This window comes from Streptomyces kurssanovii, assembly GCF_040677245.1.
In the GTDB taxonomy this organism is placed as follows: Bacteria; Actinomycetota; Actinomycetes; order Streptomycetales; family Streptomycetaceae; genus Streptomyces; species Streptomyces kurssanovii.
Genome location: NZ_JBFAQK010000023.1, coordinates 1 through 57,671, shown reverse-complemented (window position 1 = coordinate 57,671; position 57,671 = coordinate 1). Strand labels below are relative to the sequence as shown.

Here is a 57,671-nt window from a genome sequence, read left to right as displayed (position 1 = left end):
TGTCGCGGGCCTCCTGTGCCTCTACGTGTGACGTTGTCCGGCTTGCCATACTTTCCAGTAGGGCAACTGGACGGGCGCAAGCGGTCCTCCGGCCGGATCAGGGCCGCGAGCCGCCCCGTTCACGCCAGATACCGCGGGCCGGGCGGCTACGCGAGCCCGAGGCGTTCCGCCGCCGCGGCCGCGTCGACCGGGACGGTGACCGGCTGGGGCGCTCCGGCGACCGCCCAGTCGGGGTCCTTCAGACCGTTGCCGGTGACCGTGCACACGATCTTCTGGCCCGGGTCGACCTTGCCCTGCTCGGCGGCCTTCAGCAGACCGGCCACGGACGCGGCCGACGCCGGCTCGACGAAGACACCCTCCTGCGACGCCAACAGGCGGTAGGCGCGCAGGATCTCACGGTCCGTCACCTCGTCGATGAAGCCGCCCGACTCGTCGCGCGCGGCGATCGCCTGCGTCCAGGACGCGGGGTTGCCGATCCGGATCGCGGTGGCGATCGTCGACGGGTCCTTCACGACCTCGCCCCGCACGATCGGCGCGGAACCCGAAGCCTGGAAACCCCACATTCGAGGGGTGTGTCCGGCCATCGCGTCCGCGGCGTACTCCTTGTACCCCTTCCAGTACGCCGTGATGTTGCCGGCGTTGCCGACGGGCAGCACATGGATGTCGGGGGCGTCGCCGAGCGCGTCGACGATCTCGAAGGAAGCGGTCTTCTGGCCCTCGATCCGGTACGGGTTGACCGAATTGACCAGCGCCACGGGGTAGTTCTCCGAGAGGCTGCGGGCCAGGTTCAGGCAGTCGTCGAAGTTGCCGTCGACCTGGAGGATCTTCGACCCGTACACCAGGGCCTGGCCCATCTTGCCGAGGGCGATCTTGCCCTGCGGCACGAGGACCGCGCAGACCATCCCGGCACGCACCGCGTACGCGGCGGCGGAGGCGGAGGTGTTGCCGGTGGAGGCGCAGATGACGGCCTGCGCGCCCTCCTCCTTGGCCCGGGTGATGGCCATCGTCATACCGCGGTCCTTGAAGGACCCGGTGGGGTTGGCGCCCTCGACCTTGAGGTGCACCTCGCAGCCCGTGCGCTCGGAGAGGACCTGCGCCGGGACGAGCGGCGTACCACCCTCACGGAGCGTGACGACCGGCGTCGTGTCCGTGACCGGAAGACGGTCCCGGTACTCCTCGATGATGCCGCGCCACTGGTGGGTGCCGTTGGTGGTCATGGGTCCCTTACTCCCCTTCAACACGCATGATGCTGGCGACACCGCGCACGGTGTCGAGCTTGCGCAGCGCCTCGACGGTCCCGGAAAGGGCGGCGTCGGGCGCGCGGTGGGTGACGACGACGAGGGACGCCTCGCCGTCCTTGCCCTGCTGGCGCACCGTATCGATGGATACGCCGTGCTCGGCGAAGACCGTCGCGACCTGGGCGAGAACGCCCGGCTTGTCGGCCACGTCGAGGCTGATGTGGTAGCGCGTCACCACGTCGCCCATGGGGCTCACGGGCAGCTGGGTGTACGCCGACTCGCCGGGCCCCGTTGCCTCGGCGAGCTTGTTGCGGCACACGGCGACGAGGTCGCCGAGCACGGCGGACGCGGTGGGCGAGCCGCCGGCGCCGGGGCCGTAGAACATCAGCTGCCCGGCGGCCTCGGCCTCGACGAAGACGGCGTTGTACGCCTCGCGGACCGACGCCAGCGGGTGGCTGAGCGGGATCATCGCGGGGTGCACGCGGGCCGTCACCGACTGCCCGTCCGCCGCCCGCTCGCAAATCGCGAGGAGCTTGACGGTGCAGCCCATGCGGCGGGCGGAGGCCATGTCGGCGGCGGTGACCTCGGTGAGGCCCTCGCGGTAGACGTCGTCGAGCCGTACCCGGGTGTGGAAGGCGATGCCGGCGAGGATGGCGGCCTTGGCGGCCGCGTCGAAGCCCTCGACATCGGCGGTCGGGTCGGCCTCGGCGTATCCGAGGGCCGTCGCCTCGTCCAGCGCCTCCGAGTACCCCGCCCCCGAACTGTCCATCTTGTCGAGGATGAAGTTGGTCGTGCCGTTGACGATGCCGAGGACGCGGTTGACCTTGTCACCGGCGAGGGACTCGCGCAGCGGCCTGATCAGCGGGATCGCGCCGGCGACGGCGGCCTCGAAGTACAGGTCGCGGCCGTGCTGCTCGGCTGCGGCGTACAGCGTCGCGCCGTCCTCGGCGAGCAGCGCCTTGTTGGCGGAGACCACGGAGGCGCCGTGCTCGAACGCGGTGGTGATGAGGGTGCGGGCCGGCTCGATGCCGCCGATGACCTCGATGACGACGTCGATGTCGCCGCGTTTGACGAGCGCGGTCGCGTCCGTGGTGATGAGCGCCGGGTCGATGCCCTCGCGCACCTTGGACGGCCGGCGCACGGCGACCCCGGCGAGCTCCACCGGGGCGCCGATGCGCGCGGCGAGGTCGTCGGCGTGCGTCGTCATGATGCGCGCCACCTCTGAGCCGACCACTCCACAGCCCAGCAGCGCCACCTTCAGCGGACGCGTACGCATCATCCGACCTCGCTTCTCATTACTTCTCGGGTGTGGACCAGTCTCACCCACCGAACCGGAGTTTCTGTCCTCCGTCCGGCATGCGAGACATCTATCTCAACTATCCGACATCGAGACGCAGGAGATCTTCCTCCGTCTCACGCCGGACGATCACCCGCGCCTCGCCGTCCGCGACGGCGACGACGGGCGGGCGAAGTGCGTGGTTGTAGTTGCTGGCCATGGAACGGCAGTACGCGCCGGTGGCCGGCACGGCGATCAGATCGCCGGGGGCGAGGTCGGCCGGCAGGAACGCGTCCTTGACCACGATGTCGCCGCTCTCACAGTGCTTGCCGACGACCCGGCTGAGCATGGGAACGGCTTCGGAGGTACGCGACACCAGGGCGACGCTGTACTCGGCGTCGTACAGCGCGGTACGGATGTTGTCCGACATGCCGCCGTCGACGCTGACGTACGTACGCAGTCCCTCGAGCGGCTTGACGGTGCCGACCTCGTACAGGGTGAAGGCGGTGGGCCCGACGATCGCCCGGCCCGGCTCGACGGAGATGCGGGGCGACCGCAGCCCGGCGGCCTCACACTCGCGGGTGACGATCTCGGTCAGGGACTTCGCGATCTCGTGCGGCTCACGCGGATCGTCGTCGGAGGTGTACGCGATACCGAGGCCGCCGCCGAGGTCGATCTCGGGCAGCTCGACGCCGTGCTCGTCCCGCACCTCGGCGAGCAGCTGCACGACCCGGCGGGCGGACACCTCGAAGCCGGCCATGTCGAAGATCTGCGAACCGATGTGGGAATGGATGCCGATCAGCTCGAGCCCGTCCAGCCTCAGCGCCCTCCGCACGGCCTCCGCGGCCTGACCGCCTGCCAGCGCGATGCCGAACTTCTGGTCCTCGTGGGCCGTGGCGATGAACTCGTGCGTGTGGGCCTCGACGCCGACGGTCACCCGGATCTGCACCCGCTGCCGCTTCCCCATGCTCTGGGCGATGTGCGCGACCCGGGCGATCTCCTGGAACGAGTCGAGCACGATCCGCCCGACGCCGGCGCTCACCGCGCGCTCGATCTCCTCCACCGACTTGTTGTTGCCGTGGAAGGCGATGCGCTCCGCGGGCATCCCGGCGGCCAGCGCCGTCGCCAGCTCGCCGCCCGAGCACACGTCGAGGTTGAGCCCCTCCTCCTTCAGCCACCTGACGACCGCCCGGGACAGGAACGCCTTGCCCGCGTAGAACACGTCCGCGTCCTTGCCGAAGGCGGCGGCCCATGCGCGGCAGCGGGCACGGAAGTCGGCCTCGTCGAGGAAGTAGGCCGGGGTCCCGAACTCCTCCGCCAGCCTGGTCACTTCGATCCCTCCGACGGTCACGACACCGTCGGCGTTACGGGTGACGGTGTCGGCCCACACCTTCGGGTCGAGGGCGTTCAGATCGGCGGGCGGGGCGGTGTAGTGCCCCTCGGGGAGGACATCGGCATGACGGGGACCGGCGGGGTGTGCGGATCGGCTCATCGGAATCTGATCTCTCTCACGTCTCACAGATGGTCGGGCGCGCTGATACCGAGCAGGGACAGGCCACCGGCGAGCACCGTCCCGGCGGCTTCGGCAAGGGCCAGCCGGGAACGGTGGGCGGCCGAGGGTTTCTCGTCCCCGACGGGCAGCACGCTGTGCCGGCCGCTGCTCTGGAAGGAGAGGAGAGCGTCGGCGGTGACTTCCAGATGCCGGGCAAGCCGATCGGGCGCCCTGAGCCGGGCGGCGTCCGCGAGGACGCCGGGGTGATCGCCGATGGCGGCGGTGAGAACGGGGGCGTCGACATGCTCTTCCGGGCTGCCGGCGAACCCGAGCTGCGCGGCGTTACGGGTGAGGGCGCGGGCCCTGGCGTGGGCATAGCGCACGCGGAAGAGGGGGTTGCGCTCGTGCTGGAGGAGGAGGGGGTGGGGGGTGTGGTGGGGGCCGGGGGTGGGGGTGGGGCGGTCCGGGGTGGACGCGTCGGCGGGGGTGGACCCGTCGCCCGGGATGGGGCGGTCGGTCAGGGGCCGGTCGTGCGCCGCGGCGGCGAGCAGGCCCCAGCGGGTGGCGTCCACGCCGAGGCGCCGCAGCAGCGTGGCCGCGTCGTCGGCGGCGGGAACGGGCGCGACGTCGGCGGCGGGAACGGGCGCGACGTCGGTGGCGGGAATGGGCGCGACGTCCGTAGGCAGCCGGCCCCGCGCGTGCTCAGCCTCGATGCGTACGCCGAGGTCGGCCCAGACCGGGTCGGCGGCGCCCTCGCAGAAGGTCCGGCTCACGGTGCCCTGCGAGAGCAGGATCCGGCGCAGGGTGTCGGCCGTGACGGCGGCCCGTACGTCGGCACGGTAGGTGGGCTGCTCGACGCGCCCTGACAGGTCGGTCCAGCCGTACTTCTCGCCGCGCTCCAGGACGTCCCGTACGAGCCGCTGCTGGATGTCCGGCTCGAGGGTGATGTTGAGGAAGCCGGGCCCGGTGATGTCGACGGCGGCGATGCCGGGGGCGGCGGCGATGCGGTGCCCCAGCTCCGCGGCCACTTCGGCGGCCGGGCGTCCGGCCTGCCGGGCCAGCCGCAGCGCGATCCCTGTGGCGTAGTCCCCGCGCCCGCCGGGGCGGGGCCGCTCGACCTTGACGTCCCCAGGGGCGTCGACGCGCAACGCGCCGTCCTCCACGGCACGGCACACGGCGTGCCGCACGGTACGGGAGAGCTCAGCGGGGGTCACGGGACAAGCGTATGGGAGGAGGGGGGGCACTCCGCGAACCGGTTTCGCGATGCGGGCACTGTGGTGGCGGGCGCGGGCGTGGTGGCCCGCGGTCCGTCGACGACCGCCGACGGCCAGGGCGTGCTGCCGTCGCGGGTGCGGAGGTGTGGTCGGTGGTCGCGCGCACGAAGGTTCACGGGGCGGTCTTGGGCGCCACCGGTCTCCGGCACGCCGTGGTCCCGGGTGCCGCCGGTGACAGGCACGCCCTGATCCCGGGCCCGCCGGTGACCGGCACGCCGGGGTCCCGGGCCCGGTCAGCCTCTGGCGCTCTCCGCCCGCCCTGCTTCGTGCCTGCCGTCGGCGGACGGCGGGCCACCCTCCCCGGACTCGCGGGAATCCCGAGTTCCCCTGGGGCCCCTGGGCTCCCGGTGCATCAACTGCCGCACGACCCGCACGAGCTCGGCCGGCTCGAAGGGCTTGGCGAGGAAGGCGTCGACCCCGGCGGCGACACCGCAGTCGACCTCGTACTGCGTGCACGCGCTGATGATCGCGAGGGGGATGTGCCGGGTGCGCGGGTCGTCCCGCAGCAGGGCGGCGGTCCGCAGGCCGTCGAGCCTGGGCATGACGACGTCCAGCGTGATGACGTCCGGCTGCACCTGATGCACCACATCCAGACACTCGGCACCATCGGCCGCGGTCACGACCTCGAAGCTCTCCAGCTCGAGGTTGACCCTGATCAGCTGCCGAATCACCCGGTTGTCATCGACAACGAGCACTCGGCCGGACACGCCGGACACAACTCGAGAGTAGGTCCGCGGACAGGGCTGCGTCCGGGTTTTGCCCACTTCCGACCCGTGCGGGGGAAGGGCGGGAAGGAGGGCGACGGGTGGCCGGTTGATCGTGTACGGGCCGGGCGACCCCATGCGGCAGGTCGGTAGGCGGCTCGGATCGGGCCTGCGGAGGGTGCCGGGTTCGCTGCCCCGGCCGCCGGTCCGGGGCTAGTGAGACCTGTTCCGCGGGTGCTCGGAAACCTGTCCCTCGGGACCCGAAATACCTGTTCACGATGACCCTTCGGGAGCTGGTAGGGTTCTACCCGTCGCCACGCAGCAGCGCGGCGCACGCCCCCGTAGCTCAGGGGATAGAGCAACGGCCTCCGGAGCCGTGTGCGCAGGTTCGAATCCTGCCGGGGGCACCCTGTATGAGGTGCCCAAAGACCCCGTCACCAGCGGAAACGCTGAGGCCGGGGTCTTCGCGTATGTGCAGGCGGGTGCCGCTCGGAGCGGGCGTATGTCGGGGGCTGTGGACGAGGCGTGGACGGGATCTTGGGACGTAAGCGCAGGTCATGCCCGGGAAAAGCGAAGGCCCCCGGACAGGTCCAGGGGCCTTGGGGCCTGCCGCCGCGAGCGTGTCACTCGGACCAACAGAACCTCGACATGGAAGTCCCTCAGCCAGAGGCTGTGGCGATGATGCGGTCCATCTCCTCCCGGCCGAAGGCTCGCAGGGTCGTGCTACGGACGTTGCCCAACGCGCTGACCTGCAGGAGCACGGCGGTGGCCGTCTCGTCGTCTGGCGCCTCTACGACAGCCACGAGGTCGTACGGGCCGACGGTCCAGAAGAGGTTCAGGACCTTAGCCCCGAGCTTCTGTGCCGCTGCCGTGAAGGCTTCAGCGCGTTGCGGGGTGTCCTTGTAGCCCCGGACCCCCTGGTCGGTCCAGTTCAGCAGCGCAACAAACGTCGGCATGATCCTTTACCCCTGAAAGTAGACGCAACAAGTCGTGGTCAACTCTGGGCACCATGCGCGTAATGCGCATGCGCGGCGTATCTGAACGAGTGATAAAAGCCGGCCTGACTTCATGGCCCGGCCCGACAAACACCCCGGAGCCACCAGCGCGGAATTCCTGAGGACAGGAACGCCCCTCTTGGCCAAGGCATGGCGATGCGCCCGGAACAAGTCCGGGGGGCATCGGAGCTACCGTCGTCTGCAATCACTCGTACTCGCGCAACAGATCCTCAATACGCCGGTTGGCGACGTCTTGCCGTCCATCGAGGCACTTCGCGTAGCGGCTCAGCAGGACCTCGACGCTGTTGCCAGCGCGCTCGGCAACCTCGGTGGGGTCAACACCCGCGTTGAGCCACGTCGAGAGCGCCGAGTGCCGAAGGTCGTACGGCCGACTCGCGAGCGGCGAGGCCGCGACGGCCGGCGGAAGCGCGAGGAGCCGGGCCTCCTGCCACACGCGGTAGTAGGTCGAGGACGGGACGACCGAGCCCTTCTCACTGAAGAACAGCCGCCCGTCGTCCGCCGTGCCGAAGGTGGCCAGGTGCTCACGGAGCACGGCAACGAGGTGGGGCGGGATGGGCACTCGCCTGACGTCCTCGGTCGGCCGGTTCTTCAGCCCGCGGTCGTCATGGGTCTCCCCCGAGTCGGTCCACTGCTTGCCGACGGACGGACGGGTCCGGTGGAGCAGCGCCGAGCCCCAGCCCTGCGCGGGAAGGTTCAGGTCCGTCTCGACGAGGCCGACCGCTTCCGCCGGCCGGAGACCGCCGAAGTACATGGCAGCGAACAGACCCACGAGGCGACGACCACGGGCGCGCCGGTATCCGCCCACGTAGGAAACCGCCGCCAGGAGGTTCCGTGCTTGCTCCGGGTTGGCGACAACCCGCGGGTCGACCTGGTTGGACACCTTCGGCTTCTGCCAGCGGACAGCCGTGATCGGGTTCTCCCGCAGCTCCCCCAGGTCGACGGCGTAATTCGCGGCAATGACGAGCGTCCGACGCTTACGCCGCACGGTCTCCGCCGCTGCCGCCGTACCGTCGAGCTTGAGCTTCAGCGAGTCGAGGACCGCGCGAGCCATGGCGGGCTCAGCGAGATCGGCGAGCGGTCGGGACGCCTTGGAAACCCAGTGAAGAACGTTCTGCACGTCGTCCGGCACTTCCCGATCATCAGGCCCCGGTAGGACGAAGGCCCAGTTGCGCAGCGCTTTGCGGATTGCTTCGTCAGACGGCCGGCCGGCACGCTCGTCGAGAAGCTGCATCGTCACGCTGGTTAGGGATTCGTTGATGCCGTCTCGCGTATTGGGGGCGGCATGGGGCCACTTCATGGCGAGGTACCTGAGAGCGAAGGCGTACCACGACACGGCCGACTTCTTCTCTTCCATCGAGGCCGGAAGACCCGATTCCGTGTCGAACTCCTCGCCGTCGCGCATCGCGCACATGAGCTTCGTGCGGTAGTGGTCGGCAAGCGCCTTGGTCCGGAAGGACTCCGAGAACACATTGCCTGCGACTGACCAGCGGACCCCGTACGAGGGCGTTTTGGTGTCCCGCTTGCGGACTCCCCAGACCTTCACATTGAGAGACTTCACGCCGCCTCCTCCAGCTGTCGCAGCCATGTGTTGAAGTCACTCCGCCAAACCCGCAGCTCTCCGTTGGGCAGCTTGAATGCGGCCGGCCCGTACCCCAGTTCTCGCCAGCGGTAAAACGTCCGACGGGAGACACCGCCCAGCTCATCCAGGACTTGGCGGACGGTCATCAGCTCGTCGCGACGGGCGTCCATGTCGGTTCTCCTTCCGTTCCGGGGGCGGGTTCGAGGGAAGCGGCCAGCCATTGCTCACCGGTGCTGAGGCCGGTTCCGGCGAAGACCCAGTGGGCGAGGACGAGCGTGGTTTCGCCGTCCTGGGGAGCGGCCATGGCGGCTTGGGCGCGGCGCCATTCGGCGCGGGCGTCACGGAGGGCGCCGAGAGTGGTGGAGTAGCGGCGGGACTTGGTGGAGAAGTGGCCACGGAAGCCGAGCATGTGGGCCCAGGCGCGCAGGCGGAGGTGTTCGAGGTCCTTGCGTGCGCCGAGGGTCCAGGCCGTCCGGATCATGCGCCGCGCGTGGTCGGTGATCTGTGCCTGTGCCAGTTCGGCGAGGAAGCGGATCGGCCGGTCCAGGGTGCCGGTCGCTGTCTCGGCGCCTTTGGTGGCGTACTTAGCGATGTACGCGGCGACGGCCCGTTCGGTCAGCTCTTGGCCGCCGTCGAAGTCGGCGGAGCGGATGGTGCGTACGTCGAGTTGACGGCCGAAGGTGAAGGTGTGGGCTCGGCCGCCGACATCGGGTCCGTTGACGCGGGTGGCGGTGGCGGCGGCATGGATGGCGTCGGTCAGCAGTTCGGCGGAGGCCCAGGCGGGAGGGGCCGTGTCGCCGCCCTCCGGGCCGTCCAGGCGGATGACCGCGTGGAAGTGGACGGCGCCCCGCTTCTGGTACTCGGCGACCTTGGCGAAGGACACGCGTGCGTGATGCCGAAACGCGCGTTGGGTGAGTCCGGCGCGCTTGGCGATCTCACGGCGCAGGTAGATCGAGAAGCGCCGCCAGAGGGCTCCGGCGTGGGCGTTCCAGAGCACGGCCGCTTCGTAGTCGTATGCGTCCGGATCGAGGGGCGTACCGAGGGCCGGGGCTGTCTCGTCGTGCCGGGCACCGCAGCGGCAGGGCCGGCCGCTGGAGGGGCGGTTGTGGACCGGGCCGAAGCTCGGTGCGGTGAGGGTGGCGAAGACGCGCGGGTGCGTGCCGACCTGTTCGGCGGTGCCCTTGCCGCCGCGGAGTCCCGCGGTGATCAGGTGGAAGGTGTCTCGGCGGTAGACCTCCGCGCAGGCCGCGCAGCGGGTGGCGCGACGGTTGTTGCAGCGGACGAGGAGACTTCCGGCGGGCAGGGAGGACGAATCGAGGTGGTGGAGGACGCGCCCGATCTCTCCGGTCGTCCGGTCAACCGCGTACTCGGTGCGGTGGCCGTCGAGGCGCACAGGGTTCGTGCAGCCGCCCAGGCCGGAAAGTTGGCGGGCCAGCTCGGGCATGGTGCCAAGGGAGGCCAGCATGGAGAGTTCCGCCAGCGGGGGCGGAGTCTGCCGGGTGATGATGGGTCTTCCTTTCGGCTGTTTCGGCGGTTGGGAGGTACGGCCCCGGGGCGGCGGGATGCTTGGCGGCGTTTGCCGCCCCGGCGGCCGGTCAGCGCCTGTTGGCGCCAGTGACGAGGGAGCGCAGGACCACGGCGGCGATGGCCACGGACACGGCCGAGACGGCGACCGCCGCCAGGAGCGCGGTGAGGACGACGCCGACCACGACCACGGCGGCCACCGCACCGGCGCCGACCCCGACGAACGGGGCGACCGAGCGGCCGGCGGAGGGAGCCGGGGCATGGTCCTGCGGGATGTGGGTGGTGATGCTCGGGACGTGCGGGGTGTCGGGCAGCTTGGGGCGGAACATCGCGGGACTCCTTGTCGGTCGGGTGTCATTCGTTGGTGCCGTTGACGACGTCGACCCCCGTGCGAGTGCCGGACTCGATGGCCGGGGCGAGGATGGTGTGCGAGAGCCAGAAGCCGAACAGCGCGATCACGACGGCGACCCAGAGGCGGACGCCGAGGAACTTGATCGCGGCCCAGGCGATGACGCCCAAGACGAAGACGAGCGGCAGCGAGACGGTCACGGAAACTCCTCAGCGGACGCGGCAGCGGTGAGTGCGCGCGGCCAGCTCGGCGGCGGCGCGACTGTCGTAGTCGGTGGCGAAGCCGCACCGCGGAGCCGTGCAGGCGGCGGTGTGCTTCTCGCGGCCCCGGCCGTCGTAGTACGTAGCGACCTGGACGGGGCCGATGCGGACGACGCGGCGGAAACGGCGGTTGGCTGACATCAGGGCATCTCCTTGTCGGTCTCGCCGGTGAAGTCGGTGACGTGGTCGGCCAGCCAGCGCAAGATCTCGTCGCCCTCGTAGCTGTCGGCGGCGAGGATCACCGGTTCGGCGATCAGCACGGCTTCGGTCAGGCGGTTCTGTCGGGTCAGCTCGGCGGCGCGCTTCAGCGCGCGGAGCGTGGACGGGCGCAAGGGAGAAGGTCCTCCGGGTCAGGTGAGTTGGGTGGTGATGGCTTCGGCGAGCGGCATGGGCACACCGAGCCGGGCGCGAAGGGTCGAGGTGTCGATGTCGGTCCCGGTCCGTGCGCGGTGTTCGTCGGCGACCTTGCGGGCGAGGGTGACGAGCGCGGGCGGTACCGGGGATGCAGGCGGCGGCGCCGACTCCAGTGCGGGGGCCGGCAGTTCGGGCGCAGCCGTGGGCGGCTCGATGTCTGTGGCGGTCGGTTCCGGCGCCTGTGCCGTCGAAGGTGGTTCCGGTGCCGTCGCCGGGTCTGCGCCTGGATGCGCTGCTCCGTGAGCGAGCAGCGTGCCGCCGAGGAAGGCGACCGCGGGCCATCCGGCGACGAGGATGCGGAGCCAGGCCGGTACGTCCTCCAGGTCGAGCAGACCGGCGGTGGCGACGTTGGCGCCGAGCGACGCCGTCAGCGCGACGACGAACCAGCACCACCCGGCCGTCTTCGACTCACCGGAGCGCAGACGCCGCCAGGCCGCCACCAACAGCAGGTCGACAGAGACCGGATAGGCCCACGCCTTCCAGCCGTCCTGTCCGGCAGCGAGCGCAAGGTCATGCAGGTGAGCGAAGGACAGCGCGGCGGCGATCACCGCTTGAACGAGCACAGCGTCCACACGGACGGGCAGGGCACGCACGGCCACTCCTTCCAGTTCCGGGCATGGGTGGGGTAGGGACTTGGCGCGGGACGGCCGCGCCGACCGTGGGAGCGAGTCGGTTACTCGGTGATCGGCCGAGGAGTGGCCAGGGGACCGGACTCCTTCACCGGCACCGGAGGGGCGCAGGGCCGGAACGGCGCGAGCGCCGGAACGTCCGGGGCGAGGTGCGCCGTCTCGCGGCAGGTGGCCGCAGCGTCGGCGAGGGACAGGTGAGGAGTGCGGATGCGGGACCAGCCGCCGGACGTGTCGCCGACGACGGCGAGGCCGGGCAACTCGGCAGCGATGGCGCAGGAGGCCATAACAGCCTCAGGGGCGATGTCACCGAGCGCCATCTTCGCGGACGCTTCGTCGTTCACCCGATGGCAGACCCGGCCGGTCAGCTGCGCCCGGAGCATGGTCGCTCCCTTGCCCAATTCGGCCCCGAAGCGCTGCCCGCACACCTCCAGATAGATGCCGGCCGCGCGGCCAAGCTGGGCGAGCCGGATGAGCTGGGTGACCATCTCGTCCCGCCGCTCCTCCTCCTTCCTCGTGGCGACGAGGAAGAGTTCTGCCACTTCGTCGACGAACAGCACGATGGGAGCCGGGCGTTCGTCCCCCGGCAGGCCCCAGACGTCCGAGGTGATCAGCTCATCCGGGGTGCCAGGTGCGATGCCCTGCCGCGCTTTGATCAGGTCGTATCGGTCCTCCATTTCCTTGACGAGCACGGGCAGCAGCTCGGCCGCCTGCTCCGGGTCGGTCGCCAGCGCCGAGAGCCGGGGAGCGAACGGCGCCAGCTCCACCCCGCGCTTGCAGTCGATCCCGACCAGGACCACCGGCTGAGCGGCCAGCCCTGCAAGCAGGTTCCGCAGGAACATGGACTTGCCGGACAGCGTGGCGCCGAGGACGAGTTCGTGAGGTACGGCCCGGTAGTCCCGTATGAAGGCGGTCGCGTCCTCCCGCAGAGCCACCGGCACGCGGAGCGGACCGGCGTCAGTCCGACGCGGCATCCGCACCTTCCGCAGGACGTCGAAGCCGACGAGCCGCAGTTCCACGACACCGGGCTTGACGTCCCGCACGTACACGGCGTGAACACCCCACGCGTGCCGCAGCCGTTCGGCCGAGGCCGCCACGTCCGCCGGTTCCTGCCCCGGAGCCAGCCGCAACCGGAGCCGCAGACCGGTCGAGGTGGGCCGGATCATGCCTCGGCGAGGAGGCACAGGCCGAACCTCACGGCGAGTCGTGGCCTTGACGGCCAGGGCCCGCCACCGGGGCGGCTCGACCGTCAGGCCGCACGCGTCCATGGTGGAGGTGTACGAGGCCAGCAGCCGGGCCACCGAGACGGGCAGCCCGACCGTGGACCAGTACGCCGCCGGATGGGCATGCCGGGCGTAGGTCGCGCCGCCTATCGCAGCGAGCGACCCGCCCAGCTCAGCCCACGTCACCAGGTCGGTCACGACGATCAGCCCGCCTGCTCCATCGGGAAGGCGCCGGGAGCAACGGCGGTCGCCCGGTAGGCGATGCCGTGCCGCTGCTGCCCGTTGAACACGCTCTCCCACGGCCGAGCGACGAGCCCCGGCAGCGAGACCGGGGCCCCGACGGTCAGGCCGTCCGTCACACCGCTCTCGGGGACGGTGACCTGGATCAGCGACGACTCACCCTCGTCGATGTAGACGACGCCGACCGTCATCAGCGCCTCACCGCTCACGGCGTCCTTGGCGATCTCACCGGTCTGCCGGTCACGCACTTTCGGCGCCGGCGCTTCGGTGAGCAGGATCGTGGCGGCCGAGGCGTCAATACGAATCACACGCACAGATTTCTCCTCCTGAAGTCGATCAACCTGCCGGCCTGACAAGTTGACTTAGCAAGCTCGAAGCTACGGATGCCAGGTTGACTTGTCAAGTGACTTCGCGGTGGCCGGTGAGCGGCCCTGGAGCCCCGAGCGCACTATGGAGTCAGCAGTAAGGGAGGGCGCGACATGAGCAAGAAGCACCGCGCTCCAGAACCGCAGTCTTGGGACCCTCGCACTCCGCAGTGGGCGGCACCGCCGCCAGGCACATGGCCGGGGCCGCCTCAGGGATCACCCCCAAGTCAGCCCCCGCGCCAGGACAGCACGGCACCGCCGCCGAGGAAGCGGCGCCGAGTCTTCCTGTGGGTCTTTCTCGCCGTGCAGATCCTGTTTTTGATCTGGGTCATTTTGGGCGCCTCGACGGCCAGCGGTACGCCCGAAGGTTGCCGCGGTCTGACGGGAGAGGACCTGAAGCTCTGCGAGGACGCGAGCGACGTCGGAACCACGATCGGGGTGGGCCTGATCGTCGCGTTCTGGGTAGCGGCCGACTTCATCCTGGCGCTTACGTACGCGATCTACCGACTTGCCAGCCGACAACCTCGGGCCTGAGTCGCAGTTACCGGTTCAACCCGTCAGCTGAGTCGATAGGTATCTTCGAGTTCCTGTCGGTCAGCAGGAAGCAGCACGTCAGAGACTTGCAACGCCTGTCCTGACGCGTCGCACGCGATGACCAGGACGCTCAGCACAGGCACGCCGTCCGGCAGGCCCAAGAGACCGGCTTCATCTGTCTCAGGGAGCCGAGCTGAGACCCGTTCCGTGACATGGTCGAAGCGGATCTTCTTCCTCGCTTCCAGGTGCTCACGCACACTGCCGGCCAGGACATCAGCGCTCGCCAGCTCGGTGTCCTCCACCAGGCCGGCGGGGAAGTACGACGAGACCAACTCAACTGCTTCGCCTTCCTCCTCAACGAGGAAGCGGCGCATGAGCACCTTGGCCTTCTTTGGCAAGCCGAGCGCTGAGGCGACCCGTGCCGGGACAACGACTTCAGCGACTTCCACGAGGCGTCCCGAGGCCTGCGACTCATCGCGCTCCAGGGCTTCTCGCCCCCGCCTGTCCTTCTGCTCGACCACTTCGGGCCGGTCCCGGACGATCGTGCCGTACCCCTGTCGGGACTCGAGCCAGCCGTCACGCTTCAGCAGTTCCAGCGCCCGCACGACGGTGGGGCGGGACATCCCGAAGGCCTGCACCAACTGGTTCTCGCTGGGCACCCGAGTGCCAGGCGGGTACGTGCCGTCCTCGATGCGACGTTGGATCGTCCGTGCGAGGCGCACGTACTTCGGTGGCTCCACTTCATACGCCATGAACGCCGCCTGTCGGGATTAGCCAAGTCAACTGGTCAACCAGACTAGCGAATCTTCGATTGTCGGAGTAGAAGCGGAGCGAACTCTTACCTTCCGGGCCAGGCATCGGCCATGACGAAGGAGACGACGGTTCCGCCAAAGCGGCTCGGTGCGGCATGCCACGACTCGGCCAGCGAATCGACCAGGAGCAGTCCACGCCCGTGGGAGTCGTCGGCGTCGGGGTGCCTCAGCCGCACGTTCGCCGGAAAGCCAGGGTTGTGCACGTCGACCCGAAGCGAATCTCCCTCACGGAACCATTCGACCCGGACGAGCCAGGGGTCGTCCGACCGGCCGTAAGCGATGGCGTTGGTCACCAGCTCCGAGATCATCAGCACACAGTCGTCGACGGAGCAGACCGGGTTGTACGGGGCGATGAACTTGCGGAACCAGCGCCGAGCCCGCGGTACGGACTCAGCGACAGGGTGCAAGGTCATCGCACCGAGACGCGGTGACTCCTCAGACGGGTAGCGGTCGATCATGTAGGCCATCAGGTGCTCACTTCCTGCCGCTACCGTCGCAGTCGAGGCAGCGCCGCTTCGATGTGACGCGGGTGCGATCGGCGGCGGTGGCAAGCGCCAGGGTCGTACGCGAGCCGACGCGCTTCCAGCCGCGCCCCCGGCAACCCGGGCAAGGTAACTGCGTGCCCTGATCCGGCCGCTGACTCGTCACACCGCGCCTCCTCCCAGTGAAGTGGCCTTAGCCACTTTCTGGATAGTGGCATTAGCCACTTGCGGGACGCAAGCGATTCGCAGCAACTGGCCCCCTCAGGTGAGGGGGTAGCCCTGCTCGAACGCCCAGCGATGCGGCGGGTAGGTGGCCTCAGCGAACTCCAACGGCCGGTCCTGGAGGTCGAAGACAACGTGGTGCACGATCAGGACGGCGGAGTCGGCCGCAAGTTGCAGGTCCTCGGCCTCTTCCTCCGTGGCCGCACGCGCGCACATGCGATCTTCCGCGTAACTCCCCTGCCGGCCGGTCATGTTCTCGACGTACAGGAGCGTCCCTTCTTGGATCCGCTCTGGCTCCAGAAGCTTCGGCGCCCGTTGACCGACGTCCGGAGCGAACCAAGAGGTGGACAGCGTGATCGGCCCGTCCTGGTTGTTGGTCACCCGCCGCCGGTGCACCGCCCGACGATCCTTGACCAAACCCAGCGCCTCAGCCACGTGATCCGGCGCCTCCAGCCAACCGGCGGAGGTGATCACGGCGTACTCGCCCGGTGTGTAGATCTTCCCGGTCTGCCGAGCGCGCCCGTACAACTCACGTGCCCGCCGGTTGACTTCGAGGCTGCGCACGTACGTGCCCGACCCTTGACGCTTCTCGACGAGCCCTTGATGGCTCAGCGCCTCCAACGAGCGTGCGGCCGTAGGCCGGGACACCTTCCAGTCCGCCGCCAACTGCCGTTCGGACGGCACCTCATCACCTGGTCGCAGGTCACCCCGAAGAATCTGATCACGGATGTAGTGCGCGATCTGGAGATACTTCGGCTGAGCCTCCTCGAGCTGCGGCATCAGTCCTCCTCACCTAAGGCGAGCCCCAGGCGAGTAGTCGGGCACCCCGCTACCGAGCTGAGGCCTGCTTCTCGACACAAGTGGCTATGGCCTCTGGCCACTATAGGGTGAGTGGTCAACCCCCAACCCCGTAGGCTGAAGCCCATGACGCGGTTGATCGTCGCAGCAGGAGGAGGGGGCGACGCAGTCGCCGCCGCAATGATTCACGCCGCCCTCTACGGCGACGAAGACCAGGCGGTGATCCTCACGTACGCGTGGGACCGCCTCCTGATCGACCCGGTTCCGGGCCCCCGAGGACCAGACAACTTCAACGGCCTCCAACCCCTCACACCAGCAGTCTGGGCAGTGTCGGCCGAGGCCCGTCCTATCGCCCCGGCGGGTTCGACACTCCCCCGACTCGCCGCAGAGCTCCGGCACACGTTCGCGCTGATTGATCCGCGCTATGGGGTCGAGGGCGTCACCCGCCAGCTCGAGGAGCTGGTAGACCACTTGTCACCGAAGTCGATCGACCTCCTGGACGTGGGCGGCGATATCCTCGCCCGCGGCGATGAGCCGACGTTGAAGAGCCCGCTTGCCGATGCCGTCACACTGGCCGCGTGCTGCCAGGTGAACGCGCCCGTCCGCCTCTTGGTGGCGGGCCCCGGCCTCGATGGAGAACTCCCTCTTGACGAACTGCGCGGCATGCTCGGCCCGCTCATCCACACCCTCACTGCGAAGGACGTCGAGCCGATCAGCTCGGCCCTGGAGTGGCACCCTTCCGAGGCAACCGGGATGCTCGCAGCGACCGCCCGGGGCGTGCGCGGCACGTGCGAGATGCGAGACGCCGGCCTTCCGGTCCCCCTCACCGACGAAGGACCGGCGGTGCACGAGGTGGACCTGGACGAGGCGTTGACCCGCAACCAGTTGGCCCGCGCCATCCTGACAACAGCCACCCTGGACGAGGCCGAGGCACACAGCCGCGAAATCTGCGGTTACTCGGAGATCGACTACGAACGCAACAAGGCCGCGTGGCTCAAGGACCAGCCAGCGGTACAACTTGACCCGGACGCCGTACTGTCTCAGCTCGGCCACTTCGAAGCCGAGGCCCACAGCCGTGGAGTCACCCACACGACCTTCCGCCGCATCACTGAGGCCTTGAACCTCAACGGCTCCTTCCGCGAGGACCTGCGCCAGCTGCTCATCAACAACCGTCCGAAGCAGTACGACGCTCCCTTGTGGCGCATCACGGCCGCTACTGAGTAACAACCTTCTTCACGGGTTCAAGGCGGCTCGCTCCGCTCGCCGCGCGCGGCCCCGGCTCCAGCGCCGGGCCCCGACGCTCCTGTCTCCGCCCCGCTCCGGGCCCCGGCTCCGCCGGCCGCGCGGCTAGAGCGAGTACACCTGGTGCGGTGGACGGTAGCCCGCTGTGGCTGGGCCCGGTCGGCTCCACGGCTTTAGGCAGCCACCATGGGGCGAGCCTCGAAGATCATGGCCCCAACGTCGTGCTTTAACGGGCAGGTCCACAGACTGCCCGACTCGCCGGAAGCTTACGGGGCCATGATCACTCGCCCCATGGCAGCTCCCGCCCAAAGCCGCTACACCGACCTGCGCTGTACCGCGCGGCAGGACGACAGTCGAGGAGCACACCATGAGCGAAGTCACTCGCGATCAGGCGTTCAGTGCGGGCGATGCCCTGCGGGTGAGCTGACCGTCAGCGAAGGCCCACGTGGCAGACGTCCCAGAGTCCGCAGGCGTGTGACCTGCATCGAGACGTGCAGCGTTGCGCAGACACCACGACACCCGCCACGACCTCGACCCACTCGCTTGTCTGCTATGCGGCGATATCGACGGCAGTACGGATGTGAAAGTCACTCAGTCTGTCTCGGTATCGAGTCGCTCGAGGCAACCGACTCAGGCGCTCTGCTGCTCGCCCACATGCCGAAGTCCTGGCCACCGAGCAGAACGATGAGACACGCCCCTTGAAGTTGCGGCCAAACCCTCGGAAGGAGAGCCTTGAAGTACGCCGCACCTCGCTCAAAACAGGCGCAACAGACTGCCAGCGGTCGCAATTATAGGGGCGAAGCCGTGGTACGCATTGACTCATTCAATGAACTCAGAGATCGCGAGGACACCCAGATCTCTGACGTCCCCGCTGCAACGTTGAAACAGTGGGGCCATTCACCACTTACGGGGCACCAGGTAGCGGAGCGATACCCTACCGTGTGTCATTACACAGGAATCGATTCACTTACCCGGATAAAGCAGAATGGCATCCGACCGAACACGTGGGTCTGCCCCACCGCTTACTCCGCTTGCGCAGCCCCGTACAGTTTGGGTCTGTACGACCCAAAAGATCTCGTCGTTATCATCTCCACAGAGTGGATTCCAGAGCTTTGGGGTCCTGCAACCGCCCCCCCTGGGGTGTTTCCCGAAGTGTGGTCTGGTGGAGGTATGGAATACCAATTGGGTTCCAAGGGGGCACCACTCAGCAGCATCATGCACGTGATCCCGATGGAAACGTGTGGAGATACCGGGAGCGGCAGAATCCCCAAGGGAGCATACGGTGGTCTCATTGTTTGCAAGTGCGGTGCACGCCATTGAGAACAGCGCCAGAACCGTCGCGAACACCCTCGGCTACGGCACCCCTACCCGCGGGTGGGACGGATCACATGTTTGGGAGTTGTTCGCCAGCGACAAAGTGAGTCGCGGCGAGGCATACTGGACAACTCGGGTTGAATTGCGGCCTCTGGAAGATATGCCGCTGGGCACCGAAGAAGACGCGCATGGAGTTTCAATCGTCGTTCGAGCAAAGGCATGGATGCCTGAGGATCGCCGGGCAACATGGGGCAGAATAGTCGACTCCAAACCGTGGCGCATTTCCGATTTCAAGGACTTCCAAGAAGGGGAAATCCAGGAAGCAATTGAGGAGTGGCTTTCTCCGGCATGGCATTCTGCAATGAGCACCGCAAAGGATCAGACTGAAAAAATTTCCGTAGTAGCTGACCAACGAAGAGAAGCTATGGATTCCGGGTGGGATGCCTGATCGGGGAGAAGTAGTCGGCGCTTAGTCCTGCCCCTCGACGGTTCCCCTACGCCCCCTGCAGAGCTGGAGAACGGGCGAAGACACGAGGGGGCCAGCGGAACCTGCGGCCGTGCGGCGAGCGCCGAGCCAGCACCGCGCACGAGGTCCACAGTGCCGGCCTCCGTACGGTCGTCAGTCAACGAGGTAGTGCGCTTCGATGTAGGCGACGGTGGAGTCATACGGCTCCCCCACCGGCTTCAACATGTACCGGCGGAAGACTGCGGCGGTGGCGCGGCGGACGCCTCGGTTGCGAGCGTCAGCGTTGTCCCATGACCCAGCGAGGGTGTGGGTGACCACCTGGTCAATCTCCTCAGCCAGGTTCCTCTCCGTGACGGTGAGCCCGGAGGGTGCGTGGTCGCGGATGATCCGCGACAGGACACCCACGTGGTCGTCGTCCAGCACGACGACGGCTTCGTCGGGGTGCTTCTCAGCGTCCACAATGGCGCGGGCGACACGGAGCGCCTCTGACAGGAACTCCAAGGCGTCCTGGGCGTTTTGGATAATCCGGTCCCGCAACTGCTTGATCCGCTCCGCAAGGGCAATGTACTTCAGGGACCCTGGTTCGATGCCCTTATCGAGGGCGGCCTTGATGTGGTCCAGGATCTCCGCCGCGGATGGCGGCGTCTCTTCCTCGCCGGCGGTCTTGTCGCGCTTGAGGCGGACGAGGGCCAGCAGCTCCTTGAGTATGGCGATGCCCTGGGCGTCCAGGACGAGGGCTTCCTCCCGGGAGGCGACCACAGTGAAGGAGTGGACGTGAGCGTTGATGATCTCCAGGACCATCGGCCCAAGCTCCGATATCCGCTCCTTCCTCTCCTCGTCGGAGGCCTTCTTGAGCAAGGTCGTGTACACGGACCCGAACAGCGCGAAGCCGTCCCGGTACTTGGTGACCCGCCTGTCGGTGTTGATAAGCGGGTACAGGCGGGCCAGGAGCCGGTAGTCCTTGGTGAACACCTCGACGGCACCGGGGTTGGCGTCCAGGAAGACGTTGATGGCTCGCACGGACTCGTATCCGTGGACCGTGAGATCCAGGCCATCCACGTCTACGAGCAGGTCTTCCATGCGGGCGAAGGTGATACGGAACTCAGCGACCAGCTCGGACAGATCGGTGACAAACCCGCCACCCTTACCGCCCCCCTCGGAGGTGGGGTCGACGACGGCCCGCTGGACCTCTTCGGCCAGGTCGAGGTAGTCCACGACCACGCCGGAGGTCTTCACAAATCCGGTCGGGGACACCCAGGTGCGGTTCGGGCGGGTGATCGTCTGGAACAAGGTGTGGGCCTTCAGCGGCTTGTCTAGGTAGAGGACGCCCTCGTTGGGGGCGTCGAACCCCGTCATCAGCTTCGCGGTCACCACCAAGAAGCACAGTGGATCGTCGGGGGTGAGGAAACGCCGCTTCTGCTCCTCCTCCTCGGCCTCCGAGAGCTGATACGGCCGCAGGGCGCGGTCCTCGTCCTTGGAGTCTGAGACGGAGACATTCACCTCGGCGGTGATCCGCTCATGCTTCCCGACCTCAGTGAGTGCCTGTGATGCCTTGAAGCCGGCCAGCAGCTCGTTGATCTTGTCCGTGTATGCCACGGCGAGTTCACGGTTGTAGGCGACGACCTGGGCCTTGAGGCCGTTGCGGTACGCGCCAGCCAGATAGTGGTCCACGATGTCCTGGCAGACCGCGTGTATGCGGTCGGGGTTGGCGAACACCGAGGTGAGGCGCCCGAATTTGCGAGACAGGGCTTCGCGGTCAGGATCGTCGAGATCAAAGTCGTCGGCGAACTGGTCGAACTCAGCCTGCAACGGCTGGTCGTTTATCTCGAAGGCGACCGGGTGCGGGTCCAGCAGCACCGGGACGGTCGCCTCATCCAGTAGAGACCGAGACACCGAGTACCGGTGCAGCACGCTGCCCGGGTCGGTCTCCTCGCCGAAGAGTGCGAAGGTGTCGGTGGCGAGGTTCCTGACCGGGGTGCCGGTCATTCCGAAGAACTTCGCCTGCGGCAACGCTGCGCGCATCTGCCCGGCCAGAGACTTCGACCTAGCGGACTGGGTGCGGTGTGCCTCGTCGACCAGCACGATGATGTTGCCGCGGGTGGACAGGTTCTTGCCGGCGTCGGCGAACTTGTGGACGGTCGTGGAGATGACGCCGCGCACGTCGTCGGCCAGCAGGGATCGCAACTCCGCACTGGTGGCGGGCTGGTGGAAGTACGCGTCCCCCATCGCGGAGGTGAACACCCCGGAGGTCTGCCGGACGAGCTGGGTCCGGTCAGAGAGCAAGATGATCGTGGGTGACTCGGTGCGGGTGTCGCCCAGCAGCAGCGACGCGGCGAACACCATCAGCAGCGTCTTCCCAGACCCCTGATGGTGCCAGATCAAGCCCTTCGACCCACCCTCCAGAACCCGCTCATGGATGAGGTGCGCGGCCTCCATCTGCGGGTAGCGGGGCAGGTACTTCTTGTCCACCCCACCCCCGGAGGTGTCGAACAAGGCAAAGTTCGCCAGAACGTCGAGGATCGTGGCCGGGTTGAACAGCAGCTCGACGGAGCGCTGCACATCGGCCTGCCCGGACAAGTTCTCGTCATCGGCAGTGGACCGGAACGGCTGCCACAGGTTCGTGGGAGCACCGACGGCACCGAACCGCAGCTTCAGCCCGTCGGAGGCGACCGCGAATACATTGGGGGTGAAGAACCACGAGTACTCGGTGGCGTACACGTCGTTGATCTCGCGAGCGGCGTCGGCCCACCCGGACTTAGCGGTCGGTGACTTCACCTCGACGACTACCAGGGGCAGGCCGTTGACCCAGTACACGAGGTCGAACCGGCGCGAGGTCTTGCCGGGTACCGTGATGGTCACCTCGTCCGAAACGACCAGCGTGTTGGCAGTCGGGTGCTCCAAGTCGATGACTTTCAAGGCGTGCCACACGCCGTCGGCGTCCCGGAACTCCTTACGCCCGCGCAGCACGTGCAGCACCTGCTCGTTGGCCCGCACCAGCCCACCTTCGACGGCGTTAACCGTCGCGACGATCTCCTCGACAACCGCGTCCGCGTCGAACCCGTCGATCACCCCAGGGTTGAGCCGGACGATGGCGTCCCGCAGCTGTTTGCGGACCACCGTCTGCGTCGTCTCACGCTGTAACGACCTGCCCGCAGTGAAGTCCCAGCCCATGGGGAGAGACCACTGGATCAGCAGGTTTTGGAACTCCCGTTCTCGAATCCCGTTCGCCACGGCTCAGACCCCCGCCTCGACGGACTTGATGTCGATAGTGCGATCAAGCAGCCTCGACAGCAGCGCCACCCGCGCCTCACGGAGACGTGCCGCCTCAGCACGGAGAGCCGCGATCTGCACGTCCGCCGCATCGGCCATCCCTGAAATGCGCTCCTGCTCATCACGAGGCGGCACGGGCATAACGATCTTCTTGATGTTCGCGGCAGAGATGCGAACCACCTTCGTCTCGCTCGTGAACTGACGCTTCTGGTGCTGAAACAGCGGTGAGGCAAAGAAGTACGAGACGAACTTCGGGTCCAGTTCATGGCGGAAGATGAAGCAGTCGTCGTGAACAGCCACATCGTCATCGCCCAACCAAGCAACGGCCTTGCCGACGTCCTCGACGTTCTCGCTCGTACCTGCGATTACCACATCGCCGGTTTGTGCGAGGCGCATCGAGACGCGGAAGCTACCGGGCAGATACGTCACCGTTTCTGTAGCCGAGGCCCCGTAGTCCGTGTAGATCTGGCCATAGTGGATGCATCCCAAGCCCGCCTCCACGTAGTCACTTTTTACAAACCGGCGGCCACGGGTGAGCGTTCCAGTTTTCGACAACGGAGCAGACGACCATCCCTCACCGCCGCGCGAAAGCATGTTTCCCAGAGCAGCGTTACGGACTCGAAGGAGGCTGTCCGCCTCGACTTCGAGTGCCGCGACCTGTTCGTCCACCACGTTGATGACTTCGACGATCCGCTCCTGCACCGGCAACGGCGGGATGTCCATGATGATGTTGAGGAAGTCTGCGGGCTTCACCCGCTCACGCCTGCCGCCCATGCCTTTCGACGCACCTTGTAGTGCGTCCCACATCCTCTGCGTTGTGGTGAGGATGCGGAAGAACTCGGGGTCCGCGTCTGATGCGAATGCGAAGGTGGGGAACTCCTGAGACGCGAACGATTCCGGCAGATCGTCCGGGGTAACCGTGATCGCGCCTTCGAATGCCTTGAGCCGGCTGTAGAGGAGCATGCCGGGGCCGATCCGGTTGAGCTTTTTGTAGGCTGTAGAGCTTCCTGCGACAGGATCGCGGTAAAGCAGCCCTCGCCCCCTGTTCAGGACTCCCACAGTCGGATAGGTCTGAACGGGGTCTACGTCAACGACCGCCACGTTCAGTGCAAGGAACCGCGAGAGAGGAGCCCGAAGCCACCCCTCCTGAGCGTCAGCCGCCAGGTCACCGTTCATCGGATCACTCATCGAATCCCTCAACACCAGCGTCCGCGAGAATGGCAAGCATGTGCTGCTCAGTCCTCTGACGTTCTGCTCGGGCAAGGTTGTAGGCCTCGATCAACGTGGGAAGGTCCGCCTGCTCGGCCATGGCACGCTTGACATAGAGGCTGATGTTAAGGTCATAGCCGTTCGCCGCGATCTCGGTCATAGGTACGAACTGGGCGGCCAATCCGCCCTCTCCGTCTGGGTCCACCGTAGTGCCGTCAGCGCAGACCTTCGCGTGGTAGGCGGTCACTGTATCGGTGATGTCAGTATTGGTGAGGACGTTGCGGTTCTTAGCCTTGGCGAACCGGTTGGAAGCGTCGATGAATAGCACACCGTTCATACGCTCCTCCGTCTTCGTGCCGGGGGCGCGGAACACGAGAATGCAGGTCGGGATCGTTGTGTTGTAGAAGAGGTTCGCTGGCAGCCCGATAACCGCTTCAAGCAGGTCGTCATCAAGGACGCGCTGACGGATCGAACCCTCCTGGCCGCTGCTGCGGAAGAGGACACCTTTAGGCAGGACAACGCCAGCGCGCCCCTTCTTCGGGTCCATGCTGGCGATCATGTGCTGCACGAACGCCCAGTCCGCGAATTGCGGAGGAGCCACGCCGCCAATGGCACGCGGGTCGTTGGCCCAGGGCTTCCACCTCAGGGAATAGGGCGGGTTGGCGACGATCACATCGAACTGCGCCACTGACCCGTCCGGCTTCTTGAAGCGGGGGTCCTTCAGAGTGTCGCCCACCTCGACCTTGAACTGGGTCAGGTTGTGCATGAAGAGGTTCATGCGGGCCACACCCGCAGTGTCCGGTACGGCCTCTTGCCCGTACAGGCTGAGCGTGTAGCCACGCCCGCCGCGGGCCTTGAGCAGGTTCGCGGAGGCGATCAGCATGCCGCCGGATCCACAGGTCGGGTCGTACACCGACTCAAAGCCCTTGGGTTCCAGGACCTCGACAATAAGCTCGACGACCTCACGCGGTGTGAAAAACTGGCCAGCGCGAGTGCCGGACCCATCCGAGAACCGTTTCAGCAGGTACTCGTACGCCCCACCGAGGACGTCGTGAGACATGTTGCCCTCGTGCATCTTCGGAGTGCGGTCCATCGTCTGCATGACCGCCGCCAACACCTCTCCCGGCAGGACCTCTTCGGAAGTCCATGTCATGGACCCAAACAAGCGGGAGAACTTGTCAGGGTTGGCAGTCTCAATGGCTTGCAGGGAGGCACGGACCCGCTGGCCGAGGCCAGGCTGGGTGATGGTGTCGAGAATGCACGACCACGAGGCGCGGCGCTCCTGGACAGTGCCGGGGTGGATGAACGGGATCTCGAACGACTGGTAGTCGCGGTACTCGATCTCATGGGCTTCCTCCGGGGAGAGGTCATCCAAGTCGTTCTCATCCAGGAACTCCTGGTGGTCGTGCTCCCAGGTGTCTGACAGGTACTTCCAGAACATCAGCGGGAAGACGACCGAGGAGTATTGCGCTTCGGGCAGTGCCACGCGCAGCTCATCAGCCGCGTCCCACAACCGGTTCTCGATCTCCTGCTGGGTCACTGCCATCAGTCGGGGGTGTCCTCGCTCGTCAAAGGGTGGCGACCCGAAGGCCGTGGTGTTCCTGCTGGTCAGCCTATTCCGGGCACTCCTGACATGCACGCGCCAGGCCCCTGCGGCCGGGTGAACGTCCGCGAGGCGTCGCATCCCTGCGCCGGCAACACCCAACGATATCCCTCGCCAGGACCATGAAATACAGCAAACGGCGCATCCAAACGACGCGGTCAGCCGCCGTCAGAGATCCGCTTGTTGATCTTCCGTAGGGAGCTCCTCGCTCGACCTAAGACGAACCTTGACTGATCGGCGGTCGCAGTCCACTGGAAGTTCGGCCAGCCGAGGGCGAAGTCTATGAGGTCGAGGCCCAGTTCGATAGGTGGCCCGCCACCCCCGCGCGGCCGCAGAGGCGCTGACGTGGGCGGCAGCGCGCACAAAGTCGTAGAGGCATCGGGGGCTTGCGTTCGGGCTGCGCACCCGTCGGGCGAACCCCATCTGGCCGATAGGCGCACCACTGTCAGTCCCATCAGGTACAACCAAGAGACGCGCGCAGGATCGCCGCGTCGGAGCCAGCAGCTTGGGGTGTGGGATGAGCGAAGGTACGCAGCAAGGTCTGCACGGCAAGGACTATGCAGTCCGGGAGCTCTTCACTAAGCAATACTTGCTGGAGTCCTACCAACGGGAATACACATGGGAGCGGCGCCACGTCGTGGAGCTCGTGACCGACCTGGCCAACGCCTTTCTGCGCGACTGGCGAGTCGATCACGACGGGCAGCGCTACGCCCGGTACCGCCCGTACTTCCTCGGCCCATTCGTCTGCCACACCGTCGGGGTAAAGAAGAATCTCATTGATGGACAGCAGCGCTTCACAACGCTGCACCTTCTCCTCATGCACATCGAGCGACTGCTTAAGGAGCAAGGCAATGAAGGCGCCGCGGGGATGGTCGGCAGCATGGTCCGAAGGTATGCCGCCGGGCAGTACCACTACGCGATTGATGTGGAGGAACGTCGCGCGTGTCTGGAGGCGCTTCGCGCCGGGGCGGAGTTCGACCCCACCCCCACCACGGTTTCAGTGCAGAACCTGTGGGAGCGAGCCCAAGACGTAGCCGAGGCCCTGCCCGCGACGCTGCGAGACGAGTGTCTGCCCATCTTCGCAGACTGGCTGGCCGATCGGGTCTTCCTCGTCGAGATCGCCGTTGACGACCGGGATCTCGGCTGGGAGATCTTCGAGACCATGAACGATCGTGGCGCCGGCCTCACCTCCCTCGACCTCCTGAAGAGTTTCGTGCTCTCTCAGGTGGACCGGGAGCAGGAGCAGATCAACGCGGCCTGGCGGAAGATGGTCACTGACCTCAGCGCTTTCGGACGGCACTACCCAAGCAAATTCTTTGAGACGCTCTTCCTCGCCCGGTACGCAGCCGCAGATGGGAGCGATGACGAGAAGATCGAGCGGGCCTTCCACGAGTGGGTACGCAACCAGCCGGAACGCGTCGGCATGAAGCGTCGGGGACAGGATTACAGCGACTTCGTCCTCAAAACAGTCGCGCGCGCTGCCGATCAGTACCGCGTCCTCCTTGAGGGCGCCCGCACTCGCACCCCCGGCCTGCATACTGTCTACTACAATGCCACAAACGGAATCGAGTCACAATTCCTCCTCATCCTGGCGGCGCTGCAACTGGAAGACTCGCCGCAGGTCGTTCGCGATAAGGCCCGACTCGTCGCCAACTACCTCGACCTATTCTTCGTACTTCGCATCGCTAATAACGACAGCGCTGTACAGACGCAGGATTTCCGAGAGGAAGTACAACGACTTCTTCCAGCTGTCCGGCAAGTGTCGTCGGTCGAAGACCTGTGCAAGCTCCTGGGCCGCGAGGCAGCAAACCTTCCGGACGGGTTCTCGGGGGTGGAGAAGCTAAGTCTGCACAATAACCGGAAGCACATCCGCTATCTGCTTGCCCGACTCACTGCATTTGTCGAAGCCGAATGCGACCGACCGGATGAAGCAGACCGCTATCTGGGGTCACCTATCGCCATGGCAGGAGACTCTCCCCCGTGGGAGGTCGAACACATCTGGGCCAACAAGTACAGCTTGCACGTTCAAACCGGTGTGGCAAATGAGGAAGACTTCAAGCGAGAAAGGAACCGCCTGGGCGGTTTGCTCCTGCTTGAAAAGTCAATCAACGCAAGTTTCGGCGCGGACATCTACGGCGACAAATTGCCTCATTACTTCCGCCAAAACATCCTGGCCGCATCATTGAATCCCGGCTCCTACAGACGTAATCCCGCATTTGCAAAGTTTAGGAAGAAATGGGGTCTCGAAGACTCTTTCATTCCATATCCGGACAGCTTCGACAAGAAATCAATCGACCAGCGTGGCGCACTGTACCGACAACTCTGTGAACGTGTATGGCGAATCGACCAGCTCGGTTTCATTGAGGCTGCCACGTCGCCTACACCTCGAACGAGCTCGCCGCAGCGAAAGAAGCCCCGCTACGGCGTACAAATCTCTGACCTGATGCGCGTTGGCATGCTCAGCGAAGGCACACAGCTGCGCGGTGAACTCAAGCGTTCGCGGCGAGTGTTTGACGCGACTGTTACTAGTAGCGGCAGGATCCGCCTTGAGCCGAGCGGTGAGGAGTTTAAATCCCTCTCGGCCGCCGGCGCCGCCGCTACTGGCAGTGTGTCCAGCCCGGGATGGGATTTCTGGCAAATCGCCCAGCCCGACGGGAACCACACCCCGCTCGCGGTGGTCCGGAAGCAGGCGATCGAACGAGGGCTACTCGACCAGAACCCCTGACTTGCGGCGCGTCCTAGCCGAACCTCACCGTCTCCCAGCTGCCGCGGCGGACGCGACTGGCACGCTCGGCAGTTGAGCACCAAAGCCACAGGACCATTCATAACGTAGCTGCGAGGCCCAGAGAAGGCCGGAGGTTGTCAGGGCGCCACTGGGATGTGGACCCGGACTCACGGTAGCTGGCCATGGATGAGGCTTCATCTGCGGCCTATTCGTGGACGTCCAAGGCCGCGCCGAAGCACCGAAGCACCGAAGCACCGAAGCACCGAAGCACCGAAGTTAGCCTGACCTGTTGAGACTGCGATAGTCGACCCAGCCTACGGATCCGTGGACCGTTTGTGGACAGGTCGCCTGCAACTGGCCCTTTGCAGCTCGCTGACCAGCAAGAACACTGCGCGTGGAAGCGGCCTCCGGAGCCGTGTGCGCAGGTTCGGATCCTGCCGGGGGCACAGAAGCCGTACCAGCTTGATCACGCCGCTGACCTGCTGAAGTGCCGACACCGAGAGCCGGACCCAGTCCCATTGGGTCCGGCTCTTTGTCGTTGCGGCTCGCTGATCGCCAGTGCGTGGCGGGTGGGTCCATCGGCGGTGGCGAAACCCCCTGGGCGCCGCGCACCGCGCACCGCGCACCGCGCTCGCGCCAGCATCGCCGACCAGGGCGCCGGCGACTCCTGGTCCACGGTCGGCCGCCGGGAGCGTTCCGGAGCACGAGCCGGCCCGCGCTCCGCGCCGCAGTACGTCGCAGTACGCCGCAGTGCGTCGCCTGGGCACGACGCGCCCGGTCGTCCCCGGCCACACGTGGCCGACCGGCCACGTGCGAGCGTGCCGAGCAAGGCCGCGGCCATCGACCGGGCCAAAAAAACGCGCCCCCGCCGTACACCGGCCCGAGAGGGCCCGGCCCGGCCCGGTCGTCCCCGGCCACGCCCGGGCCGGGCCCCGCGTCAGTCCCCGCGCGGCCCTCGGAAGTCCACCGAGGTGACAAGGGCGTAGTCGAAGTAGATCGGGTCCCCCTCCTCGTCCATCGGGTACTCGAAGCTGCTCTCGTTCGAGAGGATCACCTTGAGTTCGGGAAGGGTGTCCACACCGTCGTCGTTCTGCTCGACCGTGTGGCCCCGTTCCTCGAGGCGCTCCAGCAGTTCTTCGCTGGGTGTCCGGAAGACGTCGAGCCCGTCGAGGAGGACCGTCACATCCGCGTCCTCGACGCGGAACCGGTACACGTGGATGTCGGACAGCGCGCCCTTGGTGAAGCCGAGGTTGAACTCGGTCTGGGAGTCCCCGTGCTCGCAGAGCACCTGTCCGGGCGCGTCGCCGTAGTCCGGGTCGGAGGGGGCGAAGCCCAGTTCGCGCGCGGCCCCGACCGCCTCGTCGGCCGACATGCCGAGCCTGAGTGTGGCAACTCCCACCTCCGGCAGCAGTTCCAGAATCATCGCCGTCCCTTCCGACCGTCCCTTACGTGCCGCCGCCTACTCTGCCGCATCCACCGTGTGCCTATCCCGGTGGCCGGTACAGATCGCAGCGGGGCCTCATCGCAGCAGTTCGGCCTCATCGATCGTCCAGCCCTTTTTCGTGAGCAGCGCCTGGAGGTTCTTGTTGTCCTTCAGGCTCTCCACCATCTCCCGGATGTGGTCGTCGTATTTTCCGGGGAACTTGTGCTTGATGTCGTCGATGTCCATCCGCATCGCCTCGGTGATCCGTCCCTGGCTGATCAGTTCGCGCTGCCACTGGTGCCATGCCTGGGCCACCAGGTCGTTGTCGGTGCTGTTCAGCTTCTTGTGATCGGCGCGCTCCATGCGAATGGCCGGGCCGTTGTTGACCTTTTGCTTCTTGTGCGGCTTGTTCGCGATGTAGAAGCCCGGCTCGATGACCTGCTTCCAGGCCGCCTTGGGCGGGATGTGGTTGACCTCCATCGACGCCGGGAACCGCGTCCCGTCCGCCTTCTCGTTGGCGGGCAGCAGGCCGCCGTACCATCCGCCCTTCTCGGTGCATCCCTTGGCGATCAGCCCTTCGGGATCCATCCAGGTGTGCGGATTGGTGACATAGGCAGCCGGATTGGCGGCCGGGGCGAGCCCCAGGGGGTCGGACGATACGAAGCGGGCCGTCTCCGGGTCGTAGTGCCGGTGGACGTTGTAGTGGAGACCGGTCTCCGGGTCGTCGTACTGGCCCGGGAAGCGCAACGGGGTGTAGGCGGTGGCGTCGCGGTTCCAGGCCGTGAGCCCCCAGACGGTGGAGCGGTTGTACCAGGCGATCCCGCCCTGTTCGTCGACGAGTTCGGTGGGCGTGCCGATCAGGTCGGTGACGATGGCGAAGAAGCGGCTGTCGACCTCTTCCTGTCGGGTGTCGTCGCCGACCGTGCGGCGTTCCAACTGGGACAGGGGACGGTAGCCCTCGTGGTCCCAGGTCAGGGTGACGCCGGACGCGGTGTCGGTCTGCTCGGCCAGCCTGGTGTCCTCCCAGCTGAAGAGGACCGTGGACACGACGGTGGTCCCGTCGGCGGCCATGCGGTGTTTGGCGGTACGACGGCCGAAGGGGTCGTAGGTGTAGCGCCAGACCGTGCCGTCCGGGGTGGTGCAGGAGGTGAGCCGGTCCTCGGCGTCCCACGTGTAGCGCCAGGTGTCGGGCTTGCGGGACAGGCGCTTCTTCTGGCGCAGTACGACCCGGCCGGCGTCGTCGTACTCATAGCGCAGCCCGCCCGCGGCGACCAGACGCGTACCCTCGTACACACGCTCGCCGCGGCTCTCCGTGTGGCGGGCCCGGTCGGGCCACTGTGCACCTGTCTGGTTGCCTGTGGCGTCGTAGCTGTATCGCTCCGACCAGTTTTCGACGGTCACCCCGAGCGGCCGCCCCAGCGGGTCGAGGTCGAACCGGGTGGTCAGCCCGTTGAGTTCGTCCGTCGCCGAAGTGAGCTGGCCGTCGGCGCGGTATCCGAAGGCGCGGGAGCGGACCGTGCGCCGGTCCGTGGACACCTTCTGCGACGTCAGACGGCCGACCGTGTCCCAGGTGGAGGCGAGCGCCACCGGGGCCGCGGCGGGCCCGAAGGTGCGGGTCAGCTCGCGGCCCAGTACGTCGCGGGTGAAGTCGATGGCGTGGCCGCCCACCGCGACGCGGGTCCGGTTGCCGCCCGCGTCGTACGTGTACGACGTGACGGCCCCCGTCGGTGTGGTGCGTGAGATCAGCTCGCCGTGAGCGTCGTAGCCGAACCGCATGGTCCGGCCGTCGACGGTCTCCGCCAGCAGACGGCCTGTCGCGTCGCGTTCGAGGGCGAGGACGGACGTCGGTGTCTCGGCCCTGGTCAGCCGGTCGGCGGCGTCGTAGAAGAATCGGGTGACCGTCCCGGCTGCGTCCTTCTCCCGCAGATGGCCGAGGGGGTCGTAGGTCATGGTGACGCGGTGGCCGGACGGGCTGACGCGGGTGACCAGCCGGCCGGCCCCGTCGTGTTCGTAGGTCGTGGTGCGGCCGTCGAAGTCCGTCTCCGACATCGCCAGCCCGGTCGGGCCGTAGGCATAGGCCCAGGTCCGGCCTTGGGGGTTGAGGACTCCGGTGAGCCGCAGTTCGGTGTCGTACGTGAACTCGTAGCGCGCTCCGTCCACACCGGTACGTGCGGCGAGCAGATCGAACCAGGTGTATTCGAACCGGACCGTGCCGCCCAGGGTGTTGGTGTGCGAGAGGCAGTTTCCCTCCTCGTCCCAGGTCCACGACTCGGACGTGCCGTCCGGAGCCGTACGCCGGAGCAGCCGGCCGTCCGGCGTCCACTCCAGCCGGGTGACGGATCCGGCCGCGTCGGCCGACTCGCAGGGCCGCCCGAAGGCGTCCCGGGTGAGGGTGTACGTGGCGCCCTGGGAATCCGTGGCCGACAGGGTGAGTCCCGCGGGGTCGTTGACCCGCCGCTCCGTCATGCCGGTCGGGAAGGTCACCGTGGCGGGGGCGCCCGTCGCGTCGTAGGTGTAGCTGGTCGACGTTCCGTCGGGGGCCGTCACCGACAGCCGATTGCCGCGGTCGTCGAAGGCCTGCCGCCAGACGGACCCGTCCGGGCCCGTGACCGACACGGGCAGATGCCGCTCGTCGTAGACGGCCGACGCGCGGCGCCCGTCGGGCAGGAGCATCGTGATCAGGTCGCCGTGCTCGTCGTAGCCGAACTCGGCGGTGTTGCCGAGTTCATCGGTGCGGGAGAGCAGATTGTCGTAGCGGTCCCAGGTGAACAGCACGGTGTGGCCGCGGGCGTCGGTCTCGGCGACGGTCTGGCCGAGGCTGTTGAACCGGGTGACGGTCACCGCGCCCGTGGAATCGGTGAACCGGGTGACGCGGGCCTCGGTGTCGTAGGAGAACCGCGAGGAGAGCGCCCCGTCGGGGCCGATCGTCTGCACCACCCGGCCCGCGGTGTCGTACACATAGGTGTACGTGTGCCCGTTCCGGTCGGTCCAGGACGTGACGCGGTGGTCGTCGTCATAGGTGAAGCGCAGCGGCACACCGGACGAGCCCGCGACGGACTCCAGGTTCCGCTCGGTGTCGTACCCGAAGGAGGCGACGCGCACCGGCCCTTCAGGGGTCTGCACGTCCAAGGCGGTGACCAGGCCGCGTTCGTGATCGGCGACGACGCGCACTCGGTAGCCGGCGTCGTGGCTCACGAAGACCGGCAGGCCGTCCTCGGTACGGCTGATCCGGTAGGCGTTGCCGTTGCGGTCCTCGATCTCGCTCAGCCAGTACAGTCCGGAGCGGTACGGGCTGCCTGTGAAGCGACGGGTGAGTCCCGAGCGCGGGTCGGTGACCGCGTACGTGACGTCGCCGAGGACCCCCCGCTCGACGAAGACCAGCGGCAGCCGATCACCCTCGAGCGGCAGCACCTCTTGGCCGCCTTCGGCCGGCAACGCCGGATAGAACAGGACGGAGCCGTCCTCCCGCGCCCAGGCGGTGCCTGAACCGGTCATCTCCAGGCGCTCGTCGAGTGTGGACGCCCAACTGCTGCCGTAGCAGTGGCCGAAGCGGTAGCTGGATATGTGCGTGCGCCGCAGCACCAGGGAGAGCATGCCCGGCAGGACCAGGTCCGTCTGGGTCATCACCATCTCTCCGGTGGCCACGTCCACCGGGTCGGTCTTGCACCGCCTGTTGAGCAGGGACATCGCGACGTCGCGGACGCGGTCCAGCATCTCGCGCATCGACCTGGGGCGTCGGCGTCCTGGCTCGGAGTCGCCCCGGCGGCCGCCGGGGCCGCCGGCGTCCTTGCCGTCCTTGGTCGTGATGGCCTTGACGCGGTCTCGGACGTCACCGTCGGTGTCCTTGTGCGTCTTGGAGCCCTTGGTGATGGCGTCGGGGACCTTCTTGCCGACGTGGTCTCCCAGGTCGTCGAGGGCCTTGGTGAGCTTCTCCGTGATGCCTTCGATGGTGGTGTCGAGGACGGCCGTCAGGGAGTCCTTGCCCTTGGCCCGGCCGTGGTGCCCCTTGGCTTTGCCCAGCTTGCTGCCCGCGCGGGACTTCATGGTGACTTCCACGGAGGCCAGGTGCATGCCGGCCTTGCCGTGGGCATCGTGGTCGATCTCCGGGCCGCCGGATCCGGGACCGGGGGGACCTCCCGCGGAGTTGAGCTGGAGACCGTCCTTGCCCGCCTGCTTCGTCTGGTCGATGTGGTAACCGTCCTGGACACCGGCGACGTTCAGTGCGGTCTGGATCGCCAGGTCGGCGACGATGTTCTCGATCGCGGCAACCGCGGGCTCCGTGAGCGTGGCGACGATCTCCGCGACGGCCGCCTCCGCCATCTCCTTCAGGATCCGTTTGAACGCGATCCGGGTCGCGGCGATCTTGGCGCCGGCCAACAGCGTCGACAGGCCGGCCGTCACCGGTGCGAACGCCAACGTGATGCCCACGGTGGCGCACAGGTCGGCCAGTTCGGCCACCGCAGCGATCTTGCGGGCGACGATGATGTCGGCGACCCGGTCGAGCGCACCGGCCACCAATCGGGCCGCTTTGGCCAGGTCCTTGTGCTTGCCCTGCACCTTCGACCAGTGCGTGTCCAGGGCGGTCAACGACTCGCTCTGCCCGCTGGCGAGCAGTTTCTGGATGTGCCCGTACGCCGTCCCCGCGTCGTCGTCCGCGTCGTCCGCGAACTCCCGCAAGGAGTCCGCCATGTCGCGGTACGCGTCCTCGTCGACATTCGGCCAGCCCACGCCGACGATGTCGAGCATCGTGTCGACGCCTTCAGGAATCGTGTACCCCACGACGCAACAACCCCCGTCCCCCACAAAGTGCGATAGTCCTTTGATCACCCTTACATGTGACGCACCGTCGCCACCAACCGGTTCCTTGCGCGATGGCCAACCGGGCCCGCCGCGACGGGACTTCATCGGTAAGCGGCGGACCGGCCCGCAGCGGGGACAGGCGCTCACAGGCCGCGCATCGGTGCTGCCGTGACGGAGGGTCACCCCCGCTTCTGTACGCGGCGGGAGCCGTTCCGGCAGAGGTACCCCGTTCCCGGAGGCCCAAGTACGTCGTCTTCACGGCGTACCCGCTTCCGTGACAGCACCTGACTGATCCACACCGTGGAGAACCGCGGGCACTCCTCCGGCCGGAGGGGTGCCCGCACTCACAGGAGGACCCATGGCACACCGGACACGTCCGGTCCACTACTTCGACCACGAGGCGGACTTCGGCCTCAGCGGCCTGGCCGGGAGCATCTGTTCACGATCGACGCTGCGCGTCGACGGGCCGATCGTCCTTGCCCTCGCCGAGCAGGCAGCTGCGGAGGACGAGGACGAACAACTCGGCAGGGACGTTCGGATGCTGCTGGACTCGCCGCTTCCGGACGCGGCGATCCACAGTGTCTGGCTGGCCGTCGTACGAAGGGGCTTCGACCCGGCCGAAGACGGCACCGGCATGCGGTCCTGGCTGCATCGCCTCTCGGACGTATGCCCTGTACGGAGCCCGGAATCGGACCCGTTCGGGAACGACGACCCGGACGAGGCACGGCCCCTGGTGACCGAAGACGAACTGCGCAGCACCGTGACGGCGGAGATCGATCTGACCGCACCGGATCTGGAACGCTCCGTGGCGGTACCCGGCATCGCGGCGGCGCTTCGTCGGTTGGTGCACGAGGTCGACGCCGACCTGGGGTTCCGCATGCTCCTGCGGGTCGCCAAGGCCTACTCGGTTCGGATCGGCGCGGACCAGTACGACCGGTTCCTCGCGATCGGTGACCGACTGGCCTATCCGGGGACCGCCGTGTACGAAGGGCTGAGCGTGAAGTGGCCTTCCATCGATCCGGGCCGGCGTGACTTCGCCTACGGCCGCTTCGGGCTGCCCATGCTCGCGGCCGTCATCCACGGGGCGGGTACGGGCGTGAGTCACGAAGGCACTGTGCGCGAGGCCGTCGAGGGCGTCGCCCACGCGGACGCCGGGCTCGTGCCCGGCTCACAGGCGGCCGTACTGCTGGAAGACGTACAACGGCTCACACACTCCGTCCTGTCGGACGAAGCAGTCACCGCGCTGTGGCGGGTTGCGGCGGGCCGATGGCACACGACCGAAGAGTTCGACGCCGACGGCCGGGCCTGGTTCACGCAGATCGCCGAGGTGTGCGGACAGCGGCTGAAGGATGTCGACCCGGTCTACGTCCCGTTCGTCTCGCCCGCCCGGGTGGAGGCGGCGGAGGCAGTGCTGCGGGAAGTCCGGGAGCTGGCCCCCGACCTGACGAACCGGATGCAGACCGCCGGTTCCGCGATGGTCCGCAGCGCCGTTACGGCCCTGGACGAGCTCGTCGCAAGGGTCGACCCGGACCTGGGATTCCGCCTGCTCCTGCAGATTCTCGGTACGTGTGACGTCCAGATCACCGGGGCCCGGCGCGCCCGCTGCAAGGTGATCGCCGAGCGGCTCGGCTACAGCGACGACCACATCGACGACTGGCTGCCCACTGAACCGTCGTGAGGGACTTCCGTAGGTGACCCCTTGGAGCACGCGCACCGGGCACGGGTTCGGCCACCACGTGTATGCGACCCCGGTGCAGGGAGCCGTCGGCCGTCCAGCGTCCGCGAAAGGTCCGACTGCCCGGACGTGGCCCGGCGGCCCCGGACGTGGCGGAACCCGGGAGTCGTATCCAGCTCCCGGGTCCCTGGGGATGCCACCCAATTGCGCACGCCAGTGGCGTTTAAGAGTACGGATCAGTCATAAGGCCGACGTGTTCTTCCTTTGAACTACCGCACCGTGTGAGAGGTGCAGGCTGGATTCGAACCCGCATCCGCCGGCGTTCGTCCGTACCCGGTCGATCTGGCGATCGGTGGCGATGCTGAAGCTGGAGCGAGAGTCTGAGTTTGATCACGGCTGCCTCTGCCAAGTTGGGCCACCCCGGCGCGTAGTGCCGGGGGAAGGACTCGAACCTTCACTGTCACCGTGTCGTCAGGCTGAACCTCAGTTTCAGCTTGCGCCCATCGCGCGAGCCGGTCCTCATTTCCGGCCCGCGCCTGTTGCGCACCCCCGCGCTCGCACGCGGGGGCGATCGTGGGGCCGGCGCCAAGGGGCGCCGGCCGGTGTGCCGTCAGCCGAAGAGGTAGCCGAACACCGCGTCGCCGACCCGCTGGTCGGAGACGTCGGCGCTGTTGGCCTCCTCGCGGGCGAACTTGACCGCGGTCTGGAGCTTCTCGACGCGTTCCAGGAGTTCGTTCACCCGCCGCGCGGGGAGCGCTCCGGAGAACTTGACCGTGGTCCAGTACCCGATCGGGACGTCCTCGTAGTAGACCTCGACCTGGGCCGGGTGCTTGTCCGTCGCCTCGGCCTTGACGTGGTTCCGCGGGACCTTCTTCGTCCGGATCGTGCGGACGGGGTCCGTCTTCCACCAGTCCGTCGACGGGTCGAGCGACCACGACTCGGCGGCGTCGAGCACGGGCAGCTTCTTCACGAAGGTGTGCAGGTCGACGAGTTGCTTCTCCAGGAAGAGCAGGTAACTGACCGGCGCCTCGGCGACGATCGTCCGCCCCTCGACGACGACGTCCGCGCGGGCCGAGCAGTTGGCCCAGTCCTTGGTGGCGGTCACGTCGAACAGCCGGGTCAGCGACGCCGACATCTCGCGGAGCACGTCCTCGGCCTTGACCTGGACCCTGGTGGACTCGGGCGGCAGTTGCTCGCCCTCCTCGTCCTTGGGCTGGTACGTACGCGAGATGCCGGCCAGCAGTGCGACCTTCTGCACTCGCTGGTGAGCCGTGGTGATGTCCTGGAACGACTTGCTCTTGACACCCTTTTCCACGGCGATGATCTGATTGAGCTTCGCCACTTCTCCCCCTTCGAACAGCAGTGACCGTACCGGAGGAAGTCGCGCCCGGTCCCCTGTTTTTCGGCGACACCGTCGGGCCGGGGCGGTTCGCTGTCGCGAGGGCCCGCCGACCGGTCGGCCGTCGGGCGGTTGGCCGTCCGGCGGGCGGCAGGGTCGATGCGCCGTTGCGAGGCGGCTGCCGCCGACTGTGGCGCCGACGCAGGAGGGCCCCGCCGAGCGGCAGTGCTCGGCAGGGCTCCCGTCCGGTCCGCCGTCCGTTCGGCGGCAGGTCTCGTCAGGCGCGGGCCGCCGCCTCGGACGGCGTCGCGGCCGACGGGGCCGAGGCCTCGCGCGGGCCCGCCGCCGTACGTTCCACCGGGATCAGGAACGCGACCACCGCCGCCGCCACGCCCACGCCGCAGCCGATCAGCATCGCGGCGCGGAAGCCGTCCTCGGACGGCAGGGTGAAGCCGCCGAAGTCCGTGGTCATCTGGGCCAGGACCACGCCGATCACCGCGGCCGAGACCGAACTGCCGATCGAGCGCATCAGGGTGTTGAAGCTGTTGGCGGAGGCGGTCTCCGACCGGGGCACCGCGCCCATGATGAGGGCCGGCATCGCGCCGTACGCGAAGCCGATGCCCGTGCTGCCGACGACGGTCACGACCAGCAGTCCCCAGGTGGAGCCGAGGAGCGGCAGGGAGACGCCGTAGCCGAGGGCGATGATCAGGCTGCCCACCACGAGGGTGGTCCTGGGGCCGTACGCGGCCGACAGCTTCGCGCCGAGCGGCGACACGATCATCATCATCAGGCCCGCCGGGGCCATCCACAGGCCCATCGCCAGCATCGACTGGCCCAGGCCGTAGCCGGTGGCCTCGGGCAGTTGCAGCAGCTGAGGCACGACCAAGGACTGGGCGTACATGGCGAATCCGACGAGCATCGAGGCCGCGTTCGTCATCAGGACCTGGGGTCGGGCGGTCACGCGCAGGTCGACCAGGGGCTCGTCGCTGCGCAGCTCCCAGCGGCCCCAGGCGAGCAGGATCACGACCGTCGCGGCGAACAGCCCGAGCGTGGTGCCGCTCGACCAGCCCCAGTCGGCGCCCTTGGAGACGGCGAGGAGCAGGCAGACCAGTGCGCTGCCCAGGCCGATCGCACCGAGCAGGTCGAAGCCCCCAGGGGCGGCGTTCGGACGGTCCGCGGGTACGAGGAACCGGATCAGTCCGGCGATCAGCAGGCTGAGCGCGGCGACGACCCAGAAGAGCACCCGCCAGCTGACGTTCTCGGCGATCGCGGCGGAGAACGGCAGGCCGAGGGCGCCGCCGACGCCCATGGACGCGCTCATGACCGCGATGGCGGAGCCGAGCCGGGCCGGCGGCACCACGTCGCGCAGGAGGCTGATTCCGAGGGGGACCACTCCCATGCCGATGCCCTGCAGTCCGCGTCCGGCGATCATCGGGACCACGGAGGACGAGAGTGCGCAGATCGCGGAGCCCGCGATCAGGGGGACCGTCGAGACCAGCAGCATGCGGCGCTTGCCGTACATGTCGCCCAGGCGGCCGGCGACGGGCGTGGCTACCGCCGCCGCGAGCAGTGTGGCCGTGATCACCCAGGAGGCGTTCGAGGCGGTGGTGCCGAGGATGACCGGCAGTTCGCCGATCAGCGGCACCACGAGCGTCTGCGTGATCGCGGCCACGATGCCCGCCAGGGCGAGGATGCCGACGACGCCGCCTGCGCGGGTGTCGGCCTGGGAACGGTCCACGGGTTCTCCCTGTCGGTCGTCCCGGATCGGTCTGACCGGGCAGAGGAAATGCATGACGCACATGATGTGCATCATGCATACGGCATGCATCATACACATATCCCGTGGTATACCTGCTGCATGGCGGCCTCCACGGGACCGGGGGCGAGCCGGGAGCCGAAGGAACGTCGCGTGGACAAGCCCGTTGACCTGATCGAGTTCGAGACCATGCTGCTCGGGCGGTACATGCACCTGCTGGCGCCCCGCGACCGGCGAGAGGGCGAGCGGCTCGACCGCAGCGCCTACATCCTGCTCAGCCGCATCCAGGCCGAGGGCCCGATGAGCATCGGCCAGCTCAGCGCCGCCTTCGGACTCGACGCGTCGACCCTCAACCGGCAGACCGCCGCGATGCTGCGCGCCGGGGTGGTCGAGCGCATGCCCGATCCCGAGGGCGGTATCGCCCGCAAGTTCGCCATGACCGACGAAGGGCGGCGGCGGCTGGACGCCGACCGCGCCAGGAACATCAGCGGCCTTCAGAAGGTGATGGCCGAATGGACGCCCGACGAGGTCGCCGACTTCGCCACCCACCTCAGCCGGCTCAACCGCGACATCGAGCGGCTCGACGGCCGTCCGTGGCCGCGCGACTGACCTCGCAGAGGATGGCCGTGGCCGCGGACCGATCTCGCCGAGGCCGGCCGTGGCCGCGCGACTGACCTCGCAGAGGGCGACCGCACCCCGGGCGCCGGAGAAGTGGGACCGAGGACCCGGGCCCGGCGCGCGGCCATCAGACCGGAGGAACGAGGACACGGACCGGAGGAACGAGGACACGGGCCCGGCCCCGGTCGCGCACCGCGCCGCCTCGGGCGACGGATGCCGCTGATGCCGTGTGACAGGAGTTTCACGGCCGCGTCCCGGTTGCGTACTGCCCGGCCATCGGCCGGAAACCGACGGCTAGCCTGACCGCGCTCGAGACGCCCGAGGGGGGCGTCGGAACATCCGGGCGCACACGGGGACGGGGAAGCGACATGGGCAGACGTGACGGGAACGCGATGTCACGCAGGCAGGCGCTCAGGCTGGCCGGTACGGGGCTCGGGCTGGCGGTGCTGGGCGCAGGCGCCTGGGGATGCGCCCCGGAGGAGGAGGTCGGCGACCCCGGCGGTGGGGCGACAACTCCCGGTGGTGACAAGGGCGGTGACACCTTCACCACCCCGCCGCCGGGCACCGCGCCGAAGCCGCTGTGGCAGCAGAACGCGGCCAACGACGACCTCGCCGGAATGCACTCGCTCGCGGTCATCGGGGACACGGTCGTGGTGTCGGGCGACCCGCTGGTGGGGCGTGACGTCGTCACCGGCAAGGAGCGGTGGTCGCGGCCGGGCATCACCGTCCCCGGTGCCAGGCTGATCATCGGCGGCGGGACGCTCTATCTCGCCAGTGCCGAGTACGACGGCGATGTCGTGGGCATCGATCCGGCCACGGGCAAGGAGACCTGGCGCAGCCGCCTGGGCAAGGAATACGAACAACCGCGCCCGATCGCGGCCGACGACCGTCACGTCTATGTCCTCGCCGGCATCCTGGAGGAGGACTTCTCGACGCCGACCAACGTGATCGCCGCGATCGACACCACCTCGGGCAAGATCGCCTGGCGTGAGCAGCGCGACAAGGGGACCGAGGAGTACGGCATCACCGCCGCGGTCGTCGGCGAGCGCCTCGCGTACACCGACTTCCGGGAGAACGTGACCGTCCGCGACACGACGACGGGCCGGCAGCTCTGGACGAAGAAGATCGGCAGGTCCAACCACCGCCGCTTCGCCGTGCACGAGGACCTGATGATCGTGGCGGACGGGCAGCGACTGCGGGCGTTCGCGCTGGCCGCGGGCACGGAGCGCTGGTCGCTCGCGACGGAGGAGTTCAGCGCGTTCAACGATCCGCAGGTTCTGGACGGGGTGCTCTACGCCTCCGACAGCGTGCGCGGCATGTGGGCGGTGCACCCCGGTACGGGCAAGAAGCTCTGGCACAACGAGGACCTCCTGGAAACGGCGGCGGAGGCGTGGCAGTTCACCAAGGTGGGCGGCACGCTGTACGGCGCGACCGAGCACGACAAGGACGGCGGCGTCCACGCCTTCGACGCGGCGACCGGCAAGCTGCGCTGGACGTACAACGACAAGACCGGCGCCATCCAGCAGTGGTACGTGGTGGGCGCGGGCAAGCGGCTGGCCGTGATGCACGCCAAGCGGCTGTACGCGCTGCCGGCCGTCTGAGCCGAGGGGTGGCGGAACCTGCCGCACGGGCCCGGGAGTTCGCCGGGGCGGCCGCGGGTGGGCGGGCTTGGCTCGAGCGCGGGAGTCGGGCCGGGCCTCGCCCGGAAGGAGCGGGAGTCGGGCCGGGCCTCGCCCGAGAGCGGCGGGAACCTGCCGCAGCGGCCCGGAGTTCGGCGGGGCGGCCGCGGGGCGAGCCTTGCAGGAGCGCGGACAACGGGCTGGGCCTCGCGGGAGCGCCGGGACCCGGGCCGGGTATCCGCAGCGGGAACCGGGCCGGGTTCGGCGGCGGAGCCAGGCCTCGCCCGCGAGCGCCGGGTATCCGCAGCGGAGCCGGGCCTCGCCGGGAGCTCGGCCGCGCCTCGCGGGGCGGCCGGGAACCGGGCCGGGGCTCCGCTGCGGACGGGCGGGCCAGGCGTCTCCTGGGAAGCGGGCCGGGCCCCGCCCCCGGCGGGGGCGCGTAGAAGCCGAGGCGCCGCCGGCAGGGCGCCGGCGCCTCCCCCGGTCACCCCAGCAGATTGCCGAGAGCCGTCGCCAGCGCCTGGCCGCCCTCCTGGACCGCCGTACCGGCCACCAGCGCCGGCAGTGCCTGGGCGACGGAGCGCAGCGGCCCCTCGTTCCGGGCGGTCGGGTCGTCGAGGCCGGCGTCGACCACGGACGTCATGGCCCGCAGGGTGTCCGCCATCGGCAGTTCGGTCTCGTGGAGGGCGAGTTCGGCCCGGAACCGGCTCAGCAGAGCCCGGACGTCCTCCACGTCGGCGGCCGTGATGTCCCCGGTGGTGGCCGACTGGCGAACACCGGAGACGTGGTGGCCGGCGACGTGCTGGATCGTGCCGTAGTTCGCGCCTCCCACACTGACCCCCGACGTGGGCCTCGGCGGTGGATGCGCGGCCGGTGCCGGGGCGTTCTCCGCGGGCTCCGGGGCGTTCCGCCCCTCGGTCCCGTCCGGGTCGTGTCCCTGCGGATCCGCTGCCGGTCCCCTTCTCCGGCGGCCGAACAGGCCGCGTGCGTCGCTCACTCGGCATTCCTCCTCGTCGCCCCTCGGCCGGCCCGCGCCGCGCCGTTGGTTCCCGCGTGCTGGTCCGAGCCGGACACCTGCGCTCCCGCGATGCTCTGGATGGGCGCCAGATTGTCGCCGAACACCTGGATGTTGTTGATGATCACGGAGACCTGCTGGTCGAAGTTCCCGGAGTCGATGCCGTGGTCCTTGAGGAAGGAGGAGACGGCGTCGAACACGCAGGACTCCATGAGCACCACCAGCCGGCGCTCGTCGTCGCTCTGATGCATGTCGGAGATCTCCGGCATCGAGAAGTGCTCCCGCACACTGACCGGGTCCCGCACATTGCCGTGCTGTTCCCGCCGGCGGTACCAGGGCGCCAGGGCCCCCGTGAACGTGTCGAGGAGCGACTCCCCCAGCCCCGACAGCACCACCTGGTACAGCGGGAGCATCTCGCGCAGGACGTTCAGGACCAGCCGGTTGTGCAGGGGCGCCATGACGTGCGGGCGCAGGGTGAGGCGCAGCCTGCCCGCCTCCAGCGCCACGTTGACGAACATGGTCACGGTGACCTGGCCCTGCCAGGTCACGCACCGCGCCCGGAGGTAGAGCCGCTCGGGACGGCCGGAAGGTGCGTACCGGCTGTCGTGGAGGTCGGGTTCGGTGTGCTTCGAACCTCGGGCGCGGATCAGCCACAAAGGGGCCTGGATGCCGACGACCTGGGTCACGGAGAAGCCGGGCAGCGGCTCGGTGAGCCCTTCGGCCTCCTCGATACGGAGGAGAGCGGCGCCTATGTGCTCCAGCAGTTCGGCCTCGCCGAACGGACGTGCGCCCCCCTCGGTTTCGCCGCCGTCAGCAGCGCCTGTCGTCTTCAGGGACGTGGTGGGGACGGCCGGCGCCCACAGGTCCAGGCCGGCCCCGACGAACCGCTGCTCTGCGTCGTAGGGGTGCTCCGGTCGTACCTGCCCCTCGGCCAGTTCAGCGGCTCGGCGCTTCCTGTGACGTCCGACGGAAGGTGTCCACAGGGTCCCGCCGTCCGGCGTCTGCCGTGCGCCGCCGGTGGGGGTCCCGGCGTCGGCGAGCAGGCGGTACACGCTGTGCCGGGCGATCAGCCGGTCCGCCAAGTACACCGGCCAGGCGCAGAGCAGCCACACCAGCGGCAACAGGAGCGTCCAGGCCCGACCTTCCTCCTCCAGGGCGGACCACGGGGCGAAGACGCCGACGAGCGGCGGGATCCACAGGAGGAACCCGGCTCCGCTGGTCCGCGCTGTGCCCGGCCCGTCGCCCGCCGCTTTGCGGGTGCCGTCGCTCCGCGCGCCATCGCTGCCGTCACCCGCCTCCTTGCTCGGCGCCTTTCCCGCCCCGCCGCCGGTGATCACGAAGCCCAGCAGCGCGGCCGCAGCCCATAAGGCCGCGGCCGTCGGGGCGATCAACGCCACGAGGGCGGTGACGACCAGCAGCGCTACGTGTCGCAGCCTTCTGATGCGGCGAGCCCGGAGGCTGTGGGCCACCACGGGCAGCAGGTCGAACCCGAACGACGGGACGGGCAGCCGCGGTCCGTGCAGCACGTGCCTGACGACCCAGCGGGCGGCGGCCTCACCCAGCGGTGGGCAAGTGCCCTTGTCGGTCAGGAAGACGGTCCGCCGCCGGCCCCGCCAGGTCCGGCCCGCCCGCTCACGACGCAGGCGGCGTTCCAGCAGCCGCTTGCCGATCCGGCTGGGACGTACGTAGAGGGCCGAGCAGAGCAGCCGCGTCACCAGGTCCGGTGCGCCGGGATCCGCGAAGGGCCGCAGGCGGGGGTCGTGGCCGGCGTCCGGGCGGGCGTCCACGTCGGCATCCGGGCCCGAGCGGGCGCCCGGATCGACGAGGGCGCCCGGATCCGGGCCTGCGTTCATCGCGATGCGCATGATCAGCGCGTCGACATGGTCCTTGCCCGCTCTCTCCCGGACGTTCGTCCACCACTGACTCGCCATACCGGCCCCCCGTGTCGTCCGCCCCATGATGCTCGCAGCACAGGACCGGACAACAGAAGGCATCGCGCCCAACTGGCGTGTTCAGTGCGGTTGTTGAGACGTACCGCGGCTGCGCCTCCAGCCGTGCGCTACATCTCCTGCCAGACCTCCGCGAGACGGGCCACGTCGTGGACGCGGTCCGCCTCGCGGGCGGTGAGCTCGCCCGCCAAGGGGGCCAGGGCGGACACCTGGCGTTCGCGGTAGACGCGTACGTCGGTCTGGGTGGCCGCCACATCGAGGGACGCGGCGTCCACGAACACCAGCACGGGCTGGACGCGGACCGGGAAGTCGCAGTAGCTCTCCAGGACCTTCCGGACGAGGGCGGCCTCGGCCCGGCACTCGGCGATGTACGGGCGCGGGTCGCCGTCGTCGATGCGGACGGTGTCGTCGTCGGCCCGTACGGACTGCTGCGGGTGGTACTCGGTCCGGACCGTGAACACGCCGCCCGGGCCGATCAGCAAGTGGTCGATGTCCCCGCCGTCGGCCAGCGGGATCGAGTGCAGGACGCGCCAGCCGTGTCGGGTGAGGCGGCCCAGTTCGGCGCCGGTCCGGCGCTCGCCGAGCAGTTCCTTGCGACGCGACTCGTCCATGGGGCGGCGGCGCAGGAGACGGGAGCTGAGGCGTTCGAGCCTGCCGGAGTCCTGTGCGGCGGAATCGCCGGACGAGGCGTTCGCGCGCAGCGTCGCGCCGGGCCTGCGGGAGGCGAGGTCGTTCTCCGGGGTCAGCCGGGGCAGCCGGTCCCTGGGTCCGTGGCGCACGAACGGTTGCGTCTGCGCCGGTTCGGGGAAGCCCCGCGCGGGGGCGGCCGGCGGCGCCCCGACGACCGTACGGTGCGCCTCGGCGGCGCCGACGGTGACGGCAGGTCCGACGGCGTCGTGGTACGCGTCATCGCGGGAGTACGGATCACCGCCGGCGTACGCGTCGGTGAGCGTGGCACCGTCGGCGTACGCGTCGCCGCTGGTGAACCTGACACCGTCGGCGTACGCGGCGCGGTCGGTGAACGTGTCACCGTCGGCGTACGCGTCGCCGTCGTTGTACGCGTCACCCTCGGCGTCGGCGAGAGCGCCCGGGTGGACGAACACCTGCGGCTCGGCGCGGGTCAGCAGTTCGGGAGCTCTGCGGGCCAGCGCGTCGGTCACGTCGTCGCGATAGCGGGCGTGGACCACGGTGATGCCGCCGGTCCTGCGGTCCGCCCAGCCGATGGGCGTCCCGTCGGGCAGGTTGACGTACAGGCGGTCGTGCCCGAAGTACTGCCAAGCGGTGACCGTCAGTTCCTCGAGCATGCCCTGCCTCCCTCGCCCCTGAGTGGAGCTCGACCGTGCGGTGATGTCCGGTGCCGCCGGACGGCGGCACCGGCCCCCGTACGACACAGACTCACCCGTGAACACGCCGCGCAGAAGGGCGCAGACCGGGCGCATTGGTCGACGGGGTGTCACGCAGAGGCCGGACCTGGGTCTATGCCGTCGGTACGTGCCCTGTGCGCCCGGCCGACGGCGCGGCGGGGCGCACGGGCCAGGAAGGTGGCGAGGGGCGGGCCATGCGGTGCGGGAGGCCCGGCGCCCGGCCAGGGCGCCGGACCCCCTGGCCGGCCCGCGGGGCGGGCGTCAGATCAGGACGCGGGACGAGCGGTTCACCAGGTCGGTCAGGGGCGGCAGGTACTCCGGGTCGCCCCCGAGGCCGGCGAGGATGCGCAGCGCGTGGTCGCGGAAACCGTGGATGTCGTGGCGGAAGCGGTCGAGTGATGCCGGGGCGCGCAGGAGGCCGGTCAGCGTGGTGCGGGCGGCGGCGGATTCCGGGGCGGCGGCGTGCAGGGCCGTGATCCGGTCGGAGTGTCCGTGGCCGGCTCCGTCGAGGGCGCAGGCGAGAAGGTAGGTGACCGTGCCGTTCCGAAGATCCTCGTCGCGGCCGGAGAGCATGTCCTCCTGGTCGTTGAAGAGCTGCCACAGGATGCCGAAGACGGAGCCCAACTCGCGCCAGCGGTCCACTCGTTCCGCGTCCGCTCCCGACAGCCTGGCGGCCATTGCCGTGATCATCCCGAACGGTGCGCCGGACTTGCCGCGGTAGACCTCCGCGACCGCCTCGCGCGTGGCGCGCCGGGCGTCGCCGCCCAGGTCGGCCAGCTGTCCCTCGGCCGCCGCGGCGGCGCACCGGAGCGCCTCGTCCGCCAGGGCGCCGCGCACCGGTTCGGGGACGGGCAGCGAGCGCAGGACGCGCAGGGGAAGGACGTGTCCGGTGACGACGGAGGCGAGGAGCGCCTCGTGCGCGCCGAGGGCGCCGCCGGCCACGATCGAGGTGTTGCCGTCGGCGATGTCGTCGAGGTAGCAGGCGGAGGTCCACCACAGGTCGTGGACGGCCGCTATCGGAACGGCGGGGCCGGGATCACCCGTCTCCGCGCCGTGCACGAGCAGCGGCAGCACGGACAGCGGGTACGTGAACGTCTGGTGACGTAAGAGGCCGGCGACCGCGGTCCTCAGTTCGCTCGACGACGGACCGAGGCCTTCGAGCGCGCTCTCCACCTCGGCGTCGATGTCCGCTGCGAACTTCTGGTGCAGGTCCACGTAGGTGTTCGTGTTCCCTGCGGCGAACTCCGTGGCGGGTCGGTCGCATACGCCGCGTGCCGCGTGTTCCGCCGCTGCGGTTCCCCCGTGGTACCCGCCGGCTATGTGGTCTCCAGAGCTCGTCATTCCGTGATCGTAACCAGCGTGCGGCGGCGCACAATCGGCCCTCCGGAAGCGGAATCCGGGCGAGTCCCGGCGGAATTCCGTCAGCTACGCGGCCGACGTCAAGCGACACCGCCGGCCCGGCGCCGGACCCCCGGCCGCGCCGCGACCCAACCGGAAGAATCAGCCCGACGGCATGGTGCGCGGTCCGCCCTCCGAGGGAACAATGGTCGGTCGTCCCCCCCGATCCGCGACAGGGGAGAACATGTCACAGCGCAGTGACCTCCGGCGGCGCAGGGCGGCCCTGGAGGACGAGTGGTCCCGGTGGGTGCCCGGGTTGAAGGCGGCCACATGGTCGCCCGGCGGCGGGACGTTGCGGCCCGAGGTCACGGAGTCCTGGGTGCGTTCGCTCGGCAGCGTCGATCCCGGCCGGGACAGCGCCCCCGTGTCGGACGGTGGCACGGTGCACCACCGCTGGGCGGGGTCGCCGCTGCGCGGCCCGGTCGAGGGGCTGACGGACGAGCTGCACAGCATCGCCGACGACGCCGGGTTCGTCACGGCGGTCACCGACGAGTGCGGCACCATCCTGTGGACGTGCGGCGGCCGGACCATGCAACGTCGCGCGGAACGGGTCAACTTCGCGCCGGGCGGCCGGTGGGACGAGCAGGCCATGGGGACCAACGCGCTGTCGCTGGCGCTGCGTACGGGCCGCCCGAGCACGATCTTCTCCGCCGAGCACCTGGTCACCGCCCTGCACGGCTGGGTCTGCTACTGCGCGCCGATCCGCGACGCCGGCGGCCGGATCCTCGGTGTGCTGGACCTGTCGACCACCTGGGACCGCTCGCACCCGCTGGCCATGTCCACGGTGCGCACGCTGGTCTCGACGATCGAGACCCGGCTGCGGGCGGAGCCGCCGGGACCGCGTGGCACCGGCGGCGTACGGCTGCGGTGTCTCGGGGCGCAGAAAGCCGTGCGGGACGGTACGCCGCTGCCGTTGCGGCCGCGTCAGCTGGAGATCCTGACCCTGCTCGCGCTGGAGCCCGACGGCTTCGCGCCGGAGCGGCTGCGCGAGGCGCTGTACGGCGAAAGGCCCGTCACCGCCTCCACCTTCAAGGCGGAGATCTCCCACCTGCGCCGCGCGCTGTCCGGCGGCATCGCGACCCGCCGCTACGCGCTGACGACGCCCGTCGCCTGCGACGCCGTCGATCTGCTGCGCGCCCTGGAGACCGGCGACACCACCGCCGCGCTGCGCCACTACCGCGGCCCGCTGCTCCCCCGGTCGGAGGCGCCGGGGATCGTGGAGTGGCGGGTGCAACTGGAGGTCGCCGTACGGGAGGCGGTCCTCGCCGGCACCCGCCCGGAACACGCCCTCCGCTACGGCGAACGGGCACCGTACGACGCGGAGGTCCACGAGCACGCGCTGCGCCTGCTGGGCCCGGGCGACGCCCGCCGGGCGCTCGCGGCCGCGCGGCTCAGCACCGCCCTGCGCGACGACTGACGACGGACCGGCGGTCCGGACCCCGGCGGGAGTGCGGGACCACGCCCGCGGCCGGCCGGGGCGGACGGGCCGCGCCAACCCCGCGCCAACCTCGCGCGCTCACAGTGTGCTCGGCACAGCGGCGTGAGCGCCGCCGCGCCACCGCACTCGCCATCCACCGAGGAGAGCCGCCATGGTGTACGCGCAGCCAGGTTCCGAGGGCAGCATCGTCGACTTCGCCCGGCGATACGACAACTTCATCGGGGGCGACTGGGTCGCCCCCGTGGAGGGCCGGTACTTCGACAATCCGACGCCGGTGACGGGCAAGGTCTTCTGCGAGGTCGCCAGGTCGTCCGGCGCGGACATCGATCTGGCCCTGGACGCGGCGCACGCCGCGGCCGGCAAGTGGGGCCGGACGTCCGCCACGGAACGGGCCAACATCCTCAACCGCGTCGCGGACCGGATCGAGGAGAACCTCGAGAAGATCGCCGTGGCGGAGACCTGGGAGAACGGCAAGCCGGTGCGCGAGACGCTCGCGGCCGACATCCCGCTGGCCGTCGACCACTTCCGGTACTTCGCCGGCGTCGTCCGCGCCCAGGAGGGCAGCATCGCGGAGATCGACGCGGACACCGTGGCGTACCACTACCACGAGCCGTTGGGCGTCGTCGGCCAGATCATCCCCTGGAACTTCCCCATCCTGATGGCCGCCTGGAAGCTGGCGCCCGCGCTCGCCGCGGGCAACTGCGTCGTCATCAAACCGGCCGAGCAGACGCCCGTCAGCCTGCTGCTGGTGGTCGAGCTGATCGCCGACCTGCTCCCGCCCGGCGTGCTCAACGTCGTCAACGGCTTCGGCGTCGAGGCCGGCAAGCCGCTCGCCTCCAGCCCGCGCGTCGCGAAGGTGGCGTTCACCGGAGAGACCACCACCGGGCGCCTGATCATGCAGTACGCCAGCGAGAACATCATTCCCGTGACGCTGGAGCTGGGCGGCAAGAGCCCGAACATCTTCCTGCCCGACGTGACCGCCGCCGACGACGACTACCTGGACAAGGCCGTCGAGGGTTTCGTGATGTTCGCGCTCAATCAGGGCGAGGTCTGCACGTGCCCGTCGCGGGCGCTGATCCACTCGTCGGTCTACGACGAGTTCATGGCCCGCTGCGTCGAGCGCACGAAGGCGATCGTCAGCGGCGATCCGCTGGACCCGGCGACGATGATCGGGGCGCAGGCGAGCAACGACCAGTACGAGAAGATCCTTTCGTACATCGACATCGGCACCCAGGAAGGCGCCGAGATCCTCACCGGCGGCGGGCCGCGCACGGTGGCGGGGCTGGAAGGCGGCTACTACATCGAGCCGACGATCTTCCGCGGCAGGAACGACATGCGGATCTTCCAGGAGGAGATCTTCGGCCCGGTCGTCTCCGTCACGACGTACGACTCGGTCGACGAGGCGCTGAAGATCGCGAACGACACGCTGTACGGCCTGGGTGCCGGCGTGTGGACCCGGGACGGGAACACGGCGTACCGCCTGGGCCGGGAGATCAAGGCCGGCCGGGTGTGGACCAACTGCTACCACGCCTACCCGGCGCATGCGGCGTTCGGCGGCTACAAGAAGTCCGGCATCGGCCGGGAGAACCACAAGATGATGCTCGACCACTACCAGCAGACGAAGAACCTGCTGGTCAGCTACTCGGCGAAGAAGCTCGGGTTCTTCTGATGGCCGAGCGGGCGAGGCGGGTGGAGCTGTCGGCCGCCGCCGGGGAACTGGTGGGGCGACTCGCCGCGCGGCACGGGCCGGTGATGTTCCACCAGTCCGGTGGCTGCTGCGACGGCAGCGCGCCCATGTGCTACCCACGGGGGGAGTTCCGGGTCGGCGGCTCCGACGTGCTGCTCGGCGTGGTGGCCGGCGGCACCCCGTTCTGGATGAGCGCGGACCAGTACGCGTACTGGCGGCACACCCACCTCACCGTCGACGTGGTGCCCGGACGGGGCAGCGGTTTCTCGCTGGAGGCGCCGGAGGGGGTGCGGTTCCTGCTCCGGTCCCGGCTTCTCACGGACGCCGAGCTGACCCGGATCGAGGCGGAGCCGCCCTTGCCGACGGGTGACGAGGTGACCGGCTGACCGATCCACCGGCCGATCCACCGGCCGATCCACCGGCCGAACGGCTGACCACCGGCCACCTGCTGACCGGCTGCCCTGCTGATCGGCACGGACCGCCTGCCGGCACGGACCGCCTGCCGGACGCTCCGCGGCCTCACGCCACGGGAGCCGGACCCGTACCGCCGGGTCCGGCTCCCGTGAGTCCGTCTGTGCGACGGCTCGGTCAGGCGTTGGGGCGCTTTCCGTGGTTCGCGCCCTTCTTCTTACGGGCGCGCCGCTTGTTGCCTCGCTTGGACATGCGGGTCTCCCTCGAATCGGGACCTTTCGGACGCCGCCAGTCTAGGAACCGCACCTCGGGGCCGCATCAGCTCGCCGTGGTCAGCACCCGCTCCAGGTCCGCGAGGTCCTTGCCGATCGAGCCACGCACCTTGCGCGCCATCAGCGGGGCGGCGACGCGGTAGTAGCCGCCGGCCTCGCCGCGCACCCGGATACGGGCCAGGGTGCCGTTCCGCCGTGGCGCGAAGGTGTACGTGACGTGCATCGGCATCGGACCCGCCACCGAGACCATGTCGAGCAGCCGGAGCGGTTCATAGGCGGCCACCCGCAGCACGTAGTCGATCCGCTTGCCCAGGAAGTAGGCCGTCCGGGTCACCTCGGCCCCCGCTCCGAAGCCGCCGCCCTCGGCCTCCCGCGTCAGGGCGGCGCGGCGGATGCCCTGGGTCCACTCGTGGTCGTGGCGCCAGTCCATGGCGTAGGACGCGACGCGCTCGGGCGGCAGCGGGATCAGACGCTCGGCCGTTTCGTCGATGCTCATACCGCTCACCCGCTCCTCTCCCGGCCGGATCTGCCGTCCTGCCTGCGGTCAGGATCGCGGTGAGGGGCCCGCGCCGCGACCGGCCGGGGGGCGCCGGCCTACCAGCCGGCGCCGGCGATCTGGCGGGTGGTGGCGTTGAACCGGTTGAACATGTTGGTCACGCCGATCATCAGCGTCAGTGAGGCGAGCTGCTTCTCGTCGTAGTGCTCGGCGGCCGCGTTCCAGACGTCGTCCGGGACGGGGTCGGACCGGTCGGCCAGCCGGGTCGCCGCCTCGGTCAGCGCCAGGGCCGCACGCTCCGCGTCGGTGAAGTACGGCGTTTCCCGCCAGGCCGCGACGGCCGCCAGCCGCTCCTCCGTCTCCCCGGCCTTGCGGGCGCTCTGCGTACCGGCGACGACGCAGTAGCTGCACCCGTTGATCTGACTGGCCCGCAGGTGCACCAACTCCAGTGTCGCCGAGGGGACTCCACCCGTGCGGGCGGCCTTCAGCAGGTCGAGTACGGGCTGCATGGCCTCGGGAATGACGTCTGCCGGGTTGCTGATCCGTGCCTGCATGATCGTGCTCCTCATCGCTTCCGCTGCGTTCGTGCTCCGTCACCGACATGACATTCGGCGACGGGCAGATGTGACAGGCCGGGCGGAATTCCGGGGAACACCTTTCACGGGCGGCTGCCGGCCGGGCGCCGTATGCGTCAGCCCGGGGCCGGTTCGGGCGCGCGCAGCGGTGCGGGTGCCGCCCGGCGGGCCAGCCGGCGGCGGGTGCGGGTGAGCATCAGACGGGCCGTCAGGGGGTGCAAGTGGCGCACCAGGGCCCAGTACAGGCGGCCGCGCCGGTTGTGGAGCCTGACGACGGTCGTGAGCGTGGCCGTGTCGTCCTCGATGAGGAGCGAGGCCCGGAAGTCGAGGTGCCCCGCGTCCTCGCCCAGGAGAATCTCGTTCGGCGCGGTCGCACGGACGGGGAACGGGAGGACGGTGCGCCAGGCACCGGGGTCCCGGGGCGTTCCGGGGTTCAGCGGGATCCGGCAGGCGTCCATGAAGTCCGGCTTCTCGTAAGCCTGTCGGGCCAGGGCGGCCGACGCCGGGGGCGGGACGGCCTTGGCCCGGTCGCCGACGACACGGTGCAGGAGGCGCGCCCTGCGGGTCCAGCGGGTGGGCCGCAGCGGGGCGCCGGGGGTGGCGGCACGGACGGCGTTGTCGAGCAGTTCCTCGACCATCGTGTCGTGCAAGGGCCCGATCACCAGCGCCCACAGCAGGGTTTCCCGGACGTTCTGCCGCTGTTCGAGCACATGCCGCACCAGGCACCGGTCGGGGCCGAGCGGCTCGATCTCCAGCGCGTGGAAGCCGTTCTCCGGGGGCGGGAAGTCGAAGCGTATGCGGCGGCCGGGCTCGTACTCCCCGACCGCGTAGCGGACGAAGCCGTGGCCGCCGTCGGCGCCGACACCGAGCGGCCGGTCGAAGCGGATCGGGGGCCAGACCGGAGTGGGGCTGAGCGGGTCGTCGGGGGCCGAGACGCGGTCCAGCAGGGCCCCGACGGTCTCCGCCGGGGCGTCGACGATCCGCTCGTGAACGTTCCGCAGCGTGCGCATCACGCACCTCCATACGGTGGCGTACGTTTCTCCGTACGGTACCGTATGGAGATGCGGAAGGGTGAGACGGAGAAGAACCGGGAGCGCAAACGGCTGACCGCCGGCGACTGGGCGGACGCCGCTCTCGCGGCCATGGCGGAGCGCGGGCTCGCCGGGGTCGCCGTGGAACCGCTCGCCGCCCGGCTCGGCACCACCAAGGGCAGCTTCTACTGGCACTTCACCAACCGGGACGCGCTGGTCGCCGCGGCGCTCGAGCGCTGGGAGGAGATCTGCACCGAGCAGATCATCGTCGCCGTCGAGGCCGAGGCCGACCCGGAGAAGCGGCTGCGCACCCTGCTGCACCACGCGACGACGTCGGCCGCGGACGATCCGCTCGAGGTGTCACTGCTCGCCACCGCCGCCGACCCCCGGGTGGCCGCGGTCCTCGAGCGGGTGACCGAGCGCCGCATCGGGTACGTGGCCGGGCTCTTCGAGGAGCTGGGCTTCGGCGCACAGGAGGCGGCCCGGCTCGGCCTGCTGGCCTACAGCAGCTACCTCGGGCACACCCAGCTCAGCCATGCCGTCCCCCACGCCCTGCCCACCGGCGCCGGCCGGAACGCCTACCTGGAATCGGTCGTCGACACCCTCCTCCGCCGATAGCCGCCCACCGGCCCCACGTTCCGGCCCCGCGCCGGAGCGAGCCGCGCGACGCGCTGGCCCGGCGCCACCGCCCGCCGACCCCGCGACGTCCCGACCGTCATCCGCCGCCGCGCCCCGGCGCGGTCGGAGCCCCATGGCCGAAGAACGCCGACGACGACGGCACCTTCACGTCCGACTCGGCCCGCCACCTCCGGCCAGGCGCCGACGGACCGCGCGCCGTCCCGGCCGCCCAGCGCCACAGGCGCGGCGGGGTCAACCGGGTGGGCGCCTCGCCCCCACCGCACCTTGCTCCCCGCGCCGGAGCGGGATGCGCGCCAGCGCACCACCCGACCGTCGCCCACCGCACACGCGCCCGGCGCGCAGCCGCAGGCACACGTCCTCCGGCCCCGCGCCGGAGCGGGCCGCGCGACGCACTGGCGGTGGAGCGCTCAGGCCGAGGAGCGCTTGCGCGGCGTGGACTTCTTCGGCGCCGGCTTCTTCTCCGCGGAGGACGTCGACTTCGTCGTGGACCTGGACGCCGACTTCTTCGCCGCGGTCGACGTCGACTTCGCCGCCGTCTTCTTGGCGGCCGTCTTCTTCGCCGCCGTCGAGGTCGACTTCTTCGTGCCGCCGGACGACTTCGGCGAGGCCGCCGCGCGCCGCCCCTTGATCGGCGTCACCCGCGCCTCCTCGCCGGAGGGCTCCTCCGCCCCCTCGCCCCGCGCCTCCTGCGCCGCCCGCACACTGCTCTCCAGAGCCGCCATGAGGTCGATGACCTTGCCGCCCTCGCGTTCCGCCGGGGCGTGCTCGGGGAGTTCGCCGCCCCCCTCCACCTTCGCGGCGATCATGGACTCGACCGCCTCACGGTAGTCGTCGTGCAGCGAGTCGAGATCGACCTCACCGAGGGTGTTCATCAGCGCGTCGGCCAGGTCGAGTTCGGCTTCCCGTACGGCCACGTCCGTCTGCGGCGCCACACCCTCCGGTTCTCTGATCTCGTCCGGCCACAGCAGCCCGTGCATGGCGATCACGTCGTCCACGACCCGGAGCATGCCGAGCCGCTCCCGGCCGCGGAGCGCGAACTTGGCGATCGCGACCCGCTCGGAGCGCTTGAGCGCCTCGCGCAGCAGGGTGTAGGGCTTGGCGGCCGGCGCGCCGTTGGCGGAGAGGTAGTACGCCGCGTCCATCTGAAGCGGGTCGATCGCGGAGGCGGGCACGAAGGCGACGATCTCGATCGTCTTCGCGGTCGGCAGCGGGAGCGCCGCGAGGTCCTCGTCGGTGATCGGGATCATCGATCCGTCGGCGTCCTCGTACGCCTTTCCGATCTCGGACGGCGTGACCTCCTTCTCCTCCAGTTCGCAGACCTTGCGGTAGCGGATCCGGCCGCCGTCGGCGGCGTGGACCTGGCGGAAGGAGACGGAGTGGTTCTCGGTGGCGTTGACCAGCTTGATCGGGATGCTGACCAGCCCGAAGGAGATCGCGCCGTTCCAGATGGATCGCACGTTTCATCCCTTTCGTCCGAAAAACTTCGGGTTTCGTGGGATTCTCATCGTATGACGCCGATCACGGAGGTGGAGGGGCGGCGCCTGGCGCTCTCCAACCTGGAGAAGGTCATCCATCCCGCCACCGGGACGACCAAGGGCGAGATCGTGCACTACTACGCCGTCACGGCGGAGGCGATCCTCCCCCACCTCAAGGGCCGCCCGGTGTCCTTCCTGAGATATCCGGACGGGCCGGACGGGCAGCTGTTCTTCACGAAGAACCCGCCGCCTGGCACCCCGGACTGGGTGCGCACGGCGCCGGTCCCCCGCTCTGAGGACCCCAAGGCCCGCCAGGTCGTGATCGACGACCTCGCGTCACTCGTCTGGGCGGCCAACCTGGTGGTCGAGTTCCACACCCCGCAGTGGCGGGCCGACGACCCCGCCGTCGCCGACCGCCTCGTGTTCGACCTCGACCCCGGCGCACCCGCGACCATCGCCGAGTGCTGCGAGGTGGCCGTGTGGCTGCGCGAGCGGCTCGCGCGGGACGGGCTGGAGGCGTACGCCAAGACGTCCGGCTCCAAGGGCCTGCATCTGGTCGTACCGGTGACGCCCACCCCCTCCGAGCAGGTCTCCGCCTACGCGAAGTCGCTGGCCGTCGAGGGCGAGGCCGCGCTGCCGAAGCTGGTGCTGCACCGGATGGCGCGCTCGCTGCGGCCGGGCAAGGTCTTCGTCGACCACAGCCAGAACGCCGCCGCGAAGACGACCGCCACTCCGTACACCCTGCGCGCCCGCACGGAGCCCGCCGTCTCCGCACCGGTCACATGGGAGGAGGTCGAGGAAGGCCGCGCGGACGGGGCCGGCCTCGTCTTCCGGCTCCACGACATCGCGCCCCGGCTGGAGCGGTACGGGGACCTCTTCGCCTCCGTGGACGACCCCGGCAGCGCCGGACGCCTGCCGTGACGCTGCCCCGGCCGCCCCTGAAGGTCGCGCTCGCCGAGTCGGTGAACACGCTGCCGCGGGGCGCCGGGCTGGCGTACGAGCCGAAGTTCGACGGGCACCGCATGGTGATCTTCCACATCGGCGGCGAGGTGCTGCTGCAGGCCCGTTCCGGGCGGATCGTCACGGCCGCCTTCCCCGACCTGGCCGCCGCGGCGCGCGAACTGCCCGGTGACACGGTGCTCGACGGCGAGGTCGTGGTGTGGCGCAACGGGCGCACCGACTTCGCCGCCGTGCAGAAGCGCGCGGCCGCCACACCGGGCAGGGCGCCCGCGCTGGCACGCGCCCTGCCCGCCTCGTACGCCGCCTTCGACCTGCTCGCGGAGGGCGGCGTGGACCTGCGACCGCTCGCGTACGAGAAGCGGCGGGCGCGGCTGGTGGCGGTGGCCGGGCCGCTGGGGCCGCCGCTCCAGCCCGTGCCGATGACGCGGGACCGGGCGGAGGCGGAGGGCTGGTACGAGAGCCTGCCCGGGATCGGCGTCGAGGGGCTGGTGATCAAGCGGCTGGACCAGTCGTACCGGGGCGGTGCGCGGCTGTGGCGCAAGCTCCGGCACACCCGCACCCATGACGCGGCCGTCGTCGGCTTCACCGGCGGCGCCGAGCGTCCGGCCGCCCTCGTCGTGGTGCTGCCCGACGACGACACCCCGGTGGTGTCCGGCCCGCTGACGCCGGCGCTGCGGACGCAGGCGGCGGCCCTGCTCGCCGGGCGGGCGGGCGGCGGGAGCGGCACGGCGGTGGCGACCGGGATCGGCGAGGTCACCTACCGGGCGGTGGAGCCGGGGGTGACCGTGGAGGTGGAGCTGGGCACGACGCGCCACGCCGTGACCACGGTGGTACGGCTGCGGTCACCGGAAGAACTCGATTAATCAAGTTTGACTAATGGGCTGTGCGGGCAGTACCTTCTGCGACGCACACGTGTGGCTCCAGTTGATGAACGGCAAGGAGAGAGTGTGACCTTTCTGCCCGACACCGGATACACCCCGAGCGCGGAGGACCTGGCGAGCATCCAGGAGTGGTTCGCCGCCTACGACGCGCACAGCGCCAAGCGCGACGTCGGGCGTATGGCGGACATGGCAGTGTTCCCGCTCAATCTGATCAGCGACGACGCCGCGGGCAACGGCGCCTCCGCCCAGTGGGACCGCCGGCAGTTCGTCGAGACCATGAGCCATGTGATGGGCGAGGGGAGCGACGACATCTCGTTCGAGTCGGTACGGACCCCGGTGTTCCTCTCCCCCGCGATGGCCGTCGTCTTCACGGACTCGACCATGACCATGGACGGCCGGACCCAGCAGCTGCGGTACGCCGACATCCTGATCAAGCAGGACGGCACGTGGGCGTTCCAGACGATGATGCAGGGCGGCTGGGGGGACAACCTCCGCCAGTGACGGCCCTGCCGGCCGGGGGGCGTCACCCCCCGGCATCTCCCCGGCCGGCAGGGCGCGAGCACGACGGGCACCGCCTCGCGGGCCGGTCCGCG

48 protein-coding genes, 1 tRNA gene and 1 pseudogene are annotated in these 57,671 nt (G+C 69.2%); 15 read left to right on the top strand and 35 right to left on the bottom strand.

Annotation, left to right across the window (positions count from 1 at the left end; all coding sequences use genetic code 11):
- Positions 1-146 precede the first annotated feature (146 nt).
- From thrC to AB0K36_RS18260, 5 genes are all read right to left on the bottom strand, one after another.
- Complete coding sequence (thrC, locus tag AB0K36_RS18280; protein WP_189471051.1) at positions 147-1,217, bottom strand: threonine synthase; 1,071 nt, start codon at positions 1,215-1,217, stop codon at positions 147-149.
- 7 nt (positions 1,218-1,224) lie between these two features.
- Positions 1,225-2,514, bottom strand: a complete 1,290-nt coding sequence (locus AB0K36_RS18275; protein ID WP_037776291.1) for a homoserine dehydrogenase — start codon at positions 2,512-2,514, stop codon at positions 1,225-1,227.
- Between the two features lie 100 nt (positions 2,515-2,614).
- Positions 2,615-4,006 (bottom strand): diaminopimelate decarboxylase, encoded by a 1,392-nt coding sequence (lysA, locus tag AB0K36_RS18270; RefSeq protein WP_364595120.1) that lies wholly within the window; start codon positions 4,004-4,006, stop codon positions 2,615-2,617.
- Between the two features lie 23 nt (positions 4,007-4,029).
- Positions 4,030-5,220, bottom strand: a complete 1,191-nt coding sequence (nrtL, locus tag AB0K36_RS18265; protein WP_364595117.1) for an ArgS-related anticodon-binding protein NrtL — start codon at positions 5,218-5,220, stop codon at positions 4,030-4,032.
- 293 nt (positions 5,221-5,513) lie between these two features.
- Complete coding sequence (locus AB0K36_RS18260; RefSeq protein WP_364595114.1) at positions 5,514-6,044, bottom strand: response regulator; 531 nt, start codon at positions 6,042-6,044, stop codon at positions 5,514-5,516.
- 275 nt (positions 6,045-6,319) lie between these two features.
- On the opposite strand from AB0K36_RS18260, the gene AB0K36_RS18255 reads away from it, so the two are divergent.
- A tRNA-Arg gene (locus AB0K36_RS18255) sits at positions 6,320-6,391 on the top strand.
- A 252-nt stretch (positions 6,392-6,643) separates the two neighbouring features.
- Here AB0K36_RS18255 and AB0K36_RS18250 read toward each other — a convergent pair.
- From AB0K36_RS18250 to AB0K36_RS18200, 11 genes and pseudogenes are all read right to left on the bottom strand, one after another.
- Positions 6,644-6,940 carry a GYD domain-containing protein gene (locus tag AB0K36_RS18250; protein ID WP_364595111.1) on the bottom strand — a complete coding sequence of 99 codons (297 nt, stop codon included), beginning with the start codon at positions 6,938-6,940 and terminating at the stop codon, positions 6,644-6,646.
- A 244-nt stretch (positions 6,941-7,184) separates the two neighbouring features.
- Positions 7,185-8,558 (bottom strand): tyrosine-type recombinase/integrase, encoded by a 1,374-nt coding sequence (locus AB0K36_RS18245; protein WP_364595108.1) that lies wholly within the window; start codon positions 8,556-8,558, stop codon positions 7,185-7,187.
- Entirely contained in the window at positions 8,555-8,749 is a 195-nt protein-coding gene (locus AB0K36_RS18240) for a helix-turn-helix transcriptional regulator (RefSeq protein WP_030246378.1), read from the bottom strand. Before AB0K36_RS18240 ends, AB0K36_RS18245 begins: the two co-directional genes overlap by 4 nt.
- Positions 8,725-10,044 (bottom strand): replication initiator, encoded by a 1,320-nt coding sequence (locus tag AB0K36_RS18235; RefSeq protein WP_364595105.1) that lies wholly within the window; start codon positions 10,042-10,044, stop codon positions 8,725-8,727. Before AB0K36_RS18235 ends, AB0K36_RS18240 begins: the two co-directional genes overlap by 25 nt.
- 130 nt (positions 10,045-10,174) lie before the next feature.
- A pseudogene (locus AB0K36_RS18230) lies at positions 10,175-10,447 on the bottom strand (SpdD protein); the annotation flags it as partial.
- 10 nt (positions 10,448-10,457) lie between these two features.
- Positions 10,458-10,652, bottom strand: a complete 195-nt coding sequence (locus AB0K36_RS18225; protein WP_364595102.1) for a hypothetical protein — start codon at positions 10,650-10,652, stop codon at positions 10,458-10,460.
- Positions 10,653-10,661: 9 nt separating this feature from the next.
- Entirely contained in the window at positions 10,662-10,853 is a 192-nt protein-coding gene (locus AB0K36_RS18220) for a mobile element transfer protein (protein ID WP_142159485.1), read from the bottom strand.
- On the bottom strand, positions 10,853-11,044 hold the full coding sequence (locus tag AB0K36_RS18215; protein ID WP_104783024.1) for an RING finger protein: 192 nt from the start codon (positions 11,042-11,044) through the stop codon (positions 10,853-10,855). The genes AB0K36_RS18220 and AB0K36_RS18215 overlap by 1 nt, the downstream gene beginning before the upstream one ends.
- A gap of 18 nt (positions 11,045-11,062) precedes the next feature.
- A complete protein-coding gene (locus tag AB0K36_RS18210) occupies positions 11,063-11,719 on the bottom strand; it encodes a DUF2637 domain-containing protein (protein WP_364595098.1) in 657 nt (218 codons plus the stop codon).
- Between the two features lie 80 nt (positions 11,720-11,799).
- Positions 11,800-13,173: an FtsK/SpoIIIE domain-containing protein gene (locus AB0K36_RS18205; protein WP_364595095.1), complete on the bottom strand. Its 1,374-nt coding sequence runs from the start codon at positions 13,171-13,173 to the stop codon at positions 11,800-11,802.
- Positions 13,174-13,178: 5 nt separating this feature from the next.
- Positions 13,179-13,529: an SCO3933 family regulatory protein gene (locus AB0K36_RS18200; RefSeq protein WP_364595092.1), complete on the bottom strand. Its 351-nt coding sequence runs from the start codon at positions 13,527-13,529 to the stop codon at positions 13,179-13,181.
- Between the two features lie 354 nt (positions 13,530-13,883).
- On the opposite strand from AB0K36_RS18200, the gene AB0K36_RS18195 reads away from it, so the two are divergent.
- The gene (locus AB0K36_RS18195; protein ID WP_364595089.1) at positions 13,884-14,114 is read left to right on the top strand and encodes a hypothetical protein; all 231 of its coding nucleotides are present in this window, start codon (positions 13,884-13,886) and stop codon (positions 14,112-14,114) included.
- 23 nt (positions 14,115-14,137) lie between these two features.
- Here AB0K36_RS18195 and AB0K36_RS18190 read toward each other — a convergent pair whose 3' ends face one another.
- The 3 genes from AB0K36_RS18190 to AB0K36_RS18180 form a co-directional block, all read right to left on the bottom strand.
- Positions 14,138-14,866 (bottom strand): GntR family transcriptional regulator, encoded by a 729-nt coding sequence (locus AB0K36_RS18190; protein ID WP_364595086.1) that lies wholly within the window; start codon positions 14,864-14,866, stop codon positions 14,138-14,140.
- An 86-nt stretch (positions 14,867-14,952) separates the two neighbouring features.
- Positions 14,953-15,393: an ATP-binding protein gene (locus AB0K36_RS18185; RefSeq protein WP_364595083.1), complete on the bottom strand. Its 441-nt coding sequence runs from the start codon at positions 15,391-15,393 to the stop codon at positions 14,953-14,955.
- Between the two features lie 276 nt (positions 15,394-15,669).
- A complete protein-coding gene (locus tag AB0K36_RS18180) occupies positions 15,670-16,410 on the bottom strand; it encodes a GntR family transcriptional regulator (RefSeq protein WP_364595080.1) in 741 nt (246 codons plus the stop codon).
- Positions 16,411-16,554: 144 nt separating this feature from the next.
- On the opposite strand from AB0K36_RS18180, the gene AB0K36_RS18175 reads away from it, so the two are divergent.
- Both AB0K36_RS18175 and AB0K36_RS18170 read left to right on the top strand, forming a co-directional pair.
- Positions 16,555-17,652 carry a DUF1152 domain-containing protein gene (locus tag AB0K36_RS18175; RefSeq protein WP_364595077.1) on the top strand — a complete coding sequence of 366 codons (1,098 nt, stop codon included), beginning with the start codon at positions 16,555-16,557 and terminating at the stop codon, positions 17,650-17,652.
- Positions 17,653-18,952: 1,300 nt separating this feature from the next.
- Complete coding sequence (locus AB0K36_RS18170) at positions 18,953-19,432, top strand: hypothetical protein (protein WP_364595074.1); 480 nt, start codon at positions 18,953-18,955, stop codon at positions 19,430-19,432.
- 171 nt (positions 19,433-19,603) lie between these two features.
- Here AB0K36_RS18170 and AB0K36_RS18165 read toward each other — a convergent pair whose 3' ends face one another.
- Genes AB0K36_RS18165 through AB0K36_RS18155 form a run of 3 tightly spaced genes read right to left on the bottom strand, consistent with a single transcriptional unit; the run spans position 19,604 to position 25,475 of the window.
- On the bottom strand, positions 19,604-22,681 hold the full coding sequence (locus AB0K36_RS18165) for a type I restriction endonuclease subunit R (protein WP_364595071.1): 3,078 nt from the start codon (positions 22,679-22,681) through the stop codon (positions 19,604-19,606).
- A 3-nt stretch (positions 22,682-22,684) separates the two neighbouring features.
- Positions 22,685-23,908, bottom strand: a complete 1,224-nt coding sequence (locus AB0K36_RS18160) for a restriction endonuclease subunit S (RefSeq protein ID WP_364595068.1) — start codon at positions 23,906-23,908, stop codon at positions 22,685-22,687.
- A complete protein-coding gene (locus AB0K36_RS18155; protein WP_364595066.1) occupies positions 23,901-25,475 on the bottom strand; it encodes a type I restriction-modification system subunit M in 1,575 nt (524 codons plus the stop codon). The genes AB0K36_RS18160 and AB0K36_RS18155 overlap by 8 nt, the downstream gene beginning before the upstream one ends.
- A gap of 574 nt (positions 25,476-26,049) precedes the next feature.
- On the opposite strand from AB0K36_RS18155, the gene AB0K36_RS18150 reads away from it, so the two are divergent.
- The gene (locus tag AB0K36_RS18150) at positions 26,050-28,257 is read left to right on the top strand and encodes a GmrSD restriction endonuclease domain-containing protein (RefSeq protein ID WP_364595063.1); all 2,208 of its coding nucleotides are present in this window, start codon (positions 26,050-26,052) and stop codon (positions 28,255-28,257) included.
- Positions 28,258-29,194: 937 nt separating this feature from the next.
- Here AB0K36_RS18150 and AB0K36_RS18145 read toward each other — a convergent pair.
- A complete protein-coding gene (locus tag AB0K36_RS18145) occupies positions 29,195-29,680 on the bottom strand; it encodes a hypothetical protein (RefSeq protein ID WP_364595060.1) in 486 nt (161 codons plus the stop codon).
- 96 nt (positions 29,681-29,776) lie between these two features.
- Positions 29,777-34,459, bottom strand: coding sequence for an RHS repeat-associated core domain-containing protein (locus AB0K36_RS18140; RefSeq protein WP_364595057.1), 4,683 nt, complete (start codon positions 34,457-34,459; stop codon positions 29,777-29,779).
- Positions 34,460-34,838: 379 nt separating this feature from the next.
- Between AB0K36_RS18140 and AB0K36_RS18135 the strand changes: the two genes are divergently transcribed.
- Positions 34,839-36,158, top strand: coding sequence for a hypothetical protein (locus tag AB0K36_RS18135; protein WP_364595054.1), 1,320 nt, complete (start codon positions 34,839-34,841; stop codon positions 36,156-36,158).
- A 607-nt stretch (positions 36,159-36,765) separates the two neighbouring features.
- On the opposite strand, the gene AB0K36_RS18130 is transcribed toward AB0K36_RS18135, so the two are convergent.
- Positions 36,766-37,497: a DUF7873 family protein gene (locus AB0K36_RS18130; protein ID WP_189465909.1), complete on the bottom strand. Its 732-nt coding sequence runs from the start codon at positions 37,495-37,497 to the stop codon at positions 36,766-36,768.
- Between the two features lie 274 nt (positions 37,498-37,771).
- Positions 37,772-39,232, bottom strand: coding sequence for an MFS transporter (locus AB0K36_RS18125; protein ID WP_364595050.1), 1,461 nt, complete (start codon positions 39,230-39,232; stop codon positions 37,772-37,774).
- A gap of 171 nt (positions 39,233-39,403) precedes the next feature.
- Here AB0K36_RS18125 and AB0K36_RS18120 point away from each other — a divergent pair, with 171 nt between their 5' ends.
- A complete protein-coding gene (locus AB0K36_RS18120; protein ID WP_364595047.1) occupies positions 39,404-39,859 on the top strand; it encodes a MarR family winged helix-turn-helix transcriptional regulator in 456 nt (151 codons plus the stop codon).
- A 377-nt stretch (positions 39,860-40,236) separates the two neighbouring features.
- The gene (locus AB0K36_RS18115; RefSeq protein WP_364595044.1) at positions 40,237-41,469 is read left to right on the top strand and encodes an outer membrane protein assembly factor BamB family protein; all 1,233 of its coding nucleotides are present in this window, start codon (positions 40,237-40,239) and stop codon (positions 41,467-41,469) included.
- A 502-nt stretch (positions 41,470-41,971) separates the two neighbouring features.
- Here the strand turns inward: AB0K36_RS18115 and AB0K36_RS18110 are convergent.
- The 4 genes from AB0K36_RS18110 to AB0K36_RS18095 form a co-directional block, all read right to left on the bottom strand.
- Positions 41,972-42,484, bottom strand: a complete 513-nt coding sequence (locus AB0K36_RS18110; RefSeq protein WP_364595041.1) for a hypothetical protein — start codon at positions 42,482-42,484, stop codon at positions 41,972-41,974.
- Positions 42,481-44,433 carry an AbeC-like domain-containing protein gene (locus AB0K36_RS18105; RefSeq protein WP_364595038.1) on the bottom strand — a complete coding sequence of 651 codons (1,953 nt, stop codon included), beginning with the start codon at positions 44,431-44,433 and terminating at the stop codon, positions 42,481-42,483. The genes AB0K36_RS18110 and AB0K36_RS18105 overlap by 4 nt, the downstream gene beginning before the upstream one ends.
- Before the next feature lie 128 nt (positions 44,434-44,561).
- Positions 44,562-45,755 (bottom strand): nuclease-related domain-containing protein, encoded by a 1,194-nt coding sequence (locus AB0K36_RS18100; RefSeq protein ID WP_364595035.1) that lies wholly within the window; start codon positions 45,753-45,755, stop codon positions 44,562-44,564.
- 321 nt (positions 45,756-46,076) lie between these two features.
- Positions 46,077-47,156 carry a polyprenyl synthetase family protein gene (locus AB0K36_RS18095; protein ID WP_364595032.1) on the bottom strand — a complete coding sequence of 360 codons (1,080 nt, stop codon included), beginning with the start codon at positions 47,154-47,156 and terminating at the stop codon, positions 46,077-46,079.
- A gap of 241 nt (positions 47,157-47,397) precedes the next feature.
- Here AB0K36_RS18095 and AB0K36_RS18090 point away from each other — a divergent pair, with 241 nt between their 5' ends.
- From AB0K36_RS18090 to AB0K36_RS18080, 3 genes are all read left to right on the top strand, one after another.
- Positions 47,398-48,630, top strand: coding sequence for a GAF domain-containing protein (locus AB0K36_RS18090; RefSeq protein ID WP_364595029.1), 1,233 nt, complete (start codon positions 47,398-47,400; stop codon positions 48,628-48,630).
- Between the two features lie 172 nt (positions 48,631-48,802).
- Positions 48,803-50,320, top strand: coding sequence for an aldehyde dehydrogenase (gene adh / locus AB0K36_RS18085; protein WP_364595026.1), 1,518 nt, complete (start codon positions 48,803-48,805; stop codon positions 50,318-50,320).
- The gene (locus AB0K36_RS18080) at positions 50,320-50,724 is read left to right on the top strand and encodes a DUF779 domain-containing protein (protein WP_364595023.1); all 405 of its coding nucleotides are present in this window, start codon (positions 50,320-50,322) and stop codon (positions 50,722-50,724) included. The genes adh and AB0K36_RS18080 overlap by 1 nt, the downstream gene beginning before the upstream one ends.
- A 202-nt stretch (positions 50,725-50,926) precedes the next feature.
- On the opposite strand, the gene AB0K36_RS34730 is transcribed toward AB0K36_RS18080, so the two are convergent.
- From AB0K36_RS34730 to AB0K36_RS18065, 4 genes are all read right to left on the bottom strand, one after another.
- The gene (locus AB0K36_RS34730) at positions 50,927-51,001 is read right to left on the bottom strand and encodes a 50S ribosomal protein bL37 (RefSeq protein ID WP_373297613.1); all 75 of its coding nucleotides are present in this window, start codon (positions 50,999-51,001) and stop codon (positions 50,927-50,929) included.
- A 66-nt stretch (positions 51,002-51,067) separates the two neighbouring features.
- Positions 51,068-51,517, bottom strand: a complete 450-nt coding sequence (locus AB0K36_RS18075) for an SRPBCC family protein (protein WP_364595020.1) — start codon at positions 51,515-51,517, stop codon at positions 51,068-51,070.
- Between the two features lie 98 nt (positions 51,518-51,615).
- On the bottom strand, positions 51,616-52,071 hold the full coding sequence (locus AB0K36_RS18070) for a carboxymuconolactone decarboxylase family protein (protein WP_364595017.1): 456 nt from the start codon (positions 52,069-52,071) through the stop codon (positions 51,616-51,618).
- Between the two features lie 137 nt (positions 52,072-52,208).
- Positions 52,209-53,102: a DUF2867 domain-containing protein gene (locus AB0K36_RS18065; protein ID WP_364595014.1), complete on the bottom strand. Its 894-nt coding sequence runs from the start codon at positions 53,100-53,102 to the stop codon at positions 52,209-52,211.
- A gap of 45 nt (positions 53,103-53,147) precedes the next feature.
- On the opposite strand from AB0K36_RS18065, the gene AB0K36_RS18060 reads away from it, so the two are divergent.
- Complete coding sequence (locus tag AB0K36_RS18060) at positions 53,148-53,741, top strand: TetR/AcrR family transcriptional regulator (protein ID WP_364595011.1); 594 nt, start codon at positions 53,148-53,150, stop codon at positions 53,739-53,741.
- 428 nt (positions 53,742-54,169) lie between these two features.
- On the opposite strand, the gene ku is transcribed toward AB0K36_RS18060, so the two are convergent.
- Positions 54,170-55,219, bottom strand: a complete 1,050-nt coding sequence (gene ku / locus AB0K36_RS18055; protein WP_364595008.1) for a non-homologous end joining protein Ku — start codon at positions 55,217-55,219, stop codon at positions 54,170-54,172.
- Between the two features lie 51 nt (positions 55,220-55,270).
- Here ku and ligD point away from each other — a divergent pair, with 51 nt between their 5' ends.
- The 3 genes from ligD to AB0K36_RS18040 all read left to right on the top strand — a co-directional run bounded on the left by ligD (position 55,271) and on the right by AB0K36_RS18040 (position 57,579).
- A complete protein-coding gene (ligD, locus tag AB0K36_RS18050; protein WP_364595005.1) occupies positions 55,271-56,158 on the top strand; it encodes a non-homologous end-joining DNA ligase in 888 nt (295 codons plus the stop codon).
- Complete coding sequence (locus AB0K36_RS18045) at positions 56,155-57,060, top strand: ATP-dependent DNA ligase (protein ID WP_364595002.1); 906 nt, start codon at positions 56,155-56,157, stop codon at positions 57,058-57,060. The genes ligD and AB0K36_RS18045 overlap by 4 nt, the downstream gene beginning before the upstream one ends.
- A gap of 84 nt (positions 57,061-57,144) precedes the next feature.
- Positions 57,145-57,579 carry a DUF4440 domain-containing protein gene (locus AB0K36_RS18040; protein WP_364595000.1) on the top strand — a complete coding sequence of 145 codons (435 nt, stop codon included), beginning with the start codon at positions 57,145-57,147 and terminating at the stop codon, positions 57,577-57,579.
- Positions 57,580-57,671 lie beyond the last annotated feature (92 nt).

What these genes read in the sequence shown, in the direction of transcription:
- AB0K36_RS18060 (WP_364595011.1), top strand. Translation starts at nt 53,148, where the DNA reads ATGGAGATGCGGAAGGGTGAGACGGAGAAGAACCGGGAGCGCAAACGG.
- AB0K36_RS18185 (WP_364595083.1), bottom strand. Translation starts at nt 15,393, where the DNA reads ATGGCCTACATGATCGACCGCTACCCGTCTGAGGAGTCACCGCGTCTC.
- AB0K36_RS18105 (WP_364595038.1), bottom strand. Translation starts at nt 44,433, where the DNA reads ATGGCGAGTCAGTGGTGGACGAACGTCCGGGAGAGAGCGGGCAAGGAC.
- AB0K36_RS18115 (WP_364595044.1), top strand. Translation starts at nt 40,237, where the DNA reads ATGGGCAGACGTGACGGGAACGCGATGTCACGCAGGCAGGCGCTCAGG.
- AB0K36_RS18155 (WP_364595066.1), bottom strand. Translation starts at nt 25,475, where the DNA reads ATGGCAGTGACCCAGCAGGAGATCGAGAACCGGTTGTGGGACGCGGCT.
- ligD (WP_364595005.1), top strand. Translation starts at nt 55,271, where the DNA reads ATGACGCCGATCACGGAGGTGGAGGGGCGGCGCCTGGCGCTCTCCAAC.
- AB0K36_RS18235 (WP_364595105.1), bottom strand. Translation starts at nt 10,044, where the DNA reads ATGCTGGCCTCCCTTGGCACCATGCCCGAGCTGGCCCGCCAACTTTCC.
- AB0K36_RS18275 (WP_037776291.1), bottom strand. Translation starts at nt 2,514, where the DNA reads ATGCGTACGCGTCCGCTGAAGGTGGCGCTGCTGGGCTGTGGAGTGGTC.
- AB0K36_RS18220 (WP_142159485.1), bottom strand. Translation starts at nt 10,853, where the DNA reads ATGTCAGCCAACCGCCGTTTCCGCCGCGTCGTCCGCATCGGCCCCGTC.
- AB0K36_RS18160 (WP_364595068.1), bottom strand. Translation starts at nt 23,908, where the DNA reads ATGAGTGATCCGATGAACGGTGACCTGGCGGCTGACGCTCAGGAGGGG.
- AB0K36_RS18240 (WP_030246378.1), bottom strand. Translation starts at nt 8,749, where the DNA reads ATGGACGCCCGTCGCGACGAGCTGATGACCGTCCGCCAAGTCCTGGAT.
- AB0K36_RS18090 (WP_364595029.1), top strand. Translation starts at nt 47,398, where the DNA reads ATGTCACAGCGCAGTGACCTCCGGCGGCGCAGGGCGGCCCTGGAGGAC.
- AB0K36_RS18080 (WP_364595023.1), top strand. Translation starts at nt 50,320, where the DNA reads ATGGCCGAGCGGGCGAGGCGGGTGGAGCTGTCGGCCGCCGCCGGGGAA.
- AB0K36_RS18065 (WP_364595014.1), bottom strand. Translation starts at nt 53,102, where the DNA reads ATGCGCACGCTGCGGAACGTTCACGAGCGGATCGTCGACGCCCCGGCG.
- lysA (WP_364595120.1), bottom strand. Translation starts at nt 4,006, where the DNA reads ATGAGCCGATCCGCACACCCCGCCGGTCCCCGTCATGCCGATGTCCTC.
- adh (WP_364595026.1), top strand. Translation starts at nt 48,803, where the DNA reads ATGGTGTACGCGCAGCCAGGTTCCGAGGGCAGCATCGTCGACTTCGCC.
- AB0K36_RS18190 (WP_364595086.1), bottom strand. Translation starts at nt 14,866, where the DNA reads ATGGCGTATGAAGTGGAGCCACCGAAGTACGTGCGCCTCGCACGGACG.
- AB0K36_RS18175 (WP_364595077.1), top strand. Translation starts at nt 16,555, where the DNA reads ATGACGCGGTTGATCGTCGCAGCAGGAGGAGGGGGCGACGCAGTCGCC.
- AB0K36_RS18070 (WP_364595017.1), bottom strand. Translation starts at nt 52,071, where the DNA reads ATGCAGGCACGGATCAGCAACCCGGCAGACGTCATTCCCGAGGCCATG.
- AB0K36_RS18250 (WP_364595111.1), bottom strand. Translation starts at nt 6,940, where the DNA reads ATGCCGACGTTTGTTGCGCTGCTGAACTGGACCGACCAGGGGGTCCGG.
- AB0K36_RS18100 (WP_364595035.1), bottom strand. Translation starts at nt 45,755, where the DNA reads ATGCTCGAGGAACTGACGGTCACCGCTTGGCAGTACTTCGGGCACGAC.
- AB0K36_RS18095 (WP_364595032.1), bottom strand. Translation starts at nt 47,156, where the DNA reads ATGACGAGCTCTGGAGACCACATAGCCGGCGGGTACCACGGGGGAACC.
- thrC (WP_189471051.1), bottom strand. Translation starts at nt 1,217, where the DNA reads ATGACCACCAACGGCACCCACCAGTGGCGCGGCATCATCGAGGAGTAC.
- AB0K36_RS18135 (WP_364595054.1), top strand. Translation starts at nt 34,839, where the DNA reads ATGGCACACCGGACACGTCCGGTCCACTACTTCGACCACGAGGCGGAC.
- AB0K36_RS18180 (WP_364595080.1), bottom strand. Translation starts at nt 16,410, where the DNA reads ATGCCGCAGCTCGAGGAGGCTCAGCCGAAGTATCTCCAGATCGCGCAC.
- AB0K36_RS18075 (WP_364595020.1), bottom strand. Translation starts at nt 51,517, where the DNA reads ATGAGCATCGACGAAACGGCCGAGCGTCTGATCCCGCTGCCGCCCGAG.
- AB0K36_RS18150 (WP_364595063.1), top strand. Translation starts at nt 26,050, where the DNA reads ATGAGCGAAGGTACGCAGCAAGGTCTGCACGGCAAGGACTATGCAGTC.
- AB0K36_RS18145 (WP_364595060.1), bottom strand. Translation starts at nt 29,680, where the DNA reads ATGATTCTGGAACTGCTGCCGGAGGTGGGAGTTGCCACACTCAGGCTC.